This is a genomic window from Allobosea sp. P1_B10 (assembly GCF_056406735.1).
On record NZ_JBFTZP010000008.1, the window covers coordinates 228,591 to 286,261 of the forward strand.

General features: G+C 66.7%; 47 protein-coding genes (1 of these 47 only partly in view). 24 read left to right on the plus strand and 23 right to left on the minus strand.

Features of this window, described 5'->3' with window-relative positions; translation table 11 throughout:
• Positions 1-59: 59 nt before the first annotated feature.
• A complete protein-coding gene (locus AC1D2L_RS17670) occupies positions 60-1,376 on the minus strand; it encodes an aspartate aminotransferase family protein (RefSeq protein WP_476847198.1) in 1,317 nt (438 codons plus the stop codon).
• A gap of 135 nt (positions 1,377-1,511) precedes the next feature.
• On the opposite strand from AC1D2L_RS17670, the gene AC1D2L_RS17675 reads away from it, so the two are divergent.
• Positions 1,512-2,303, plus strand: a complete 792-nt coding sequence (locus AC1D2L_RS17675) for an IclR family transcriptional regulator (protein ID WP_476847199.1) — start codon at positions 1,512-1,514, stop codon at positions 2,301-2,303.
• A gap of 38 nt (positions 2,304-2,341) precedes the next feature.
• On the opposite strand, the gene AC1D2L_RS17680 is transcribed toward AC1D2L_RS17675, so the two are convergent.
• The 6 genes from AC1D2L_RS17680 to AC1D2L_RS17705 form a co-directional block, all read right to left on the minus strand.
• Positions 2,342-3,289: an ABC transporter permease gene (locus AC1D2L_RS17680; RefSeq protein ID WP_476847200.1), complete on the minus strand. Its 948-nt coding sequence runs from the start codon at positions 3,287-3,289 to the stop codon at positions 2,342-2,344.
• Positions 3,286-4,146 carry an ABC transporter permease gene (locus AC1D2L_RS17685; RefSeq protein WP_476847201.1) on the minus strand — a complete coding sequence of 287 codons (861 nt, stop codon included), beginning with the start codon at positions 4,144-4,146 and terminating at the stop codon, positions 3,286-3,288. The genes AC1D2L_RS17680 and AC1D2L_RS17685 overlap by 4 nt, the downstream gene beginning before the upstream one ends.
• Positions 4,147-4,148: 2 nt before the next feature.
• Complete coding sequence (locus AC1D2L_RS17690) at positions 4,149-5,690, minus strand: ABC transporter substrate-binding protein (protein WP_476847202.1); 1,542 nt, start codon at positions 5,688-5,690, stop codon at positions 4,149-4,151.
• A gap of 34 nt (positions 5,691-5,724) precedes the next feature.
• On the minus strand, positions 5,725-7,233 hold the full coding sequence (locus tag AC1D2L_RS17695) for a M81 family metallopeptidase (RefSeq protein WP_476847203.1): 1,509 nt from the start codon (positions 7,231-7,233) through the stop codon (positions 5,725-5,727).
• Positions 7,234-7,400: 167 nt separating this feature from the next.
• Complete coding sequence (locus AC1D2L_RS17700) at positions 7,401-8,717, minus strand: alanine racemase (RefSeq protein WP_476847204.1); 1,317 nt, start codon at positions 8,715-8,717, stop codon at positions 7,401-7,403.
• Complete coding sequence (locus AC1D2L_RS17705; protein WP_476847205.1) at positions 8,708-10,171, minus strand: M81 family metallopeptidase; 1,464 nt, start codon at positions 10,169-10,171, stop codon at positions 8,708-8,710. Before AC1D2L_RS17705 ends, AC1D2L_RS17700 begins: the two co-directional genes overlap by 10 nt.
• A gap of 192 nt (positions 10,172-10,363) precedes the next feature.
• Here AC1D2L_RS17705 and AC1D2L_RS17710 point away from each other — a divergent pair, with 192 nt between their 5' ends.
• Positions 10,364-11,875, plus strand: coding sequence for a M81 family metallopeptidase (locus AC1D2L_RS17710; protein ID WP_476847206.1), 1,512 nt, complete (start codon positions 10,364-10,366; stop codon positions 11,873-11,875).
• A 108-nt stretch (positions 11,876-11,983) separates the two neighbouring features.
• Positions 11,984-12,718, plus strand: coding sequence for a metallophosphoesterase family protein (locus tag AC1D2L_RS17715; RefSeq protein ID WP_476847207.1), 735 nt, complete (start codon positions 11,984-11,986; stop codon positions 12,716-12,718).
• Positions 12,719-12,721: 3 nt separating this feature from the next.
• Here the strand turns inward: AC1D2L_RS17715 and AC1D2L_RS17720 are convergent, their stop codons facing one another.
• Positions 12,722-13,615, minus strand: coding sequence for a LysR substrate-binding domain-containing protein (locus AC1D2L_RS17720; RefSeq protein ID WP_476847208.1), 894 nt, complete (start codon positions 13,613-13,615; stop codon positions 12,722-12,724).
• A gap of 104 nt (positions 13,616-13,719) precedes the next feature.
• Here AC1D2L_RS17720 and AC1D2L_RS17725 point away from each other — a divergent pair, with 104 nt between their 5' ends.
• The 7 genes from AC1D2L_RS17725 (at position 13,720) to AC1D2L_RS17755 (ending at position 23,338) form a co-directional block, all read left to right on the plus strand.
• Positions 13,720-14,865, plus strand: coding sequence for a 2-aminoethylphosphonate--pyruvate transaminase (locus AC1D2L_RS17725; protein ID WP_476847209.1), 1,146 nt, complete (start codon positions 13,720-13,722; stop codon positions 14,863-14,865).
• Between the two features lie 17 nt (positions 14,866-14,882).
• Positions 14,883-16,130 (plus strand): phosphonoacetate hydrolase, encoded by a 1,248-nt coding sequence (gene phnA, locus AC1D2L_RS17730; RefSeq protein WP_476847332.1) that lies wholly within the window; start codon positions 14,883-14,885, stop codon positions 16,128-16,130.
• A gap of 2 nt (positions 16,131-16,132) precedes the next feature.
• Positions 16,133-17,584, plus strand: a complete 1,452-nt coding sequence (gene phnY, locus AC1D2L_RS17735) for a phosphonoacetaldehyde dehydrogenase (RefSeq protein ID WP_476847210.1) — start codon at positions 16,133-16,135, stop codon at positions 17,582-17,584.
• A 108-nt stretch (positions 17,585-17,692) separates the two neighbouring features.
• Positions 17,693-18,712, plus strand: coding sequence for a putative 2-aminoethylphosphonate ABC transporter substrate-binding protein (locus AC1D2L_RS17740; protein ID WP_476847211.1), 1,020 nt, complete (start codon positions 17,693-17,695; stop codon positions 18,710-18,712).
• Between the two features lie 132 nt (positions 18,713-18,844).
• A complete protein-coding gene (locus AC1D2L_RS17745) occupies positions 18,845-19,939 on the plus strand; it encodes a putative 2-aminoethylphosphonate ABC transporter ATP-binding protein (RefSeq protein WP_476847212.1) in 1,095 nt (364 codons plus the stop codon).
• Positions 19,936-21,651, plus strand: coding sequence for a putative 2-aminoethylphosphonate ABC transporter permease subunit (locus tag AC1D2L_RS17750; protein ID WP_476847213.1), 1,716 nt, complete (start codon positions 19,936-19,938; stop codon positions 21,649-21,651). Before AC1D2L_RS17745 ends, AC1D2L_RS17750 begins: the two co-directional genes overlap by 4 nt.
• 22 nt (positions 21,652-21,673) lie before the next feature.
• Positions 21,674-23,338 carry a Na/Pi cotransporter family protein gene (locus AC1D2L_RS17755; RefSeq protein WP_476847214.1) on the plus strand — a complete coding sequence of 555 codons (1,665 nt, stop codon included), beginning with the start codon at positions 21,674-21,676 and terminating at the stop codon, positions 23,336-23,338.
• A 27-nt stretch (positions 23,339-23,365) separates the two neighbouring features.
• Here the strand turns inward: AC1D2L_RS17755 and AC1D2L_RS17760 are convergent, their stop codons facing one another.
• Positions 23,366-24,376: a 2-hydroxyacid dehydrogenase gene (locus tag AC1D2L_RS17760; RefSeq protein WP_476847215.1), complete on the minus strand. Its 1,011-nt coding sequence runs from the start codon at positions 24,374-24,376 to the stop codon at positions 23,366-23,368.
• Between the two features lie 43 nt (positions 24,377-24,419).
• Entirely contained in the window at positions 24,420-25,781 is a 1,362-nt protein-coding gene (gene pbfA, locus AC1D2L_RS17765; protein ID WP_476847216.1) for a (R)-1-hydroxy-2-aminoethylphosphonate ammonia-lyase, read from the minus strand.
• Positions 25,782-25,954: 173 nt separating this feature from the next.
• Here pbfA and AC1D2L_RS17770 point away from each other — a divergent pair, with 173 nt between their 5' ends.
• A complete protein-coding gene (locus tag AC1D2L_RS17770) occupies positions 25,955-26,833 on the plus strand; it encodes a LysR substrate-binding domain-containing protein (protein ID WP_476847217.1) in 879 nt (292 codons plus the stop codon).
• 148 nt (positions 26,834-26,981) lie between these two features.
• A complete protein-coding gene (locus AC1D2L_RS17775; RefSeq protein ID WP_476847218.1) occupies positions 26,982-28,625 on the plus strand; it encodes a dihydroxyacetone kinase family protein in 1,644 nt (547 codons plus the stop codon).
• Here AC1D2L_RS17775 and AC1D2L_RS17780 read toward each other — a convergent pair.
• On the minus strand, positions 28,622-29,398 hold the full coding sequence (locus tag AC1D2L_RS17780) for an SDR family NAD(P)-dependent oxidoreductase (protein WP_476847219.1): 777 nt from the start codon (positions 29,396-29,398) through the stop codon (positions 28,622-28,624). The genes AC1D2L_RS17775 and AC1D2L_RS17780 overlap by 4 nt on opposite strands.
• A 274-nt stretch (positions 29,399-29,672) precedes the next feature.
• On the opposite strand from AC1D2L_RS17780, the gene AC1D2L_RS17785 reads away from it, so the two are divergent.
• Both AC1D2L_RS17785 and AC1D2L_RS17790 read left to right on the plus strand, forming a co-directional pair.
• Positions 29,673-30,686, plus strand: a complete 1,014-nt coding sequence (locus AC1D2L_RS17785; RefSeq protein WP_476847220.1) for an ABC transporter substrate-binding protein — start codon at positions 29,673-29,675, stop codon at positions 30,684-30,686.
• Between the two features lie 63 nt (positions 30,687-30,749).
• Positions 30,750-32,516: a cache domain-containing protein gene (locus AC1D2L_RS17790; RefSeq protein ID WP_476847221.1), complete on the plus strand. Its 1,767-nt coding sequence runs from the start codon at positions 30,750-30,752 to the stop codon at positions 32,514-32,516.
• Positions 32,517-32,526: 10 nt separating this feature from the next.
• On the opposite strand, the gene AC1D2L_RS17795 is transcribed toward AC1D2L_RS17790, so the two are convergent.
• From AC1D2L_RS17795 to AC1D2L_RS17805, 3 genes are all read right to left on the minus strand, one after another.
• On the minus strand, positions 32,527-33,213 hold the full coding sequence (locus AC1D2L_RS17795; RefSeq protein ID WP_476847222.1) for a Crp/Fnr family transcriptional regulator: 687 nt from the start codon (positions 33,211-33,213) through the stop codon (positions 32,527-32,529).
• Positions 33,214-33,623: 410 nt separating this feature from the next.
• On the minus strand, positions 33,624-36,695 hold the full coding sequence (locus AC1D2L_RS17800) for a cyclic nucleotide-binding domain-containing protein (RefSeq protein ID WP_476847223.1): 3,072 nt from the start codon (positions 36,693-36,695) through the stop codon (positions 33,624-33,626).
• Positions 36,696-37,010: 315 nt separating this feature from the next.
• On the minus strand, positions 37,011-37,385 hold the full coding sequence (locus AC1D2L_RS17805; protein ID WP_476847224.1) for a hypothetical protein: 375 nt from the start codon (positions 37,383-37,385) through the stop codon (positions 37,011-37,013).
• 219 nt (positions 37,386-37,604) lie between these two features.
• Between AC1D2L_RS17805 and AC1D2L_RS17810 the strand changes: the two genes are divergently transcribed.
• Positions 37,605-39,044 carry an FAD-binding oxidoreductase gene (locus tag AC1D2L_RS17810; RefSeq protein WP_476847225.1) on the plus strand — a complete coding sequence of 480 codons (1,440 nt, stop codon included), beginning with the start codon at positions 37,605-37,607 and terminating at the stop codon, positions 39,042-39,044.
• A gap of 96 nt (positions 39,045-39,140) precedes the next feature.
• On the opposite strand, the gene AC1D2L_RS17815 is transcribed toward AC1D2L_RS17810, so the two are convergent.
• On the minus strand, positions 39,141-41,282 hold the full coding sequence (locus tag AC1D2L_RS17815) for a hypothetical protein (RefSeq protein WP_476847226.1): 2,142 nt from the start codon (positions 41,280-41,282) through the stop codon (positions 39,141-39,143).
• A 221-nt stretch (positions 41,283-41,503) separates the two neighbouring features.
• On the minus strand, positions 41,504-42,430 hold the full coding sequence (locus tag AC1D2L_RS17820; RefSeq protein WP_476847227.1) for a LysR family transcriptional regulator: 927 nt from the start codon (positions 42,428-42,430) through the stop codon (positions 41,504-41,506).
• A gap of 232 nt (positions 42,431-42,662) precedes the next feature.
• Between AC1D2L_RS17820 and AC1D2L_RS17825 the strand changes: the two genes are divergently transcribed.
• Positions 42,663-43,451, plus strand: a complete 789-nt coding sequence (locus tag AC1D2L_RS17825) for a glutaredoxin domain-containing protein (RefSeq protein WP_476847228.1) — start codon at positions 42,663-42,665, stop codon at positions 43,449-43,451.
• A 30-nt stretch (positions 43,452-43,481) separates the two neighbouring features.
• Here the strand turns inward: AC1D2L_RS17825 and AC1D2L_RS17830 are convergent, their stop codons facing one another.
• Positions 43,482-44,405 (minus strand): GntR family transcriptional regulator, encoded by a 924-nt coding sequence (locus tag AC1D2L_RS17830; RefSeq protein WP_476847229.1) that lies wholly within the window; start codon positions 44,403-44,405, stop codon positions 43,482-43,484.
• 111 nt (positions 44,406-44,516) lie between these two features.
• Positions 44,517-45,233: a GntR family transcriptional regulator gene (locus tag AC1D2L_RS17835; protein WP_476847230.1), complete on the minus strand. Its 717-nt coding sequence runs from the start codon at positions 45,231-45,233 to the stop codon at positions 44,517-44,519.
• A 265-nt stretch (positions 45,234-45,498) separates the two neighbouring features.
• On the opposite strand from AC1D2L_RS17835, the gene AC1D2L_RS17840 reads away from it, so the two are divergent.
• Positions 45,499-45,939, plus strand: coding sequence for a type II 3-dehydroquinate dehydratase (locus AC1D2L_RS17840; protein WP_476847231.1), 441 nt, complete (start codon positions 45,499-45,501; stop codon positions 45,937-45,939).
• 17 nt (positions 45,940-45,956) lie between these two features.
• Here the strand turns inward: AC1D2L_RS17840 and AC1D2L_RS17845 are convergent, their stop codons facing one another.
• Positions 45,957-46,628 carry a TetR/AcrR family transcriptional regulator gene (locus AC1D2L_RS17845; RefSeq protein WP_476847232.1) on the minus strand — a complete coding sequence of 224 codons (672 nt, stop codon included), beginning with the start codon at positions 46,626-46,628 and terminating at the stop codon, positions 45,957-45,959.
• A gap of 222 nt (positions 46,629-46,850) precedes the next feature.
• Here AC1D2L_RS17845 and AC1D2L_RS17850 point away from each other — a divergent pair, with 222 nt between their 5' ends.
• The 7 genes from AC1D2L_RS17850 to AC1D2L_RS17880 all read left to right on the plus strand — a co-directional run bounded on the left by AC1D2L_RS17850 (position 46,851) and on the right by AC1D2L_RS17880 (position 53,703).
• Positions 46,851-47,519, plus strand: a complete 669-nt coding sequence (locus AC1D2L_RS17850) for an amino acid ABC transporter permease (RefSeq protein ID WP_476847233.1) — start codon at positions 46,851-46,853, stop codon at positions 47,517-47,519.
• Between the two features lie 11 nt (positions 47,520-47,530).
• A complete protein-coding gene (locus AC1D2L_RS17855) occupies positions 47,531-48,172 on the plus strand; it encodes an amino acid ABC transporter permease (protein WP_476847234.1) in 642 nt (213 codons plus the stop codon).
• 60 nt (positions 48,173-48,232) lie between these two features.
• A complete protein-coding gene (locus AC1D2L_RS17860; protein WP_476847235.1) occupies positions 48,233-49,075 on the plus strand; it encodes a transporter substrate-binding domain-containing protein in 843 nt (280 codons plus the stop codon).
• Between the two features lie 71 nt (positions 49,076-49,146).
• Positions 49,147-49,878 (plus strand): amino acid ABC transporter ATP-binding protein, encoded by a 732-nt coding sequence (locus tag AC1D2L_RS17865; RefSeq protein ID WP_476847333.1) that lies wholly within the window; start codon positions 49,147-49,149, stop codon positions 49,876-49,878.
• 10 nt (positions 49,879-49,888) lie between these two features.
• The gene (locus tag AC1D2L_RS17870; RefSeq protein WP_476847236.1) at positions 49,889-50,911 is read left to right on the plus strand and encodes a Gfo/Idh/MocA family protein; all 1,023 of its coding nucleotides are present in this window, start codon (positions 49,889-49,891) and stop codon (positions 50,909-50,911) included.
• Between the two features lie 39 nt (positions 50,912-50,950).
• Complete coding sequence (locus AC1D2L_RS17875) at positions 50,951-51,799, plus strand: shikimate dehydrogenase family protein (protein WP_476847237.1); 849 nt, start codon at positions 50,951-50,953, stop codon at positions 51,797-51,799.
• Positions 51,796-53,703 (plus strand): bifunctional sugar phosphate isomerase/epimerase/4-hydroxyphenylpyruvate dioxygenase family protein, encoded by a 1,908-nt coding sequence (locus AC1D2L_RS17880; protein ID WP_476847238.1) that lies wholly within the window; start codon positions 51,796-51,798, stop codon positions 53,701-53,703. The genes AC1D2L_RS17875 and AC1D2L_RS17880 overlap by 4 nt, the downstream gene beginning before the upstream one ends.
• An 88-nt stretch (positions 53,704-53,791) precedes the next feature.
• On the opposite strand, the gene cuyA is transcribed toward AC1D2L_RS17880, so the two are convergent.
• The 4 genes from cuyA to AC1D2L_RS17900 form a co-directional block, all read right to left on the minus strand.
• Complete coding sequence (gene cuyA / locus AC1D2L_RS17885; protein ID WP_476847239.1) at positions 53,792-54,796, minus strand: D-cysteate sulfo-lyase; 1,005 nt, start codon at positions 54,794-54,796, stop codon at positions 53,792-53,794.
• A 4-nt stretch (positions 54,797-54,800) separates the two neighbouring features.
• Positions 54,801-55,733 carry an acetamidase/formamidase family protein gene (locus AC1D2L_RS17890; RefSeq protein WP_476847240.1) on the minus strand — a complete coding sequence of 311 codons (933 nt, stop codon included), beginning with the start codon at positions 55,731-55,733 and terminating at the stop codon, positions 54,801-54,803.
• A 112-nt stretch (positions 55,734-55,845) separates the two neighbouring features.
• Positions 55,846-56,997 (minus strand): acyl-CoA dehydrogenase family protein, encoded by a 1,152-nt coding sequence (locus AC1D2L_RS17895; protein ID WP_476847241.1) that lies wholly within the window; start codon positions 56,995-56,997, stop codon positions 55,846-55,848.
• A gap of 22 nt (positions 56,998-57,019) precedes the next feature.
• Positions 57,020-57,671, minus strand: partial view of a dihydrodipicolinate synthase family protein gene (locus AC1D2L_RS17900; protein ID WP_476847242.1) — the 3' portion only. 512 nt of this gene lie beyond the right edge of the window; only the last 652 of its 1,164 coding nucleotides appear in the window; its start codon lies beyond the right edge, outside the window; its stop codon occupies positions 57,020-57,022.

Here is a 57,671-nt window from a genome sequence, read left to right on the forward strand (position 1 = left end):
GCATTTCGCGTTGTCACCGCCGGCCAGGTCCTCCTGGGACCCGGCTTGGGCGCGCCGCGCTAGCGGACCTCCTGCGCGGCGCCGCGCACGGCCTCCAGGGTGGCGTCGACGATCGCCGCATCGTGCTCCGACGAGACGAACCAGGCGCCGCGTTCGAGAACCCGCACGCCGCGCTTCAGCAGCGCATGCGCGAAGCGGCTATAGGCGGCCTTGTCGGATGCCGCGACCTCCCGGTAGTTCCGCGCCGGGGCGTCGAGCCCGAAGGCGACGTGGAACATCAGCGGGAAGCCGACGACCTGCGCCTTGATGCCCGCTTCCGACAGGATCGCGCGGATGCCGTCCTGCAGGCGCTGGCCATGCGCAGAGCTGCGCTCGTAATGCTCGGGCGTCAGCGCCTGCTGTGTGGCCACCAGCGCAGCCATCGCGATCGGCTGGCCATTGAACGTGCCGCCATGCAGCACGCCATCGGCGAACATGTCGATCAGATCGGCCCGGCCGGCGATCGCCGCGACGGGAAAGCCGTTGGCGATGGCTTTTGCCAGGATGGTCAGGTCGGGCGTAACCCCGAAACGCTCCTGCGCGCCACCGCGGCCCAGGCGGAAACCGGTGATCACCTCGTCGAAGATCAGCAGCGCGCCATGTTTGCGGCAGGCCGCGAGAGCGCCTTCGAGATAGCCCGCAGCGGGGGCGATGGCGCCCTGGTTGCACATCGCAGGCTCCATGATCACGGCCGCGACGTCGCCTTGCGCCAGGCGCGCCTCCAGCGCGGCGAGATCGTTCCAGCCCAGGATGGCGAGCGCATCGCCCGCGTCCCGGTCCTGCCCCTTGCTGCCCGCGACAGGCGTGGGCGCATCGTCGGGACCGGCCTGGTTGAGGCCCGGCGCCGTCGACCACAGGATGTTGTCGAACCAGCCGTGATAATGGCCCTCGAACTTGACGATCACGCGCTTCCCGGTCGCCGCGCGGGCGAGGCGGAACGCGGCCTGGGCCACCTCCGAGCCGGACGAGCCGAAGCGCAGCCTCTCGGCGCAGGGGATGCGCTCGCAGATCAGCCGGGCCGCCTCATGCTCGACGGGCGCCTGGCCGGCGAAGAGGATGCCCAGATCCGCCTGGCGCTTCACAGCCTCGATGACACCGGCGGGCGTGTGGCCGAGCACGGTGGCGCCCATGCCGCAATAGTAGTCGATCAGGCGGTTGCCATCGGCGTCGATCAGATAGGCGCCCTCGCCACGCGCGAAGACGAGCGGGCCCGGTGCCATGCCGAGCCGGAAATTGCTGTTCACGCCACCGGCCATGTAGCGCGCGTTCTCGGCAATCTGCCGGGCCGATTCCTCGAAGCGCAGCGGACCTGCGATTCCGCTTTCGTATGTTGCCACGTGCCTGTTCTCCGCTCTCGATGCCACGAGGAGACCAGACCCTCCATCCCGTGTAAAGGAACGCCGGTTTCACGTTGCGGAATTAAAAGGCTGCCGCTAAGCCAAGTCTCCGACGAACAGGATTCAGGCGGACCTATGCCGAAAAGCTCAGCCAACCCCTATGTCGTCCAGCCCGTTATGAAGGCGCTGAAGGTGCTGGAACTCGTGGCGCGGCATGGCCACGAGATCGCGCTGACGGCGGTCGGCAAGGAGCTGAAGATCCCGAAGACGACGACGTTCCGTTATCTTCAGACGCTGACGGAGGCCGGCTTCCTCAACCACAATCGGGAAACCGACAAATACACACTCGGCCCGCTGCTGCGCTCGATCGCGCGCGCCGATGCCAGCGTCAGCAAGATCCGCCAGCTCGCGCGCCCGGCCATGATCGAGCTGATGAGCGAGTTCAACGAGACCGTGAACCTGGCGGTCAAGGGCAACGGCACGATCATCTATATCGATCTCGTCGAGGCCAACCGCTCGCTGCGGATGCAGGCGCGCATCGGGGACAGCCACCCGATGCATTCCACGGCGCTCGGCAAGGCGATCCTGGCCTTTCTCCCCGAAGCGGAAAAGCAGCGCCAGCTCGACCTGCCGCTGACAGAGCGCACCGGGCGCACCCTGCTGGAGCGCGAGGAGATCGAGCGCCAGTTGCGGCAGGTCGCCAAGCTCGGCTACGCCACCGAGGTCGGCGAGAACGAGGATGGTGCGATGTGCGTCGGCGTACCCATCCTCGACGACGACCACTACCCTGTCGCGGCGTTGAGCATCTCGGCCCCGCTGATGCGGATGCCGCGCCCGCTGGCGGCCAAGGCGGGCCTGCGGCTGCGCGAGATCGCGGGCCAGATCTCGGCGCGCCTGGGCTCGCAGGACACGCTCTCCACCGGCTGAGCCGCGCGAGCACGCGTCGCAGCGTCTGGCAGCGGCCATCACCGGTACTCGATGCGCGGGTCGATCCAGGCATAGAGCAGGTCGACCACGAGATTGACCAGCATGTAGCCGACCAGGATCACCATGATGCAGCCCTGGATCAACGGGTAGTCGCGCGTGCTGATCGCCTGGATGACGAGGCGACCGAGGCCCGGATAGGTGAACACCGCCTCAGTCACCACGGCGCCGCCGATGAAGTTCGCCATCATCAGGCCCACGATGGTGACGAATGGCAGCAGAGCGTTGCGCATGATGTGCAGGCCGACGATGCGCCTCTCCGGCACGCCCTTGGCGCGCGCCGTGCGGACATAATCCTGGCGCGCCTCCCCGATCAGCGAGGCGCGCAGGAAGCGCGCAAAGATGCCCGAGACATAGATGCCGAGCGTCAGCGCCGGCAGGGCCAGGCTGCGCAGCGCATCGAGAGGCGCTTCCCAGAGCGGCACATAGCGCGAGGCCGAGGGCAGCCAGCGCAGCTCGACCGCAAACAGCAGGATCAGCAGGATGCCGAGCCAGAAGGTTGGCACGCCGAGCGCCAGCGCGCTCCAGCCGCTCAACACCCGGTCGAGCCAGGATTCCGGCCGCACGGCGCTGGCGATGGCAACGGGAACCCCGACGAGAAGCGCCACGATGATCGCGGCCAGCGCCAGCTGCAGCGTCGCCGGCAGCCGCTCGCCGATCAGCTGCATCACCGGCTGGCGGCTGTGAAGGGACAGCCCGAAATCGCCCATCAGCGCCCGCCCGAGCCAGTCGAGATACTGGATCAGCATCGGGCGATCGAGCCCGTAGCGCGCGATCGTGGCCGCTATCTCCTCCTGCGAGGCGTTCTCGCCGACCAGCACTGCCACCGGCCCGCCCGGCACGGCATAGATCATCGCGAAGATCGCGAATGAGGCGAGCAGCAGAACCGGCAGCATCTGCAGCAGGCGACGCAGGATATAGGCCGTCACGGGCTACTCCCCGCGCCGGCGCCGATGTCCTGCCGGTCGAGCAGCGCGGTCAGCGTGCGGCCGATCGTGTCGAACGACAGGATCGTCAGGGTCAGCACGAGGCCCGGCAGGACCGCATAGGTCGGCGCCTCGTGCAGGTAGGATTTCCCTGTCCGCAGCATCTCGCCCCAGCTCGGTGTCGGCGGCGGCACGCCGACGCCCAGGAATGACAGCGCCGCCTCGAGCAGGATCGCAATCGAGGCCAGCACGATCGCCTGCACGACCAGCGGGCTCAGCGCATTGGGCAGGATGGTGCGGAACATGACGTAGCCCGAGCCGGCGCCGAAACTGCGCGAGGCCATGACGAAATCGAGCCGGTGCAGCGCCAGCACCTGCGCACGCGCGATCCGGGCGAAGTTCGGAATGCCGGCGATCCCGACCGCGACCAGCGCCGCGCCCTGGCTGCGGCCGAGCACGGCGATCAGCGCCATGGCAAACAGGATGTTGGGTAGCGCCAGCAGCACGTCGATGCAGCGCATCAGCACGGAATCGCGCCAGTCGCCGAAATAGCCGGCGACCAGCCCGATCGGCACGCCGATCACGGCCGCGATCACCACTGCCCCGAAGGCGGTGACCAGCGAGGTGCGCGAGCCATAGACCACCCGGGCCAGGATATCGCGTCCAAGCTCGTCGGTGCCGAACCAGGCAGCCGACGAGGGCGGCATCAGCGAATCCGCCAGGCTTTGCGTCAGCGGATCGAGCGGCAGCCAGTCGGCGAAGGCCGCCGCCAGCGCCACCAGCAGGAGGAAGCCCAGGCTGAACGCCGCGCTGCGCCGGGCACAAAGCCGCCGCAACACCACGCCGGTGGAGCCCTGCACCACTACTTGAACCCGATCGTCCGCGCGACGAGGAGGTTGTCGATCTCCAGGGTGATGCCCGACACCTTGTCGGAGGCGACGATCAGCCCGACCTCGTAGGAGTTGGTTGGGATCGCGAAAGCCTCGTCGACCAGCACCTTGTTGAGATTGTCGTAGGAGGCTTTCACCTGCGCCGCATCGCCCGAGGCGCCGTCGACCTTGGCGATGGCCTCGACATAGGCGGGATGGGGATGCGGGTCCTTCAGGATCGGGTTCTGCGAAGTCCGGTAGATCGAGTTCGTGGTGACGCGCGAGGGGAATTTCTGGACGTTGCCGACCGCGCCGAAGACCGCCGCGAAATCGCCGCCGAGCAAGGCGGTGACAAACTCCGCGCCCTGGCGGACATCGAGTTCAATCGGGATACCGACCTTGGCCAGCGAGGCCTGGACGATCTGGCTGATCTGGACCGAGGATTCGTCGCTGCCGTTCACGAGCAGCTTCCAGTCCTTCATCTCGGCGGCAGAGAGACCGGATTTCGCCAGCAGGGCCTTGGCCTTGTCGAGATCATAGGCATAGGTCTTGGCGTAGGAGGCGTCGAAGGCCGGGCTTGCGGGCGCCCAGGGCTGCGCCACCACCTCGCCCAGCCCGGCATAGCCGACGCGCAGAATGCCGGCGCGGTCCATCAGGTGGTTGAAGGCCTGGCGATAGCTCTTGTTGCGGAAGGGCCCGCGCGTCGAGTTGATGCGGAAGACCTGCACCAGTTTGCCGGGCCCGGTGAAGACCTGGTAGCCCGCGCTTTTCAGCCGCACCGCGCTGCGCGCCGAGCCGTTGTAGATGACATCGACCGCGCCCGATTCCAGTGCGGCGTTCGCCGCCGCATCCTCGCTGAACACGGTGAAGACGAGGTCCTGAACGATCGGCTGCTTCTCGCGCCAGTATTTCGGGTTGGCCTTCATCCGCAGCCCCTGCCCGACCGCGCGGCTGACCAGCGTGAACGGGCCTGTCCCGGCCGGCACGGTCTCGACGGTGTCGATGCCCTTGGCCTCGATCGGGATCAGGAACTGCAGCAAATCGAGGATCTGGCGCTCGGGAACGGGCGCCTTGAAATTGATCACGACCGTCTTGTCGTCCGGCGCCGACCAGTCCTTGACGATCGCCATGGTGGAAAAGACGTTCTTGCCGCGCTTGGGGTCGGCGCCCTTCACCAGGGTCGCCAGCACCGAATCCGATTTGAAGGGCGCGCCGCTATGGAAGGTCACGCCGTCGCGCAATGTCACCTTCACGGAGGTCTTGTCGGGCGAGATCGCCCAGGCCGTCGCGAGGCTCGGCTCGGCTTTTCCGTCGGGCGTGTATTCGATCAGGCTGTCATAGAGGTTCTTGATGACGTGGAAATTCACCGTCGAGAGCTGCTGGGGGTCGTAATTGGCGAGTTCGCTGAGGACGGCGACACGCAAGGTCCCGCCCTTGAGTTGCTGCGCGAAGGCCGGAGCCGCTGCGGCCAGGGGAGCCATCGCCCCCAGCGCGATGCCCGTCATCCAGAATTGGCGTCGTGAGATCGTCGTCATCCGGCACACTCCCCTTTTATGTGTGGTCTTCGCGTCAGGTTGTCCCCGCGCCCGGCTGGGACGAATGCGCCCGCCAGTCGCTTATCTGCTCGAGTGGATAGACGGGCCGCGGAATCCGCGACCAAGGCAAGGTGAACACGTCCGACTGGCCGGGCCCGCGCGTATCGGCGCGGACGACCTGCGAGCTGATCGCCGAGAAATACTGGAAGTTCGACGCCGTCTTGAGAACCGCCATCTTGTAGTCCGCCAGATCGATGCCAAAGGCCTCGTAGACGCCCGGAACATTGCCGGCGACGCCGCGCAGCTCGCTGATCAGCAGCGTCACCGGGCCGACGTCGAAGACGACGACGCGGCCCATATCGACTTCCCTCTGGTGATTATAGTTCAGCGGGATCGGTCCGTCGCCGATGCGCCTGACCGTGCCGGTGACCTCGATCGGCGTGAAGAAGGCGGTCGCGGCGTCCCCGCCGAGCGGCAGGGTCACCTGCGCCCCCTCGCCTGCTGCGAAGAGCGTCGCCACGGCTTTGGGAGAGATCAGCGGGATCAGCGCGCGGCTCTTGGTTCCCAGCCGCAGGATCGATTCCAGGATCAGGTTGCTGTCGCCCGCCGCCCCGCCGAACACCGTGTCGCCGGTGTCGCTGAGCACGACCATACCGCGCGGCGCGGCATCGGCCTTGCGCACGGCATCGTCGACGCTCACCGCCTCGCGGACCTGGAAATCATCGCGCATCGACCAGGCTAGATCGGCCAGTTCATCTGCCAGCCGCTCGGCCAAGGCCTGGTCGCCATCGGTGACCACGATCGTCGACCACCCACCCTCGGCGACGTCGAGCCAGGGCTGCATCGGGTAGTTCGAGGCTTGCAGGACCCGGTCGTCGGCCTCCAGCTCACGAGCCCGGTCGAACCAGCGCTTCATCGGCCCCTGGGAGGTCAGGAACTGCTCCTGATGCGAGAGCAGCGGGATCTTGCGCCAGGCCATCACCGGCCTGCGCTTTTCGGTCAGGATCTTCAGCAGCACCTGCGTGCCGATTTTGCCGGTATCGTAGGGATCATGCGGCTGGGTGCGATGCCCGACGATGGCGGTGCAATTGGCCATGATCTTGTGGGTGATGTTGGCGTGGTGGTCGAGGCCGAGCATGATCGGTACGTCCGGCCCCAGGATCTGGCGGCAGAGCTCGGCCTGCTCGCCCTCGACATCGTCGATGCCCTCGGCCGCTGCCGCCCCGTGCAGGTGCAGAACCAGAGCGTCGATCGGCCCCACAGCTTCGAGCCCGGCGCGGATCTTCTCCTGGAAGAAATCGAAGGCCTCGCGGGTGATGCGCCCGCCCGCCACGCTCCAGGCGCGGATGATCGGGATTGTCTCGACCTCGAGCCCCGCTTCGGCGATCGCCTCATAATGCCCGCCGATCTGCCCGATCTCGCCGAATTGCCGCGCGATCTCGGCGCCCTCGACGATGCCGAAGGCCGCGAAATCCGCGAGCGTCGTCGGCACGGGATTGAAGTCGTTGGTCTCCTGAACGATGTGGATCAAGGCCAGGCGCACGATGTTTCCCCCTGCAAACGGCAATCCGCCTGTCGCAGCGACAGGCATTCGATGATGCGTAAGAACGATCCGTTGAAGCGCGCCTCTCGTTCCGAGGCTAGGAGCGGCAAGAATCCGCGTCAAGAATTCGAGGTTCCACCCAAAGAAACAACCGCGAGCGCTTGGGGCTAGAAGAACGTCCTGACCGCACCAGTTACCCGATAGGCGTCGTCGACCAGCATCAGCAGTGCCCATTTGTCGAAGGTCGTGCAGGGGTGGCCGATCCCGAAGGCGACCATGTCGCCGACCGCCAGCGGGCTGTCCTCAGGCGTGCCAAGATGGCAGTGCTGATCGTTCAGCGCCAGCACCGTATGCCCCGCCGGCATCGGCGCCGGCTCCGTCATGGCGCCGCCGGGGCGGAACCAGCGCAGCGCCACCGGCATGGTGGAATCGTAGCTGATGTCGCGCTTGCCGACGGTGAGGAGGCTGCGGCCGCGCTCCGGCCGCGACTGGACATAGGCCCAGACCTCAAGCGCCGGTTCCAGGCCACCTGCAGGCAGTGCGAGGCTCGTTTCCGTCACGATGCGCTGGAAGGCAGCCGCATAGGAGGTCGAGTCATGGGTGAGGTAGCAGCCCGAGCGCAGGACCTTCAGGATCGGCCGGGTGAAGGAGGCCGCGTTCAGCTTCTCGCCGACGCGATCAAACAACGAGGTTCCGCCGGCGCTGAGCACCATCGGCTCGGGTCCAAGCAGCCCCTCGGCCTCCGCCGCCATCGCCACCGCGATCAGGTCGTCGAGCAGCCGGTCGGCCCCGGCGGTCGCGCTGTGCAGCCCCTCGAAACATTCAAACCCTGCCAGTTGAAGCCCCGGCGCCGCGCTCGCGGCACGGGCGATCGCCAATGCTTCCTCGCGGCTGCGCGCCCCCGTCCGGCCACCCATGAAGCCGATCTCGACGAGGATGCGCAGCGGGTTGTCGGCGGGAGGCGGGTTCTCCCGCGCGGCCTGAGCCAGCAAACGGACCCCCTCGACGCTGTCAGCCAGGCAATAGAGCGTGAAACCGGGATCGCTCACCGCAGCAAGGCAGGCAGCAATCTCCTGCCGGCCGACGGGCTGGTTGGCGAGGATCACGCGTCTGACGCCGAATCTTTGGCACACCTGCAATTGCTGCACGGTCGCCACCGTGATCGCCCAGGCGCCATCGGCGATCTGCAGGTCGAACAGTTGCGGCGCCATCGTGGTCTTGCCATGGGGCGCGATGACGAGATCGTTGGCCGCCGTGAAGGCACCCATCCAGGCGCTGTTGGCCTTCAGCACGCTCTCGCGGATCACCGCCAACGGCAGCGGCAGGTCGCCCGCCAGCACGTTCCAGCCCTGCGCACCGATATCACCGAGGCGCAGCGCCTGCATGGTGGGCGGCATGCCCTTGCTCAGCCCGTCCAGGCTGGTGTCCTCGATCTCACCAAGTGACAGGCGTGGCAGCGTGCGGCCGGGAGCAGTCAAAGCCATGGGTTGGGGTCCAGCGGCGAGAAGGGGCGACGGATCTTGGTGTAGGGGATCTTGCTGGCGTCGGGGGGATAGGGCCCGCCGCTGTTGAGATAGAGCACGCTGGCCGCGATCGGCGCGAAGGCAGCGTGGAAGTGGTTGGAGGACTTCACCACCACGACCTGCTTGGCGGAGAGGTCGATGCCGAGATTGGTGAAGACCGGCGGGCTGAAAGTCTGCGCCCGCGTCGAGGCCAGCACGATGTCGAGATTGCCGATGCGGATCGCGACCGCCGGCCCCAGCGAGACCAGGCTCTGCTCGAAGGGGATGACAAGATCTTCCGTCGCCCCGGTCACCAGCACGGTGGCATCGATCGGCGTACCCGAGGACGGAGCCGCCTTGCCTCCAAAGCGCAGCGGAATTTCCGCGCCGACGCCCGCCGCGCGACACAGGCTTACCGCGACGGGATCCCACATAGCGCCGATGGCGGCCTTCACCTCCGTATGGCGCAGCAGCGCCTCGACCATGACAGAGGAATCGCCGGCGACTCCGCCGCCCGGATTGTCCCAGCGATCGGCCAGCACGACGGGGCGGCCGGGCTGCGCCAATTCAAGCGCCGCCGCGATGCCCTCCTCGGGCAGGTAGTGCTTCGGCATAGCGCCGGCGGGCCCCCAGCGCAGGATCTCGAGCCCGAGTTCCTTGGCGAGCTTCAAGGCCTTCTCACCGTCGCCATCTGCTATGACGAGCACCTTGGTCCCGACATCGGCGACATCGGCCGCCTGAAAACCATGCGCGACCGAGATACTGAGGATGCCGTCGCGACCCTCCATCGCCATGATCCTGTCGACGAAGCTGCGGCCGGGCTCGCGGCTGGTCATGAAGGCGGCCAGCCCCCGGCAGTCGAACACCGCGCTGACCGGTTTGACCTCTTCTCTCGCCGCCCGCAGGCACAGATCGAGCAGATCCTCAGCCCGCGCCAGGAAATCTGTATGCGGAAATTCCTTGAAGGCGACGATGGCGTCGGCCGCCTCGACCATCTGCGCGGAGAGATGGCAATGCATGTCGAGTTCGGCGCCGAGGATGCAGTCGGGCCCCGCCAGCGCCCGCGCCCGCGCCATCAGGTCGCCCTCGCAATCGTCGTAGCCGCGCGCGACCATTGAGCCATGCAGCCCCAGCAGCACGATATCGACCGGCAGCGCCGCGGCAAGCTGGTCCAGGATCTCGTCGCGCAGGCTCTCATAGGCCTCCTGCGAGACTAGGCCTGCGGGCTCCGCCCAGGTCGCGGTGCCCTCGATCAGGGTGTAGCCCTCGCTGCCGGCACGGCGGCGGGCGGCGACCATCGGCGCCGAGCACAGGGTCGGCGTTTCCGGATGCGTGCCCGGCGGACAGTAGAAGGCGCTCTCGAAGGCGCTGCGATCGACGAAGAGCGGGGCGAAAGTGTTGGTTTCCGTCGCCAGCGACGCAACGAAGACGCGCATGCAGGAGCCCCCGAAACAAGCCTGAGGACCTTGCGTCAGCGCGCCTGATCCCCTGCCCTGATCTAACGGGAGGTGGGTTCGACCTGTCAAAGCGCCCCGGTTTCTCCTGACGGAATAATGGCGGCTTGATCCGGAACGATGCAGCGTCCGAAATGGCTGCAAGGCCACCCCACCGAAATAGGTTTTTTACCGATGTCACGCCCGCGCCGCATCCTGCTCGCCAGCCTGTTCCACGAGACCCATTCTTTCGTGGAAGACCGTACGACGCTGGCCGCGTTCACGATCCGCCGCGGTGTCGAAGTGATGCAACGTCGGGGCGACGGCTCGACCGTCGATGGCTTCCTCGAAGTCGCGGAAGCGCAGGGCTGGGAGGTGATACCGACGATCGACTACACCGCCCTGCCGGCAGGAACCGTCGCCCATGACGTCCTCGAAACCTTCATCGGCGAGTTCGACGCGGGCCTGAAGGCCGCGCTCGCGACAGGCGGGCTCGACGGCATCTGGCTCGCGCTGCATGGCGCCATGGTGACGTCGCAATGCCCGGATCCGGAGGGCCTGCTGCTCGCCCATATCCGTGCCACGCCCGGCTGCGAGACCCTGCCGGTCTTCGGTGTGTTCGATCTCCACGCCAACTTCACCGCCGCGATGGCCGCCAACACCAACGGGCTCGTTGCCTACCGCGAAAACCCGCACACCGATGCCCGCGAATCCGCCGTGCGCGCTGCAAACCTGCTGGCCCGTTCACTAAAGGAGGGCCAACTGCCGCGGATGTTTTCCTGCAACGCGCCGGTGATGTGGCCCCCGACCGGGACCGGCACGGCCGACCGGCCGATGCGTGACCTCGAGGCGCTGGCACGCGCGATCGAACGGGAGCAGCCCGAGATCTGGGTGGTCAACGTGATCGGCGGCTATTCCTTCTCCGACGTGGCGGAGGCGGGCGTCGCCTTCGCGCTGGCAACGACCGGGTCGGAGGAGGACGCACGTGCCGCACTGGCGCGGCTGACCGACACCGCCATCGCGCTTCGGGAGCTCGGCCTGCCGCAGGAATGGGATCTCGACGAGGCGATCTCAGAGATCCAGGACCTGACGGGCGGCCCCTATATCGTCGTCGAGCCCGCCGACAACATCGGCGGCGGCGCACCGGGAGACGGCACCTCCATCCTGCGCGCCTTCCTGCGCCACGGCGTCGACAATTGCGCCGTCGCCATCGCCGATCCCGCGGCGGTTGCGGCGCTTGCGGGCGCGAAGCCCGGCGAACTGCGCCGGATCACCGTCGGCGGCAAGGGCAGCGCAGTGGCCGAGGGGCCGCTCGAGATCGCAGCCCGCTTCGTCAGCGCCAGCGATGGCCGCTTCGCGCTGGAGGATCTGAACAGCCACCTCGCGGCCTCGCAGGGCTCGCATTTCAGCATGGGGCCGAGCGCCGTGGTGACGACCCAGGGCGTGACCGTGCTGCTGACCACCCGCAAGACGCCGCCCTTCGATCTCGGCCAGTTCCGCTCTCAGGGCATTCATCCCGAGACGCTGAAAGCGATCGGCGTCAAGGCGGCGGTGGCGCACAGGCGCGCCTACGACAAGATCGCCAAGGGCAGCTACACCGTCGCCACCGCCGGTCCCTGCACCAGCAAGATCACCACCCTGCCCTACAAGCATCTGCGCCAGCCGGTATTTCCGATCCATGCCGACGCAGAGACGAGCCAAGGCTGACCGCCTCTCCCCCATGATCCAGTCCGCCTGACTGACATTCCGCTGGCAAAGTGCGGTGGTTGCTGTCAGGCGGCGGGTGCAACGATCGATCGTCTTAGGGAGTGAGCCATGCGCCTCGGCGTGATCGCGGACATTCACGCAAACCTGATGGCTCTGGAGGCGGTGCTGCACGATCTGCGCCGCCACGGCGTCGATGCCATCGTCAATCTCGGCGATTGCGCCGCGGGTCCGCTTTGGCCCGCTGAATCGGTCGCTCTGCTGCGGGCAAGCGAGATGCTCCATGTGCGCGGCAACCATGACCGTGCCATGGGCGCGAGCACGCCCGAAGGGCTGGGCAAGTCCGACCGCTTCGCATGGCAGCGCCTCACGCCTGCCGACCGCGACTGGCTGTTCGCGCTGCCGACGCAGCAGTCTATCGGGGACGCCACCTGCTTCCACGCCTGCCCTGGCGACGACCTTAGCTACCTGATGGAGACCGTCATCGCCGGCCGGCTCCTGCCGGACGCAACCGACGCCGTAGCGAGCCGACTGGCGGGCGTCGAGGGGCGTGTCCTGCTCTGCGGGCACAGTCATCTGCCGCGCGTGCTGCGGCTTCCCGGCGGAGCCTATGTGGTCAACCCCGGCAGCGTCGGATGCCCCGCCTATCACGACGACAAGCCCCCCGGCCACGTGTCGGAAAGCGGGAGCCCGCATGCGCGCTACGCCGTGGTGACGCTGTCGCGTTCGATCACGGTCGAGCACCATGCCATCGCCTATGACTGGGATGCAGCCGCGGCGCAGGCCAGCGCCAACGGGCGCGACGATTGGGCCCATGCCCTCTTGACCGGCACGACGAGCCGCTAAGGCCTACTTGGCCATCGCGGCTTCGGCCAGCACGAGCGCCTGCACGGTCTCGAAGAAGCCACGCACCAACGGAATGCGGCGCCGCTCGGCGCGGCAGGCCGCATATTCGCCGACCGCGAAATCGGCGCCGGTGATCACCAGCCGCTTCAGCAGCGGATCGGGCCTGAGCTCGGCATCGAAAATCACGCCGATCCCGAACCCGGCCGCGACCGCCTCCCGCACCGCCTCTCGCGATTGCACCTCGAGCAGGTTCGCCGGCTTGATTCCGGTCTCTGCCAAGCGCGCCTCGAAGGTTTCGCGCGTGATCGAGCCGCGCTCCCTGAGCACGATGTCCTGGCCTGCGAAGGCCTCGATCGGAATGCTGTCATGCAGCGAGAGCGGATGCCCGCTGGCGACGAAGGCGACCAGGCGGTCGGAGCGCAGCTTGACGGTGTGAAGGCGGGGATCGGAACTCTGCCGCGCGGTGATCGCGACATCGGCGGCGAAATCCATGATCTGGTCGACCACCTCCGAAGAGTTGCCGATCGTCAGCGAAAAGGTCAGGCCCGGATAGCTGTCGCGCATGCGTGCCAGCGCTGCCATGACGTGGGTGGCGCTGTCGGCGGCGATGCGCAGATGGCCGCGCTGCAAGGTGCGCGTGCCGGCCAGGAGCGATTGCGCCTCGTCCTGCGCCGCAAACAGCCGTGCCGTGATGACGAACAGACTCTGCCCGAGCGGGGTCAGTTTCACCTGCCGGCCGATCCGGTCGAACAGGCGCACGCCATACGCATCCTCGAGCGTGCGGACCTGCGCCGACAGCGTGGGCTGGCTGACATGGCGCGCCTTGGCCGCCCCTGTGAAGCTCTCGGCTTCCGCCACGGCATGGAAGGCCGACAGGCCTGAATAGCTGATCGCCATCCTATAGAACCTCTCTATGGATGATATGGATACGATGTATTGGAGCTATGTCAAACACCGACCTACCGTCTCGTCATACGCTGCAATGCGAAAGCGAGATCGACATGGCCCAAGCCCGCCGCCCCGCCGTTTCCGAGACCGGTGACCCCCTCCTCCTGACGCCCGGCCCGCTGACCACCAGCAAGGCCATCAAGCAGGCCATGGTGCATGACTGGGGCTCCCGCGACGCCACCTTCGTCGGCATCAACAAGGCCGTCATGGACGAGCTGCCGAAGATCATCCACGGCGAGGGCGAGTTCGTCACCGTGCCGATGCAGGGCTCGGGCACCTTCGCTGTCGAGGCCATGCTGACCAGCTTCGTGCCGCGCGACGGCAAGGCTCTGCTGCTGATCAACGGCGCCTATGGCCAGCGGGCCAAGCGCATCCTCGAGATCGCCGGCCGCCAGGTCGTGGTACACGAGACGCCCGAGGACATGCCGCCCGATCTCGCCGAGGTCGACCGCATGCTCGTGGCCGATGCCGGCATCACCCACGTCTTCACCGTCCATTGCGAGACCACCAGCGGCATCCGCAATCCGATCGAGGCCGTCGCCGCGTTGGTGAAGCGCCATGGCCGCCGCCTGCTGCTCGACTCGATGAGCGCTTTCGGCGCCCTGCCGCTCGACAGCCGCGAGGTCTATTTCGACGCCGTCGCCGCCTCCTCGAACAAGTGCATCCAGGGCGTGCCGGGGCTGGGCTTCGTGATCGCCCGCAAGAGCGCGCTGTCCGAGACCAAGGGCAACGCCACCACGCTGGTGCTCGATCTGCATGACCAGAACGCCGCCTTCGAGCGCACCGGCCAGTACCGCTTCACCCCGCCGATCCACGTCATCGTGGCGTTCCATGCCGCGCTGCAGGAATTCTGGGCCGAAGGCGGCGTCGCCGGACGTGGCGAGCGCTATGCCGACAACGCCCGCATCCTGATCGAGGGCATGAAAGATCTCGGTTTCCGCACGCTGCTGCCCGAAGCGCGCCAGGCGCCGATCATCGTCACCTTCCACATGCCGGAGGACAAGAACTTCGTCTTCCAGCGCTTCTACGACACGCTGAAGGACGCCGGCTACGTGATCTATCCCGGCAAGCTGACGGTCGCCGACAGCTTCCGCATCGGCTGCATCGGTGCGCTCGGCGCACAGGACATGAAGGCATTCGTCGCCACGGTCTCGGACGTCCTCGCCGAAATGGGCGTGGGTCTGAAGTCGGCGGCGTGAAGGAGAGTTTGATGAACATGCATGCTTCACTCGGCAACGACGTCGTCGCCAACGGCCGCGCCTACAAGCGCCCCCAGAAGCCCGTCGTCGTGATCTGCGTCGACGGCTCCGAGCCCGGCTATATCGAGCGCGCCATCGAGGCGGGGCTCGCCCCCAATCTCGACCGGCTGATGAAGACCGGCGCCAACACCACGGCGCTCTCGGTCGTGCCCAGCTTCACCAACCCCAACAACCTCTCGATCATCACCGGGCGCCCCCCGGCCGTGCACGGCATCGCCGGCAACTTCTTCTATGACCGCGAGGCCAAGGAAGAGGTGATGATGAACGATGCGCGCTTCCTGCGCGCGCCGACCATCCTGGCCGAATTCCAGAAGGCCGGCCTCAAGGTCGCGATGGTGACCGCCAAGGACAAGCTGCGCACGCTGCTCGGCAAGGGTCTGGACTTCACCACCGGCACCGCGATCGCGTTCTCCTCGGAGAAGGCGGACAAGGCTAACATGGCCGAGAACGGCATGGAGAACGTGCTCGACTTCGTCGGCCAGCCGCTGCCGTCGGTCTATTCCGCCGATCTCTCGGAGTTCGTCTTCGCCGCCGGCGTCAAGCTGCTCGCGACGTTCAAGCCCGACGTGATGTATCTCTCGACCACCGACTATGTGCAGCACAAGGCTGCCCCCGGCTCGGCCGTCGCGAACTCCTTCTACGAGATGTTCGACCGGTATGTCGGCCAACTCGACGCCGCCGGCTGCACGCTCGTCATCACCGCCGACCACGGCATGAACGACAAGCACCTGGCATCGGGCGAGCCGGACGTGATCTATCTCCAGCGCGTGATGGACGAGTGGTACGGCGCCGGCACGATGCGCGTCATCCTGCCGATCACCGACCCTTATGTCGTGCATCACGGCGCGCTCGGCTCCTTCGCCACGGTCTATCTGCCCGAGGGCGTCAGCCAGCAGGACGTCGCTGACCGCATCGCGAAGATCGACGGCGTCCAGGTCGCCCTGACCTCGGCCCAGGCCTGCGAGCGCTTCGAACTGCCAGCCGACCGCATCGGCGATGTCGTGGTCGTCTCGACGCAGTTCAAGGTGCTCGGCACCTCGCCCGAGAAGCACGATTTGTCGGGGCTGACCGAGCCGCTGCGCTCGCATGGCGGCCTCACCGAGCAGCGCGTGCCGATGATCGCCAACCGGACCATCGAGGTGCCGGAAGGCCGGACGCTGCGCAATTTCGACGTCTTTGACGTCGCCCTCAACCTGGTGCGCTGACCATGAACGCCAATGTGAAGCCGCCCGTGCGCCGCGAGACCATGCGGATCGCCGGCAAGCTGGTCACGACCGACGACATGGTCGAGGTCAAGAACCCCTATGACAACAGCGTCGTCGGGCTCATCCCGGCGGCCCGCCCCGAGCATGTCCGCGAGGCCTTCGCCAAGGCCAAGGCGTTCAAGCCGAAGCTGACCCGCTACGAGCGCCAGCAGATCCTGCAGAAGACCGCGGAACTGCTGCGCGACCGCAAGGAAGAGTTCGCCCGGCTGATCACGGCGGAAGCCGGCCTGTGCTGGAAGGACTCGCTCTACGAGGCCAGCCGCGCCTATGACGTCTGGTCCTTTGCAGCCCAGCTCACCATCAAGGACGATGGCGAGATGTTCTCCTGCGACATCTCGCCGAACGGCAAGGCGCGCAAGATCTTCACGACGCGCCAGCCGCTGCTCGGCGTGATCTCGGCGATCACGCCCTTCAACCACCCGCTCAACATGGTCAGCCACAAGCTGGCCCCGGCGATCGCCACGAACAACCGTCTCGTGCTGAAGCCGACCGAGCTGACCCCTCTGACCGCGCTGGCTCTGGCCGACGTGCTCTACGAGGCCGGACTGCCGCCCGAGATGCTCTCGGTCGTCACCGGCAACCCGTCGACCATGGGCGATGCGATGATCACCGATCCGGATGCGGATCTGGTGACCTTCACCGGCTCGGTGCGCGTCGGCAAGCACATCGCCGCGACCGCCGGCTACAAGCGCATCGTGCTCGAGCTCGGCGGCAACGATCCGCTGATCGTCATGGAGGATGCCGATCTCGACAAGGCTGCCGAGCTCGCCGTCACCGGTGCGACCAAGAACTCGGGCCAGCGCTGCACCGCGGTGAAGCGCATCCTGGTGGTTGAGAGCGTCGCCGACGCCTTCGCGAAGCTTGTCGTCGAGAAGGCCAAGAAGCTGAAGTGCGGCGATCCGATGGATCCCGACACCGATGTCGGCTGCGTCATCAACGCGCGTTCGGCTGCGCTCTTCCAGGCCCGCATCGATGATGCCGTGTCCAAGGGCGCCGAGGTGCTCCATGGCGCGCGGCCCGAAGGCGCGCTGTTCCACCCGACGGTGGTCGATCGCATCCCTTACGATTGCGAGCTCGTCCATGAGGAGACCTTCGGCCCTGTGATCCCGATCGTGCGTGTCCCCAACGACATCGCCGAGGTGATCAGGATCTCGAACTCGACCGCCTACGGGCTGTCTTCGGGCGTCTGCACCAACCGCTTCGACTACATCCAGCGCTTTGTGGCGGAGCTCGAAGTCGGCACGGTCAATCTCTGGGAGGTGCCGGGATACCGCATCGAGATGTCGCCCTTCGGCGGCATCAAGGACTCCGGCCTCGGATACAAGGAGGGCGTGGTCGAAGCCATGAAGAGCTTCACCAATGTCAAGACCTGGTCCCTACCGTGGACTGCATAGCTAGGTAGAGATTCAAGGGCTGGCGGCTCGATCCGCCGGCCCTAAAATTTATCTGGGGACTGACGCTCCTAAAGAGAGCACGAACATTAAAAAACAGGGGAAGATCATATGAAGAATTGGCTTGCTACCGCCGTAATCGGCGCTTGTGTTCTTGCATTGCCCGGCGCAGCTCTTGCGCAAAGGCAGAAAATCACCGTCTACACCGCCCTCGAGAACGACCTGCTGCCGTCCTTCAAGGCCTCGATCGAGAAGGCCGTTCCCGAAGCCGAAGTCGCGTGGGTTCGCGATTCCACGGGCGTCATCACCGCCCGCTTCCTGGCCGAGAAGGACTCGCCGAAAGCCGATGTCATCATCGGCCTCGCCGCCTCCAGCCTGCTGATGTTCGACAAGGCCGGCCTGCTCGAGACCTATGAGCCCAAGGGCGCCTCCGCCCTGAAGCCTGCCTTCCGCCCCGCCACCGCGCCCTATACCTGGACCGGCACCGCCGCCTATCTCGGCGTCGTCTGCTACAACACCGTCGAGGCCAAGGGCGTCCCGACGCCGCAGTCCTGGTTCGATCTGCACAACCCCGCCTTCAAGGGCAAGATCGTGATGCCGCACCCGGCCTCGTCGGGCACCGGCTATCTCATGGTCGCTGGCTGGCTCCAGGGCATGGGCGAGGAAGCCGGCTGGAAGTTCATGGACGGCCTGCACGAGAACATCGGCGCCTATCTGCACTCCGGCTCGGCGCCCTGCGTCCAGGCGGCGCGCGGCGAGCGCACCATCGGTCTCGCGCTCGACATGCGCGGCGCCTCGGAGAAGACCAAGGGCGCGCCGATCGACGTCGTGATCCCGAAGGAAGGCGTTGGCTGGGAAGTTGAGGCGAGCGCCGTCGTCAAGGGCACCAAGCTCGGCCCGATCGCCCGCAAAATCGCCGACTGGACCGCCAGCAAGGAAGCGAGCGAGCTCTACACGAAGGGCTACGCCATCGTCGCCTATCCCGGCATCGAGGCCGCTCCGAAGAACTACCCGGCCAACGCCGAAGCCCGGATGGTGAAGAACGATCTCGGCTGGATGGGTGCGAACCGCGAGCGCGTGCTCGCGGAGTGGACCAAGCGCTACGAGTCCAAGGCTGCGCCGAAGAACTGAGGCCGACCGCGCCCGCCTCCGTAGAGGGAGCGGGCGCGGCACAGCTTATGCAAGCTGCAACGAGGTCGCGATGCCGGGCCGTCCAGGCCCGCGGCATCGCGGCCCGCGCGTCACTCAGAAGGGCACGACACCATGACTTCGCCTAGCCCAGCTCCGTTTCTCTCGATCCGCAACCTGGCCAAGAGCTTTGGCAGCTTCACGGCTCTGCGCGACATCGACCTCGATATCCGACGAGGTGAATTCGTCTGCTTCCTAGGGCCGTCGGGCTGCGGCAAGACCACCCTCCTGCGCGCCATCGCCGGGCTCGACCTGCAGGACAGCGGCTCGATCCACATGGGCGGCCGCGATGTCTCGCACGCCCCGCCCTCCGAACGCGATTTCGGTATCGTCTTCCAGTCCTATGCGCTGTTTCCCAACCTCACGGTCGCCGACAATGTCGGCTATGGCCTGGTCAACCAGCGTCGCCCGTCGCGCGATGTCGCCGCGCGCGTCGATGAGTTGCTGACCCTGGTCGGCCTCTCCGATCAGGCGAAGAAGTATCCCGTTCAGCTATCGGGCGGCCAGCAGCAGCGCGTGGCGCTAGCGCGCGCGCTTGCGACCTCACCGGAACTCCTGCTCCTCGACGAGCCGCTCTCGGCGCTCGACGCCAAGGTCAGGCTGCGCCTGCGCGACGAGATGCGCTCGCTGCAGAAGCGGCTCGGCGTCACCACGGTCATGGTCACGCATGACCAGGAAGAGGCGCTGGCGATGGCAGACCGCATCGTCGTGATGAATGGCGGCGCGGTCGAGCAGGTCGGCTCGCCCGAGGAGATCTATCGCCGTCCTGCGACGCCCTTCGTCGCCGATTTCGTCGGCCACATGACCTTCCTCGACGCCGTCGTCACCGGGCCGGGCCGCGTCCGCGTCGACGAACTCGACCTGCTCGTCGCCAACGCCACGCCCTTCGACGCCGGCACGCGGGTCCGGCTCGCCATGCGGCCCGAAGAGGTCCGCACGCGCGGCGTCTCCAGCGACACCCCCAACAGCTTCGAGGCCACCATCGGCGACCTCGCGTTTCTCGGCTCGTTCTGCCGCGCCCATCTCGAGCCGACGCAATCGCGAAAGACACGCATCGCCGCCGATTTCTCGTCGAATGCCATGCGCGACCTCGCCATCGCGCCCGGCCAGGTGCGGTCGATCTCGTTCCCGCCGGAATCGCTGCACGTCTTTGCCGGAGCGGCGCGATGACCGATACCGCGCAGCCCATCATTGCAGCGCCCGCCCCTGTAAGGATGGACGCCGTCCATGTGAGCGAGCGGCATGTCGCCGGCGTCCTGATCTTCGCTCTGTGCGCGCTGCTCGTCCTGATCATCGCGCTGCCGCTCTGGGCGCTGCTCTCCAAGAGCCTCGAGGATGTCAGCGGACGCTTCGTCGGCCTGGCGAACTTCATCACCTATGCCACGACGCCCTCCCTGATCTCGTCGCTCGTCAACAGCCTGTTCGTCGCCGGCATGACCACCGCGATCGTGATCCCGGTGGCGTTTTTCTACGCCTATGCGCTGCGCCGCAGCTGCATCCCCGGCAAGGGCCTGTTCTACGCCGCCGCGATGATCCCGGTTTTCGCGCCCTCGCTGCTCTCGGGCCTGGCGCTGATCTACATCTTCGGCAACCAGGGCATCCTCAGATCCTGGATGATGGGCGCCTCGCTCTACGGCCCGATCGGCATCATTGCGGCCGAGGCGCTCTACAGCTTCCCCCATGCAGTGCTGATCCTGGTCACCGCGCTGGCGCTCTCCGATGGCCGGCTGCGCGAGGCCGCCGAGGCGCTCGGCACGACGCGCTGGCGCATGTTCCATACCATCACCCTGCCCGGCGCGCGCTACGGCCTGATCAGCGCGACCTTCGTTGTGTTCACGCTGGTCGTCACCGATTTCGGCATCCCGAAGGTGATCGGCGGACAGTTCAGCGTGCTGGCTACCGACGCCTATCGGCAGGTCGTCGGCCAGCAGAACTTCCCGATGGGTGCGGTGGTCGGCATCATCCTGCTGGTGCCGGCCGTGCTCGCCTTTTTCGTGGACCGCATGGTCAAGCGCCGCCAGAGCGCCATGCTGTCGGCCCGGGCCGTGCCCTATATTCCGCAGCCCGAAAAGCGTCGCGACATTGCGCTGCTGGCCTTTGTCACAGCCACGACGCTCGTCATCGCCGGCCCCTATGCCATCGCCGTCTGGGGCTCCTTCGTCACCTACTGGCCCTATAATCTCGCCCTGACGCTCGACAATTACGACTTCGCCGCCTTCGACCCGGCCGGCTGGGAGGCCTATGGCAACTCGCTCAAGCTCGCCGCACTGACGGCGGTGATCGGCACGTCGCTGATCTTCTCGGGCGCCTATCTCATCGAGAAGCTGAAGCTCTTCCCGCGGATGCGTGCCTTCGCGCAGTTCCTCGCGATGCTGCCGATGGCGGTGCCGGGGCTGGTGCTGGGCCTCGGCTATGTCTTCTTCTTCAATGCCAGCTGGAACCCGCTCGGCTTCCTCTATGGAACGCTGGCGATCCTGGTGATCAACACGGTCGCGCATTTCTACACGGTCGGCCACATCACCGCGCTGACCAGCCTGAAGCAGATCGACGGCGAGTTCGAGGCCGTGTCGGCCTCGCTCAAGGTGCCGTTCTGGAAGACGTTCCGGCGCGTCACCGCGCCGATCTGCCTGCCCGCCATCCTGGATATCGGCGTCTATGTCTTTGTCAACGCGCTGACCACGGTCTCGGCCGTGATCTTCCTCTATGGCGCTGACACCAAGCTCGCCTCCATCGCCATCGTCCACATGGACGAGGCCGGCGCGATCGCGTCTGCCGCCGGCATGGCGACCGTGATCATGCTCACCGCCATCGCGGTGAAGCTCGGCCATGTCGGTCTGGACCGCCTCGTCTTCGGCAGGCTCCAGCATTGGCGGCAGAGATAGTCCCAGACGGGAAGGCCGCACCATGCCTGGACAGACGCCGACGCAGATCCTCCTGGCACTGGCAGGCGAAGTGGTCTTGCTGCTTTGGAGCGTCCGGCTCGTCACCGCCGGCGTCTCGGCTGCCTTCGGCAGCCGGCTGCGCTCGCTCCTGACCGAGAGCCTCAACAGCCGCTGGCGCGCCTTTGCCGCCGGCGTCCTGGTCACGGCGGGGCTCCAGTCGAGCACCGCCACGGCAATGATGATCGCCTCCTTCGCGGAATCCGGCCTCATCGCGCTGGCGCCGGCGCTGGCGATGATGCTGGGCGCCAATGTCGGCACCACGCTGATCGTCCAGTTCGTCAGCTTCGACACCAGCACCGCGATCCCGCTGCTGCTGCTCGCCGGCTATATCGGCCTGCGCAAGTTCAGTGGCGTCGCCCCTCGCGAATTCGCCCGCGCGGTCTTCGGACTGGGCCTGATGCTGCTGACGCTGCGGCTGATGCAGGCGACCATGCAGCCGGTCGAGCATTCGCAGACACTGAAGACCGTGCTCGGCGCCTTGTCCCACGACCCGCTCATCGCGCTGCTGCTGGCCGCCCTGCTGAGTTGGGCGGCCCATTCATCCGTCGCCGGCATCCTGGTCGTGATGAGCCTGGGCGGAGCGGGTGTCATCGGCCTCGACACCACCCTGGCGATGGTGCTCGGCTGCAATCTCGGCACCGCGATGAACCCGCTGGTACAGTCGCTCAAGGGAGAGCCGGCGGCGCGGCGCGTTCCCGTCGGCAACGTCGCCAACCGCCTCATCGGCTGCCTCGCCGGCCTGGCCCTGCTGCCCTTCATCGTGCCACAGCTCGAGCGGCTCGCGATTTCTCCGCTTCAGGCCGCGGCCTTCGCCCATCTCGGCTTCAACCTGGTAATGGCGCTCGCCTTCCTGTTGCCGTTGCACGCGGTTGCGCGGCTGCTGACCCGCGTCTTTCCCGACGCCTCGCCCGACAGCGATCCCTCGCGCTCACGCTATCTCGATCGTTCGGCTCTCAAGACGCCGGGGATCGCATTGTCGAACGCCACGCGCGAAGTCCTGCGCATGGCCGATGTCGTCGAGGACATGCTGAGTGCCTCGCAAGTCGCCTTCGGCAGCGACGATGCCAGCAAGCCGATCCAGGTCAGCCGCGCCGACGATGTGCTCGACAGCCTCTACAACCAGATCCAGCTCTATGTCGGGGCGATCAGCCACGAGACGCTCAGCGAGGTCGAGGACGAGCGGCTGTCCGCCCTGCTCTCGCTCGCCATCAATCTCGAGCATGTCGGCGACATCATCGAGAAGAACCTGATGCAGATGGCGAGCAAGCGCATCCGCGACCAGCGTCGCCTGCCGGAGGACGATCTCGAGCGGATTGCGGAGATGCATGACCGGCTGCGCAAGCATCTGCGCCTGGCCGTCAACGTCTTCATCTCGCAGGACGAGGCGATGGCGCGTCGGCTGATCCGGGAGAAGGAGACGTTTCGCGATCTCGAGCGGGCCGCTGTCGAGCGCCATCTGACACAGATGCGCACGGGCAAGGTGGAGGCGCTGGCCGTCAGCGCACTCCAGCTCGATATCACCCGCGACCTCAAGCGCATCGACGCCCATATCGCTGCAACCGTGCATGGCCTGCTGGAGCGCCGCGGACTGCTCCAGGGCACGCGCCTGCTCCACGCCGCCGAATAGGGCGGCGCGGGCGCGCGAGACCGCTGATCAGGCGAAGGCGACGTTCTGGCGCTGGGCGCGCAGGCGCGGATCACGCGAGCGGATCTGCACCGGGCGCCCGTCCAGAACCTCGAAGCAGCGCGCCAGCGTGTCGTCGGAGAGCCGCCGCATCGCCTCATGGGTGAAGAAGGTCAAATGCGGGAACAGGATGACGTTATCGAGCCCGAAGAGCGGGCTCATCGGATGCCCGGCCTTGGCCAGCGGCTCCAGCGAATAGACGTCCAGCCCGACGCCGCCGAGCTTGCCTGCGACAACAGCCTCGACCAGCGCCGCCTCGTCGATCAAGGCGCCGCGCGAGACGTTGATCAACACCGCTGAGGGCTTCATGCAGGCGAGTTCCGCCCGGCCGATGACGCCGCGGCTGGCGTCGTTGAGCACACTGTGCAGCGAGACGAAATCGCACTGGCGCAGCATCTCATGGAGATCATCCACCTTCTCGATCCCGGCTGCCGCCAATGTCTCGCGATCGACATGGGGATCATAGCCCAGTACGCGTGCTCGAAATCCCTGGCCCGCCATGCGCGCCATGCTGCGGCCGATCTTGCCTGCTCCCACAAGCCCGAGCGTCGCGCCGGCGATATCGCGGCCTAGCCAACGCTCCTGAGGCCAGACCCAGCCGTCCCGGTTCATGGCGCGGCCGAGCTCGGGCAGGCGCTTGGCGAGCGCGATCATCAGGGCAAACGCGCCCTCGGCGACCGTCTCCTCGGCATATTCGGGCACGTTGACGACCGGGATGCCGCGAGCGATCGCCGCGGGAATGTCGATGGCATCGATGCCGACGCCGTATTTGACGATGCCCTTGAGCTTGGGTGCCGCCGCGATGACGCGGGCAGTGATCGGCGTGTAGCACATCAACAGCAGGTCGGCGTCCGCGACCTCGGCGATCAGTTCGTCCTCGGGGATGCCGTCAGGCAGGGTGACGAGATCGACGCCGCGCGCCAGCAGGCCGGCGTCGATCTCGGGGCATTCCAGTTCGCGGTCCGTGCGGACAGCCTTCATCGTAGAGCCTCGCGGTTGGGCGGATTGTCTGGACGCATCGGCCTCAGCCGGCGGCGATGGCGGTCTCGACGATGTCGAGTGCCCGGTCGAGGTCGGACTGAGCGATCACCAGCGGCGGCGACAGGGTCAGCACGTTGCCCTGGCTGATCTTGAAGCTCAGCCCCGCCTCGAGACAGCGGTAATAGACCCGCTCGGCCAGCGCGTTATCGGGCGCCATGTCGTTCTTGTCGGAAACGATCTCGACACCGAACATGAGCCCGCGCCCGCGGACGTCGCCGACATGCGGCGAGCCCTCGCCGAAGGCGCGCAGCCGCGCCATGGCCGCATTGCCGAGTTCCGCGGCGCGTTCCGGCAAGCCTTCCTCGCGGATGATCGCGATGGTGGTCAGCGCCGCCCGTGTCGTGACCGGGTTCTTCTCATGGGTGTAGTGGCCGATCGCAAAATCGCCGGCGACGTCGAGATCGCGCCGCGCGATCACCGCGGCGATCGGCAGGATGCCGCCGCCGAGCGCCTTGCCGACGACGAGGATATCGGGCGTCACGCCGTCATGCTCGCTGGTGAAGAAGCGGCCGGTCTTGCCAAGCCCGGTCGGAATCTCGTCGAAGATCAGGAGCGTGCCGTGCCGGTCGCAAGCCTCGCGGACGAGCTTCCAGAAGCCCGGCGCCGGAGGATTGGGCGTCGCCCGCATCGGCTCGGCGACGACGGCGGCAAAATCGCCTTCGCGGCCCAGCACATAGGAGATCATGCTGGCGCAGGCGCGGGCGGAATCCTCGAGGCTGTTGTGGCCATAGGCGCAGTGATGGCTGGCCCAGGGCGCGACATGTTCCGCGCCCGGCAGCAGTGGCCCTGCAATCCCCGAACGGAAGGTCGCCTCGCCGCCCACGCTCGAGGCGCCAAAGCCAGCGCCATGGAAGGCGTCCCAGAAGGATAGCGTCTTGAAGCGCCCGGTCGCGGCGCGGGCCAGCCGCAGCGCCACCTCGATGGCGTCCGAGCCGCCGGTCGTGAACAGCACCTTGCCGAGATCGCCCGGCGCGAGCTTGCCGAGCGTCTCGGCCAGTTCGACTGCGGGCTCGCAGGTGAAGCGGCGCGGTGCGAAGCAGAGGTCGTCGATCTGCTTCTTGATGGCCTCCTTCAGTCGCGGATGGCCGTAGCCGATGTGGTGGACGCTGTTGCCATGGAAATCCATGTAGCGCCGCCCGGTCGTATCCTCGATCCAGATGCCTTCGGCCTTGGCGATTGCCGTGACGCAGGGGCTCGACAGGCTCTGGTGCAGGAAGGCGCCGGAATCTCGCGCCAGCAGGCTTTTCGTCGCCGCGTCGTCGATCCCCGCTGACCAGGCGCCGCGTGCGGCCGAGGTGTTCGATTCACCCTCTGTATGGACGATCTTTGCGGTGCTGGTGGCCATGGCTCTCGATTCCCCGGAAGGATGCCTGAAGCCGCCTCCCCATTTCGAATGGCGCCACCATCCCGCAATCGGATCCATCTGCAAAATCGTTATTTTTGATCGTTACATAAGCTGAATCGTTATATGATCAGAGAGACGGTTTACCCTCCTGCTACCATCTTCAGGCCTTTTCGATGCGCTATGTCCAGCTCCGCGCCTTCCATCAGGTGGCCATCTCTGGCGGATTTTCGCGCGCCGCCAGCGAACTCAACCTGACCCAGCCCGCGATCTCGGATCAGGTCCGCAAGCTCGAGGAGGAGTATGACGTCCTTCTGTTCAGCCGGCAGAACCGCCAGATCGCCCTGACGGCGATGGGGGACAAACTGCTGGCGGTGACGCATCGCCTCTTCGACGCCGAGCATGAGGCGCGCGAGTTGCTCTCGGAATCGCGGGCCGAGCGGCTTGGCACCCTGCGGCTCGCCGTCGACTCGATGCACCATGTCCTGCCGGTTCTCACGGCATTCCGCGAGCGCCATCCCGGCGTGCAGATGGCGGTCAGCGGCGGAAACACCGAGACCATCGTGGCCCGGTTGCGGAGTTACGAGGCCGATATCGGCGTGCTCGGCGACATGGCGCCCCATCGCGATTTCGAGTTCATCCCGCTCAACGCCACGCCGATCATCGCCGTTGTCGCAGCCGCTCACCCGCAGGCGTCCCGCGAGACGCTGTCGCTGAACGAGGTCGCCACGCTGCCGCTGGTGATGCGCGAGAGCGGCTCGCGAACCCGGCGGCTGCTGGAACAGCGCGCGGCCCAACTTGGCGTGAACCTGCGCTACAGCATCGAGGTCGAGGGCCGGGAGGCCGTGCTCGACATCGTCGCGGCTGGCGCCGGCATAGGCTTCGTCTCGCAGGCCGAACTCGGCGAGGGTCGAGGCCTCGCGTGCATCGCGCTCGAAGGCCCGCCGATCCTGATGGAGGAAGCCCTGATCTGCCTCAGCGAGCGCCGCGACAACAAGACGATCCGGGCCTTCCTCGACGTCGCTCGCATCAACCACGGCGAACTGGCATCCTGAGGCGCGAACCTGCGCTGCGATGTCGATAGCCAACAGCCGCTCAAAGGAAGGCTTCTGTCTGAGCCACGGTTCAGGGCAATATCGCATCGATGGGCGCGGCCGGAATCGGCTGGCGTGATCGAGGCGTCGCAGGACAGAGGCTGACAGCATGAAGAAACTCGTCAACGAAGTCGCCGATGTCGTCGACGACCTGCTCGCCGGCCTGCTGCGCACGACGCCGGGCCTCGCGCGCCTCGAAGGCCAGCGCGTCGTCCTGCGCGCCGATGCGCGGGAGCTGGCAGCCGCGGGCAAGGTCGCGCTGATCTCGGGCGGTGGCTCCGGGCACGAGCCCGCTCATGCCGGCTATGTCGGCCCCGGCATGCTGAGCGCCGCAGTCTGCGGGGACGTCTTCACCTCACCCTCCGTCGACGCGGTTCTCGCAGCGATCCGCGCGGTCGCGGGCCCCGCCGGCGCCTTGCTGATCGTCAAGAACTATACCGGCGACTGCCTCAATTTCGGACTGGCGGCAGAGCTCGCGCGCGCCGAAGGCATCAAGGCCGAGATGGTCGTGGTCGCCGACGACGCGGCCCTGTCGGCCGGCGACGACACCGCCGGCAAGCGCGGCATCGCCGGCACGGTGCTGGTCCACAAGCTTCTGGGCGCAGCGGCCGAGAACCGGGCCCCGCTGTCCGAGCTCAAGGCGCTGGGCGAACGCGCCGTTGGCGGGCTCGCGAGCATGGGGGTCGCGCTCGGGACCTGCATCGTGCCAGCCGCAGGGAAGCCGAACTTCACACTGCCCGATGACGAGATCGAGTTCGGCCTCGGCATCCATGGCGAGCCCGGCGTGCGCCGGGAGACAATCCAGCCCGCGCGCGTGATCGTCGCCGACATCTGCAGCCAGATCTTCGCCGGGCTGGCGCAGGGCGACCGCGTCGCGCTGCTGGTCAACGATCTCGGCGCGACCACGCCCATGGAACTCCTGATCGTGGCGAATGAGGCCCTGACACGCGCCGAGGCGGCTGGGCTCCTGGTCGAGCGTGTGTTCGTCGGCCGCTACCTCACCGCGCTCGAAATGCCAGGCATTTCCATCAGCGTTCTGCCCGTCGACGAGGCCATGGTCGCGCTGCTCGATGCCCCCGCCCCCGCCTGGAAGCCCGGCACGAAGCCAACTGAGATCCAGACGATCCCGCTTTCCGCCCCGGCACGAACCCGCTTTGCCGACGGAACGCCGGATCCCGTCGCCCTGCGCTGCCTGATGCGGGCCATGGCCGAAATCGAGGCGGCGGAAGACGACCTGACCGAACTCGACCGCGCCGTCGGCGATGGCGATATCGGCATCAACCTCGCACGCGGCGCCAGGGCCGTCCGCGCCGCGCAAGCCCGGCTCGAGCAACTGGACCCCGCCTCGCTGCTGGCAGAAGTTGCGGAAATCGTCCGCCGCGATGTCGGCGGCACCTCCGGTGCGCTCTACGGCGCCGGCATTCTCAGCGCCGCCATGGCGAGGCGCGATGGCGCCGGCTGGGCGGCCTGCCTGCTCGCGGGCGCAAACAAGATCGCAGAACTCGGCCGCTCGCGCGTCGGGGACGGCACCATGCTCGACGCCCTGCTGCCGGCAGCCGATGCGGCAGTCGCGGGCCGCTCGCTGGAGGAATCGATCGAGGCGGGCCGCCAGGGAATGCAGGACGCTGCGCGCCACGCCTCCCGGCGCGGCCGCGCCAGCTATCTTGGCGACAGGGCCATCGGCAATGTCGATCCCGGTGCGCAGGCGGTCCTTGTCTGGCTGGACGCCATCCGCAGTTCGCTACGGGGCTAAAAACCCTTCAGCAGAGCTCCGCCATCAACGGGCATGACCGTGCCGGTGATGAACCGGCCGGCATCGGAGGCCAGCAGCAGGACCATGCCGTCAAGCTCGGCCAGCGAGCCGAGCCGCTGCGGCAGCAGGCGCTCGACATAGGCCTTCCCGGGTTCGCTCGCGAAGAAGTCGGCGTTGATCTCGGTCTCGAAATAGCCCGGTGCTATCGCGTTGACGCGGATCTGCGCGCGGGCGAGTTCGAGCGCCATGACGCGCGTCAGCTGGATCACGCCCGCTTTCGCTGCCCCGTAGTTCGCCTGGTATCGCTGGGGCGCAAGGCCGAGCACCGAGGCGATGTTGATGATCGAGCCGCCCTTGCCCTTGGCCATGCGCCGCGCGACGACCTGCGCCACGCGCCACACACCCGTCAGATCGGTGTCGACGACCTTGCTCCAGGCCTCTTCCGTCATGTCCAGAAAAGGCTGCGGCTCGGCGATGCCGGCATTGTTGACGAGCACATCGATCGGGCCGAGCGCGGCTTCGGCCTGGGCCACGCCGGCCTCGACGCTGGCGCGGTCGGTGACGTCGAGCGCCACCCGGCAGGCCCGCCCGCCCGCCGCCTCGATCTGCTGCTGCGTCTCGTCGAGCCGCTCGACGCGACGCGCCGCCAGCGCGACCGCAGCCCCCGACGCGGCCAGCGTCAATGCAAGGTGGCGTCCGATGCCGCTGGACGCTCCGGTGACGAGGGCCACGCGGCCCCGCAGCGCAAACCTATCGCCCGTCTCTGCCGACAATCCCGCTCTCCCCGAATGATAGTGCACGTCAACCGGCCGCATCGCGGCGGGGCGACCGGCATGGTTGGAGCATAGCCTAGCCCGGGAGGCAGGGCGGGCCAATGCAAGGCGGCGGCGCACGCAGCGCGCAACGAAACCGCGACCCCGCCGCCGAAAATCGGATATAGTCAGTCTGGCCGCACGGCCTCTGGCCTCCGCCCGGGAAACCCGGGCGACGGGTCCGGGCGCTTCCGGGTTACGTTTGCTGTCCGAGGGGAGGATGGCCTTGCGTTTCATGCCTTCCAGCTGTCCTCGCAATCCAGGTCGGGTCAGTCGGCGCGAATTCGTCGGGCTGCTCGGCGGCGCGGCCATACTGCCGACGGCCGCCGCCGCGCAGCAGCCTGCCCTGCCGGTCATCGGATATCTCGGCTCGGAGTCGCCCGAGGCCTATGCCAGCCGGCTCAAGGCCTTCCGCGCGGGGCTAGCCGACATGGGTTTCGTCGAGGGGCGCAATGTCGCGATCGAATTTCGCTGGGCGGAGGGCGAGTATGCGCGGCTGCCAGCGCTGGCGCTCGATCTCGTCAGCCGCCAGGTCAGCGTGATCGTCGCGCCCGGCGGCGCCGAGGTCGCGCTGGCGGCGAAGTCCGCGACCGCGACGATTCCGATCGTCTTCGAGTTGGGCGGTGACCCTGTAGCGCTCGGCCTGGTCGACAGCCTGTCGCGCCCGGGGGGCAACCTCACCGGCGTCTCCAGCCTGAGCGTGGAGGTTTCTCGCAAGCGGGTGGAGTTCATGAGGGAGTTCAGCCCGCAGTCCGGAACCTTTGCGGTCGCGGTGAACCCGACCAGTCCCACCTCCGAGTCGCAGCTGCGCAATCTCCGGGCGGCGGCGGCCAGCCTGGGCTTGCAGCTCAAGATCATCACCGCCAGCACCGAGGCCGGGTTCGACGCCCTGTTTGCGGGCGCGGCAGAGGCCGGCGTGGGTGGGCTGATCTTCACCTCCGACCCGTATTTCGCCTATCGCAGCCGCCAGCTTGCCGCCCTCGCCGCACGCCACGGGATCCCGGCCATTACCCAGTCGCGCGACTTCCCCATGGCCGGGGGACTGATGAGCTATGGCGGCGATTTCGAGCAGTCCCATCGCCACACCGGCATGTATGCCGGGCGCATCATCAAGGGCGAGCGGCCCGCCAACCTGCCGGTCCAGCGTGTCACCAAGGTCGAGCTGTTTCTCAACCTCAAGGCCGCCTCGGCGCTGGGTACACCCTTTCCCCCCTCGCTTCTGAGCAGCGCCGATGGCGTGATCGAATGAGCCTGCGCGAAGAGGGGTCGGGCCGAACGAACCAGCCGGCGAGCCGGTGCATGAGCTGACACGGTGCCCAACCTACGCCACAGCCCCAGGACGTCGCTGTTCGCGAAGTATTTTCTCGCCCTGTTCGCGGCGGTCGTGGTGCCGCTCGTCATCGCCGGCGCGAGCGAGGCATGGTTCGGCTATCAGGACCGGCGCGCCCGGCTGAACGAGCGCCTTGAGGCCGAAGCCCAGTCCGCGGCCGCCCGGATACAGGATTTCCTGGACGGGATCCGCGATCAGCTCGGCTGGACGGTGCAGCTGCCATGGTCCGAGAGCGCCGATGAGCGCCGTCGGCTCGATGCCCTGCGCCTGCTGCGGCAGGTGCCGGCCGCGGTCAACCTCGCGCTCGTCGACGCCGCTGGCAAGGAGCGGCTTTTCGTGTCCCGCATCGGGCTGAACCGGACCGAGAGCGGCATCGACCTGCAGTCGGACCCGGCGGTGGCGGGGGCCCGCGCCGGCCATGTCTGGTACGGGCCCGTGACGTTCCAGGGTGGCTCGGAACCCTTCATGACGATCGCCATGGCGGGCAATCGTTCGGCGGTGGGCGTTGCCGTCGCGGAGATCAATCTCAAATTCATCCGCGACGTGGTCTCGGCGATCCGCATCGGGCAGACCGGCGAGGCCTTCGTGCTCGACCAGCCAGGGCGTCTCGTCGCCCATCCCGATCTCAGCCTGGTGCTGCGAGCAGACGAAGCCGTGGCGCGGCCGCTGCGGGAGCTGCGCGCCGGCATCCTGCGCCGCTCGGGCGAGGCGATCGCCGGCCGCGACAGTGCAGGGGTCGCGGTCCTCGCCGCCATGGCGACGATCCCCGGCGTCGACTGGACCGTCATCGTCAAGCAGCCGGTCGCCGAGGCGTTCGGTCCGATCTATGTGGCGCTCCGGCGCACCGGGGCCTTGCTCATCGCCGGCGCGGCGCTTGCCGGCCTCCTCGCCTACTGGCTGACGCAGCGCATGATCAGGCCGATCCGGCTTCTCGAGGACGGGGTCGCTCGCATCGGGGCCGGGCAGTTCGACCACCGCATCGAGCTTGCGACCAATGACGAGTTCGAGCGGGTCGCGGAACGGCTAAACGCCATGGCCGGCGAACTTGCAGTTTCGCAGGAGCGCTCGGAACGTATCAGCCGCCTCAGGCGCTTTCTCGCGCCGCAGGTCGCCGAACTTGTCGATCGCGTCGGCGACGACCACCTGCTCGACGGCCGGCGCGTCGACGTCGTGGTGGTGTTCTGTGACCTGCGAGGCTTCACGGCGTTCTCCGCGCGCAGCGAACCCGAGACCGTGATCGGCGTGCTCGGCGACTACTACGACGCCCTCCAGCGCGTGGTCAGCGAGCATGGCGCGACGCTGACGAGTTTTTCCGGCGACGGCGTGATGGTCCTCGTCAACGCGCCGGTCCCTTGCGAGGCCCCCGCGCTGCTGGCGGTCAGGATGGCGGGCGACATGCAGGCGCGCGTGCAGGCGCTCTTGGCCGACTGGCGCGATCTCGACGGCAGGCTGGGCTTCGGCGTCGGGATCGCGATGGGCCCAGCCACCGTCGGGCGTATCGGCTCGGAGGGCCGCCTCGACTACACCGCGATCGGCAACGTCGTGAACCTCGCCTCGCGGCTCTGTTCAAGTGCCCGTGACACGGAGATCCTGGTCGACCGCGTCGCAGCGCGTGCGGTCGGGTCGGGCGCTCGTCTCGTCGAACTCGAGCCTCGCCACCTCAAGGGTTTCGACAAGCCGGTCCCGGTCTTCTCCGCTGCCTTCATGCCGCGATCGACCGGGCCCGACCGAGAGTTGCCAGCCCCTTGAACGCGGGCGTTCACCCCGTTCCGTTCGCCGTCAGGCGCCGAAACTCGTCGAGGTGGTGGATCGTCAGGCGGCTGCGACCCAGCGACAACAGCCCTGCCCGTTTCCAGGATTGCAGCTGGCGGTTGACGGTCTCGCGGGTGACGCCGGTGAGCGAGGCCAGTTCATCCTGCGAGATATGGATCTCGCTGCCGTAGTCGGTCGCCAGCATCAGCACACGCCGCGCCAGCCGCATCGATGCCGGCAGGAAGGTGGTCTCCTCCATGCGCTCGATGAGGTCGCGCAGACGGGCGCAGAGCAATTCGATCAGCTGTACCGCGATGGTCGGCTCGTCCTTCAGGAGGTTGAGGAAGTCGCGCCGCGGCAGGAAGAACATCTCGGTATCCTCCATCGCGACCGCGTCGGCCGTACGCGAGCGGCCGTCGAGCAGCGCGATCTCGCCGAAGACATCGCCTCCACCCAGGAAGTTCATCGTCATCTGCTGGCCGAGATCGTTGGTCGACCCGATGCGGATCTGGCCCCTGCGGATGGCGTAGAGCCCGTCGCTGGCATCCCCCTTCAGGAAGAGGACCGTCCGGGCCGCCAGGTGCTGCGGCCGGCACATGCCCGCAATCCGCTCCAGCGCGTCCTGCGAGAGCCCCGCGAAGAACGCGTTCGCCGACAGGAGGCGCGCGATGCGACCAGAGTCCAGCTCACTCATCGGATGCCACACCAAGGCTACTGCGACGTGCCTTCGAGACATGTGACGTCGCGCACAGAAAAAGCAGCGAGAACCGAACAGACTTCCCACCGACAGCACGCGCAATGACGACAGAAGAATGCGCGGAGAGCCTGTCTAGACAGGGAGGTCACATTGCAAAACGGTCGCAGACATCATCGCTCACGCCTAGAAATAGCAGCAGTTGAACCGCGGCGCGAGCCCGAGCCGATCCATCAGGCTGGGCGCTGCCCTTTCCTCGAAGGCTTCGGCCGCGCGGTCGGCAAGACTGCATCCTGGCTCGTCCAGACAGTCAGCGGCAGGCGGACACGCTCGAAGTTCGAGCCGCTCGACGAGCGCACACTGAACGATATCGGTCTGTCGCGCCTGCAGGCGGGCGACTGGGGTCCCCGTTAGTCCGCCGCGCGGTCGTCGTCCTCCCGCTCGCGCTGGTTGGCGGCGGCCGCATTGCCCTGGAGGCGCTTGACCATCAACCGCATGATAGACAGCGCCATCTGCGGGAACTCGGCAAGCAGCGCCAGGAATATCTCCTTGCGCAGCTTGAGCGTGTCGAGCCCGGAGGTCGCGACGATGGTCGCCGACCGAAGGTCGCCGGTGACGAGGCCCATCTCGCCGACGATCGCGTTCTGGGCGACGCCCGACATACGCACGGGGCCGTCATGGGTCTCGATCACCACGTCGGCGGTGCCGGAGAGCAGGACATAGGCGGCGTCTGCCTCGTCCCCCTGTCGAAACAGCGCGTCGCCGGCGGCGAAGACGACGCGTTCGCTGGTGAAGGCCAACAGCTTGAGGCGTGCGGTGTCGAGCTCACTGAAGATCGGCACCGAACGCAGGACCCGGATCTCGTCGGTGTCGACCGGCGCCGGGCGTTCAAGACCGGTCCCGGGTCGATGCCCGGCCATTGCAGCATCCGCCGCCGCCAGCCTGGCCCCGTCGAAGGCGACGTACAGGTCGAACGCATGGTCGGGGCCGATGTCGCGCCCCGCCACGATCAGGGTGCGGCCCGCCATGGCGCCACGGATGCGATCCAGGATCTGCCGTGCCTCGGTCTGGCCGAAAGCGCCTAGCGCATTGTTCAGTATCAGCAGTTGCGGCCGCTTGACGATGCAGCGCGCCAGTGCGAGCTGCGCCTTCATCGCCGGGAACAGCAGCCGGCCGGCATAGCCGGCAGGCTGCTCGAGCCCGAGCCGATAGACGTCGTCGTCGAGCCCGAGTTCGGCCAGCGTGTCGCGGATGACCTCGTCGGCCGCGCCATGTGCGACGAGCCCGAACAGGATGTTGTCGCGCAACGGCGCCGCGGCGCAGTAGCCTTGGGGATCGTAGAACGCGATCGCATTCTTCGGATCCGTGGAGGCGCGCTGGCGAAAGGCGGAGCGCGCAGCGAGGATGTTGTCCTCGATCGTCTTGTCGAGCAGTCCGAGCCGGTGTCGAGGCTCGACATAGAGCAGGCTCAGCCCGATCAGTCTGGTACGGTCGGCCTCGCCCGCCGTTCCGGCTTCGAGCCGCGCCAGCAACTCGCGATACTCCGGGAACTCCTCGGCCGCGATGAAGGAAAACCACTCGAACATTGCATGCCCGGGCGCGAGGTCGCGGAAGATTTCCAGCATCGTCGCGGCGATGCGTCGTCCGATCTCCATCAGTGTGTCGTTCAGGCCGAGATCGGCGAGAACCTGCCGGGTCAGGGCGTGGCTGGCCAGGTTCGCGCCGACCAGCGCGGGCTCGACTGGCACTCCGAAAAGGATGTTTTCTCCGATCGTCGCGTTGCGGGTGTAGAGCGCGGGGTCATAGGGCTCGATCTCGACGCCACCGCCCCGTTCGGCAAGGCCGGCGCGGATGCGCGCGCGTATCTCGCGGATGCGCAGCACGACATCGGCCGGCGTCGCGGGATCGAGCTTGCGAGCCAGCCCGAAGCCGAACACCGCCTCCGCGAGCCCGACGATGCGCAGGACCTCGATGAGGCGGGTGGCAAGTTCCTCGTCGTCGGCCGCGCCCGCCCGGCCATTGTCGATCGACCAGCCCTCGGGATTGCTTGCATCGAACACGACCCGGCGCAGGCCATACAGAATGTTGTCGCGAAAGCTGCCGTCGAGGATCACGGGTTCCGGGCCCGCATAGGCGATCGCCTGCCCGCGCATCTCGGGCGAAAGTGCCGAAATGGGCGTGCCGCCGATGGTGAGCGAGCCCTCGCCTGTGCTCAGCGAGCCGCCGAGCAACTGCGCCAGGATTCCTGCACCCTCACTGACCCCACCCGACAGCGCGATGTGGCGGTGCAGAGGCAGCGACAGCGAGACCCTGTCCAGCACGTGGTCGCCGGCCGGGTTCAACACGGTCAGCCCCTTCGCGACGATCACCGCGTCGGCGGGGAAATCGGCAGGCGCATCGGCGCGCAGGACTCCGCCTTGGGCTAGCGCCTCGCTGTTCAGTGCGAAATGCTCGACGACCTGCTGGAACTTGGCCTCGATATCGAGCCGCTGCTGATCCCAGTCGATCAGATCCTTCACCGGTGGCGGCAGGTCGCGATAGGCCGCGATGACGGCCACGAGTTGGCCGAGGTCGAGGCTCCCGCTGAGCGCGAAATAGCCACCGACGGCGAAGTAGAGGAAGGGCGTGATCTGCGCCAACAGGTTGTTCAGCGTCTTGACCGCGAATTTGCGCTCGTAGAGCCGGTACCGGATGCCAAAGAGCAGCTCCAGCCGTTGCGCGACCTGATGTCGTTCGACCGCCGAGGTTCCGTGGTTCGAGACCTCGCTCAAGGTCTCGACGACCTCCCCGATCTTGCCGGCAAAGGCGCGCGAGGCCATCTGGCGCTGCTTGCCGAGGCGGATCTGCTCGCGGCGCAGGCGCGGGATGACGGCGCCCTGGATCACCACCATCGTCACCGCGATGAGACCCAACGCCACGTTCTGCACCAGGATGAAGATCAGCGCCGTCAGCACCTGGCCGCCCAGGAAGACCGGCTGGACGAAGGCATCGCCGACGAAGCCGCCGAGCGGTTCGACCTCGTCCTTGATGATCGTCGCGGCCTCGGACGGTTTGATCCGCTGCAGTGCCTCGGGCTTGAAGCTCAGCAGCGCCGAGAACAGGTCCAGGCGCAGGTGCTGCAGCAGCCGCTCGCCAAGAGCGCCCTTGCGCATGTTGATGATGTATTTGAACAGCCCGTTGATGAGCACGAGCAGCAGGAAGATCCCCGATAGCACGAGCAGATATGACAGGCGATCGAGCCAGACGCCGTCGAACAGCACGCGCGGACCACCCAGCGCGGCCGGTAGGTTCAGCGTGACCTGGAGCAGCCGTGCGGTCTCCTGCCCGGCGGGAAAAGCGCGGCCCTGAAGCGCATTGGAAATGATATTTCGCGGAAGATCCAACGAGAAATAATAGATCGGGAAGGACAGGATGACGACGCAAAGAATTCTGATCTGGCCGCGGCGACTGTTTCGCCAGATGTAGTCGAACAGCCCCACCATGCCTGCCATCTCTTCAACAATGAGAAGAACGCTGCAATGTAAATCGTGTCCACGCGTGCCGCGTATCGTGCTGCCTGCGCGCTGAATATAGCAGAATTCAAATACCGGTTCGGCGCCTAGGGCCAGGCTCGAAAGCCCGGCCGTCCTGCGCCTGCTCCCCCTTGTTTCGCAACACAGCTTGCGGCGCGCCCTGAGCAACGCCAATGAAGCTGCTTTACTGATCATGATAACAGATCAGACAATGCAAGCCGTGTCCTCACTCATTTTGTATTGCCTGCCCCGCCAGCAACGGCACCTCGCAGCTTTGACTGCGATTCAATTCTGCCGGGCGCGGGTAGCGCTGCCAAAGACTGCGGCATCGATCTCGGCGCGGGCAAGGCCGATGTCCTTGAGCAACCTGTCCTCGCGTCCCGACAGGTCCCCGGCCACGCGACGCAGGCGCATCCGGCGCGAGAGGCTGCGCGCCCAATGCGCAAATCCACCGATCCAGCGTCCGCGGGACGGCGGGCGCGGCTCCTCCTCCGGCACCGCAAGATAGGGGCCGTGGACTTCATAGACGAACTGCTCGCGCAGGATCTGCCCGATCGCAAGGCGCTGGAACCATCCCGCAACACGAGGCTGGCGACGCGGGCGGACAAGCATCGCCGCGCCGGCTTCAACAGCGAGGAAATCGCGTTTCAGACTGTGCATCGTACGCTCCACTGCTGCTCGCACCGCCGTGTCCGGTCGGTGGTGCGGTCTTGGTTGCGGGATCGGGCGCGCCGCGTCTGTGAGGCAGGACACAGAGCGCGTCGGGCGGGGATCGCGGGGTTGCTTGTGTGACCTTGATCACGGACGAGCGTCCGGATCGGGCGCAGATTTCGGACGCCGGGGGCAAACACCAAGAACACCCATTCGGGAGGAAACATCATGCCTGCCCAAAGCCTTACGACACTGGCTGCCGGAAAGACGACGATCGACGCTCCAGCCATCGAGGCGCTTGCCGCCCAGCTCAGCGGCAGCCTCGTCGACGCCAGCGCCTCGGACTATGACGCTGCGCGCGCGATCTGGAACGGGATGGTCGATCGCAGGCCGGGCCTGATCATACGGTGTATGACGGCCGCCGATGTCGTCAGCGCCGTCCGCTTTGCCGCTGGCAACGGCCTGCTCGTCTCGGTGAAGGGCGGCGGCCATGGCATTGCCGGGAACGCGGTCTGCGATGGCGGGGTCATGATCGACCTCTCGCGGATGAAGTCGGTCCGTGTCGATGCCGCGGCACGACGTGCCTGGGTGGAACCGGGCGCGACGCTCGCCGATATCGACGCCCAGACGCAGGCCGCCGGACTTGCCGTGCCAACCGGCATCAACTCGACCACCGGCATTGCCGGGCTGACACTGGGCGGCGGCTTCGGCTGGATCACCCGCAAGTTCGGCCTGACAATCGACAGCCTCGTCTCGGTCGAGGTGGTGACGGCCGACGGCGAACTCCGGCGCGCCAGCGCCACCGAAAATCCCGAGCTGTTTTGGGCGCTGCGCGGTGGCGGCGGCAATTTCGGGGTGGTGACCCGCTTCGAGTTCACGCTCCACAAGGTCGGTCCCGATGTGCTGGCCGGCCTCGTCGTGCATCCGTTCAAGGATGCGGAGATGGTGCTGAAGGCATACCGCCAGGCGCTGGCCTCCACCCCTGACGAACTGACGTGCTGGGTCGTGATGCGGCAGGCGCCGCCGCTGCCCTTCCTGCCGGAGGAGTGGCACGGCAAGGAGGTGCTGATCCTGGCGATGTGCCATTGCGGCGATATCGCCGCGGGCGAGACGGCAACGGCGAGATTGCGCGCGATCGGAACGCCCATCGCCGACGTCGTCGCCCCGGTTCCCTTCGCGGCATGGCAGCAGGCCTTCGATCCCCTGCTCGCGCCCGGCGCGCGCAACTACTGGAAAAGCCACGACTTCACCGAGCTTTCGGACGGGGCGCTCGCTGTGCTGGTGAACGCGGCCGGACATCTGCCGGGACCGGAATGCGAGATCTTCATCGCCCATGTCGGGGGCGAGGCGGGCCGCGTCGCGGCCGAGGCGACAGCCTTCCCGCAACGCAGCTCGCATTTCGTCATGAACGTCCATGCGCGCTGGCGCGAGCAGGCCATGGACCAGAGCTGCATCGGCTGGGCCCGCGAACTCTTCGAAGCGGCGCGGCCTTATTCCGCGGGCACCGCCTATATCAACTTCATGCCCGCCGATGAGAGCGACCGCGTCCAGCAGGCCTATGGCGCCAGCTACCACCGCCTTGCCGAGCTGAAGCGGCGTTACGACCCCGCGAACCTGTTCCGCATGAACCAGAATGTGACCCCGACGACCAGCTCGCGGGCGGCTTGATCCCGGAGCAAGCCGCGAGACTGCCCGGCGAGCGCAGGTAGAGCGCCCGCCGGGCAGTAATCCATTCCGCCCGCCATCTCCCGGGCGGAGATATGATCAGATCAGGTCCAGCGGCTCGCCATACCGGGCCTGGCCATGCCCGGCGGCGCGCAGGAAAGCGATGGCCGCGTCATCGATTGCATGGAGTTCCGGTTCGTCGCGGACCATGTGACCGATCATCTGGCCGATGATCGCACCCTTCGCATGCAGGCTCGCCAACGGTCCACTTTCGCCGACGCCCGTATAGAGCGCCTGGAAATAGGCGAGCTGGGCCTCGAAATGCGCGACCTGCGCCTCCGACGCCGTGCGGCCGAAGACATCCCGATAGGCGTCGTTCAGGAAGTCGATGTCAGTAAACCCGCCATAGTCGGTCTCGAACTTGATGGTCTCCGAAAAGCCCCGGCCAAGCGCCTCGTAGATGCCAAGTGCCGGGTTCGACGAGCCGGTGTCCCGATAGGCGTTGTACTGCAGGGTGACGAAGGCGCCGAGTTCGGGAAGATGCTGTTGCGTCGGGGCGACGCCGGCCAGCAGGGCATTCGTGATGACCGCCGGCAGCGTGCTGAGATCGGCCCGGTCGACGAGCGTGCCGATATAGGCGTCGAAGCTGTAGAGCTTGTTGGCGAGATCGACGACGATGGCCTGCGCGGCACTGTCTGCCAGTTCCAGGCCGAGCACATTGAAATGCGCCGCCTTGACCTGGCCCAGCGTGATGGCGGGCGGCTCCGGCTCCTGAGGCGTGTCCGGCGTGATCGCAAATAGCTGCGCCTTCACCGCGGATCCGCTGGTATCGCCTTCGGCACCGCCCAGCCCCCAGCTGTCGTCCTGCCAGGTCACGACGATACCGCCGGTCGCGAGCACGGCAATCTGGGGGCCTGACTGATCGCTTTCCGTCGCGGTGTTCACCAGGAATTCGGAACCCATGCGATCGCCGTTGGCCGCAAAAAGCTGAGCCTTGACGGCGGATCCACTGCCGTCCCCGCCCGCGCCGCCGACGCCGGCGCTTAAATCGTTCCATGTCACAATAAAGCCGCCGTGCGGAAGCGCTGCGATCCTGGGTGCGTACTGATCGTCGAAGATGGCCGTGTTGATGAGGATTTCCGGCCCGATTGCGACCCCACCATCGTCAAACACCTGGGCTTTGCTGGCGGAGCGACTGTTGTCGCCCGAAGCGCCAGCTACTCCCTCGCTGAGATCCGACCATGTCACGACAAAGCCGCCCTGTTTCAGCGCAACGATCTGGGCGCCGAACTGGCTATTGAGCGTCGCCGAATTGACGCGAAACTCAGTATCGACAGGGGCGAAGTCCCTCGCGGCGTTGCTGAACACGCGCCCCTTCACGGCGGTCCCGCTGGTATCTCCCCCGGCGCCCCAGACGCCTCGGCTCTCATCGTCCCACGTGATGACGAAGCCGCCGTTCTCGAGGCTCGCGACCTTCGGCCCCCATTGATCGCTGGCGACGGCTGTATTGACCAGGATCTCCGTGCCGATGGGTGTCCCGTCGGCGTCGAACACCTGCGACTTGATCGACCAGCCGCTGCCATCGCCCTCGTAATCTTGCCAGACGACAACGAACCGCCCTTCCGGCAACCCCGCGACGACTGGTTCGAACTGCGTGTCCAAAGTTTTCGTATTGACGAGCAGTTCCCCGCCGCTCCGTGCAAAATTGTCGGCGCGGCCAAGGAATATCTGCGCCTTGATATTAAAGTCGGCCGCATCGACGCCGTCGCTGTTATCCGCCCAGGCAACGACGAAACCGCCATGGCTGAGGGGCGCAACCTGCGGATAGCCCTGCTCCATCGGCGTTATGGTGTTGACGAGAATTTCGGCGCCATCACGCGCGCCAACGACGTCGAAGACCTGGGCCCTGACGTCGAAATCACCGTTGCCCTCGCTGGCGTCGGTCCAGACGACGACAAATCCGCCCTCGCCCAGCGCCGCAACCAAAGGAAGAAGCTGGTTGTCCTCGGTTGTCGTGTTGACCAAAATCTCGCCGCCGACCCGGGACCCACCGCTGTCGTAGACCTGCGCCTTCACAGCCAAGCCGCTGGTATCGCCTTGCGCTCCGCCAACACCGGCGCTCTGGTCCATCCAGGTGACGACGAAGCCGCCATTCGCGAGCGCCGTGATCCTCGGCTCGGACTGGTTCGCATCGACAGCGGTGTTGACGAGGATTTCGGTATTGACCGGATTGGCTGGCATGGTGAGCGATCTTCCTGGCCGATCGCTCGACCTCAAGCTCCGCGCAAGCAGGTCCGCGCGGACACGAGCCGCGCGTTACGGCGAACGCTGCATCGACCCATGCAGAGTCTAGGGATCGGGCGCTGCCGAGACCATGACTGGGAGCCCACACTTGTTGACCCTGCGTCCCAAACTCCGGTCGGCGTGGATCTGGACGTTGCACCGCGCGGCGCCTGCACCGCTCACGCGTGGTCGGCATCACCGGTCGCTGCGATCAGCTGGTAGAAGGCCTTGGCCGCCTGGGTGAGGTGCCGCTCCTTGTGGCGCAGCGCCAGGAAGTCGCGATGCTGGCTGGGAAACCCGCCGGCGCCCCCTTGTGCCGTGACGTCGAGCGCCACGAGCAGGCGCGACCGCAGCGCCCCCTCCGCAACCAGCCGCGAGATCATCGTCGCGCCTCCCCCGGCCGCGACGGCGGCGCAAACGGCCTCGTTGGACGGCAGCTGCAAGGTGATCGTCAGGCCGTCCAGCGACAGCCCAGATGCGCCCAATGTCTCCTCGAACAGCGCGCGCGTGCCCGATCCCGGCTCCCGGACGATCCAGGGCGTGGCCGGAAACTCGCTGACATCCACGGCCCGGCGCGAGGCCCAGGGGTGGTCGGGTGCCACCAGCAGCGTCATCTCGTCGGCGCCGACATTCTCGACCGCCAGCGCGGGGCTGTCGATCCGCCCCTCGACGAAGCCGAGATCGGCGAGGCCGTCGAGCACCGCAGCCGTGACCGTCGCGGTGTTGCCGATGGTCAGGCTGAGCCCGATGCCGGGATGACGCACCTTGTAGCGCTGCATCAGCGGAGGCAGCCAGTAGTTCGCCACGGTCTGGCTGGCCGCAAGCGTAAGGGAACCGTGGGTCAGGCCGGCGAGATCGGCCAACATGGTCTCGGCGGCCGCCGCGCGCGCCAGCACGGCCCGCGCCTCCGTGAGGAAGATCTGTCCCGCCTTTGTCAGGACGACGCGCCGCCCGACCCGGTCAAACAGGGTGACCGCGTGGCGCGCCTCGAGAGCCGCGATGGAGGCGCTCGTCGCCGACTGCGTGAGATTGAGGTCGCGCGCGCCTTGCGTGACATGTTCGCGCTCTGCGACTGCAACGAAGATCCGGAGCTGTTCGAGGGTCATGGCGGCAGGATCGCACTGTGTGTTGGCGAGAACGCCACATCCTAGATCCGCGCGGTTGATTGATCAAATCGCTCGCTCGGCACCATCTAATCAGGAAATACGAACGGTCACCTTTACCGTCGACGAGGCAGTGATGCGCGGAGCATCAATCTGGATTGCTCGTTACGATCGTAAAGTGCAATATCCCGTCGTTCGCTAGGCTCTCGTTTCGACTGTTGCAGAGGAGACCGCCATGACGCTCGCCCCCATGACAAACGCCGCTCCACAGACTGCAGCCCCGCTGAGGGTGTTCTGGCAGCCCGGCTGCTCGAGCTGCGTGAAGGTGAAGGAGTATCTCGCCGCCAATGGCGTCGACTTCGTCTCGGTCAACATCCTCGCTGAACAAGGCGCCATGGACGAGTTGATGGCACTGGGCATCCGCTCGGTGCCCGTGCTGCTTCAGGGCGAGCGCTCGACCTATGCGCAATCCCTGGATGACGTGGCGAAATTCGTCGGCCTGGCCCGCGACGCCAAGGTCCTGCCGCCCGAGGTGCTGATCGATCGCTGGCTTCAATTCCTGCGCATCTCGCGCGATCTGTTCGGGCGCCTTCCGGTCGACCAGTTGGAGACCCGCCCCGTGCCCGAGCGCGCACGCTCCAATCGTCAGCTGGGCTCGCACATCTTCCAGATTCCGGAGAGCCTGCTCGAAACAGTCGAGACCGGCATCAAGGATTCCCGCGACATCAGCAATGCCAACTATGACCATCTGCGTAGCAAGGACGACGTCCTCGCCTATGCCGACAGCATCATCGCCCGCCTGGAACGCTGGCGCGCAAGCGTCGACCGGAGCTGGTTCACATCGACCGTCGAGACCTATTATGGGCCCCAGCCTGCCATGCATGTGCTGGAGCGCGGGACCTGGCACTCGGGCCAGCATGCCCGCCAGCTCGATCTCGTCGTCTCGACCCTGACCGGGACACCCGCCGCCATCCCGCCCGCGACCTATGAGGGGCTGCCGATGCCGGTCGGCATCTGGACCTGACCACGACGCCGCAACCGGAAGCAGCGCGGCTCAGCCCCGCGTCGCCAGGACTTCGCGTATCTCGTCGTAGCTCTGCTCGACGTTCTCGAGATGGCGCCGCAGCGCAACTGCGGCCTCCTCATTGCGCTCGGCCTCCAGCAGGTCGAGCAGTTCGAGATGCTCCAGGCAGTGCTGGCGGAAGCGCCGCCGGTGCGGGGTCGCCTTCTCCGAGAGCAGCCGCCTGATCCGGTTCACGCGGCGGATCGTCTCCAGGAAGAACGGATTCTGCCCGCCGCTGACCAGGCATTCGTGGAACCGGACCCCGCGCACGAACAGCGCGTCGGGCGACATGCCTTCGGCGCCGCTCTCCAGCATTTCAAGCTCGATCTCACGGCACTGCGCCGCCATCACGCGGTCCAGTCGATATCCGGGCTCGAGCAGGCTTGCGGGTTCGAGCGCCTGCCGCAGCCGCAAGGTCTGTGCGAGAGCCTCCGGCGTCATCAGGATCTCGGTGAACTGCCAGCCATAGCCAGTGCGCCGCTCGATCCAGCCCTCGCCCGCGATCCGGCTCAGGATGATGCTCAGCTGGGATCTGGAGAGATGGTAGCGAGACTTCAGATAGGTCTCCGTCACCGAGACCGGTAGCTCTCCCGCAAGCCTGTCCCTGGCGATCGCCCTGTAGGTCTCGCCGATATCGTCGGATGCCGGCGAGGGCTCGCCGCCCTCCCGGACCACTCGCGGCGCATCCGAGACGAAATAGCCCCGGTTCTCGTGATGGACGACCGAGCCTTGCACTTTGAGAAGGTTCAAGGCGCGCGTGACCGGCGTCCGGGAGGCGTTGAATTCACGCGCCAATTCCTGGGCCGAGAGATGCGTGCCGGCAGCGAGTGCGCGCGACTGGATGAGCTCGGCGATCAGGACCGCGAGCCCCGTCGTCCCCTCATGCCGGGCAGGCCGTTTCTGTCCCTCGCTCATGAACGATCCCTCGCCCGCTCGTAAGACCCGCCGGGCGTTCGCCTGCTTACCACCCTTCGCCGGGGCTCCGCATCAGCTGTGCGCCGCAAAGCCCCGTTATGCTCGCCGGCTTCAGATCAGGTCGTTCTCCAGCGCGAAGGCGACGCAACCCCGGATGTGCCGCTCCAGCAGCACATGGGCCTCGGTGACATCGCGCTTCAGGGCGCAGTCCAGCAGGGCGCGGTGCTCGTCGGCCGCGGCGCGTCCGCGAAAGATCACGAACACCATCTGGTAGCGCAGATAGCGGGCATAGACCCCCGAATGCAGCTCCAGCAGCGCCTTTGACCCGCAGGCCGAGACCAGCGCCTGGTGAAACTCCCAGTCATAGCGCTTCCATTGCTGGGTCTGCGAGCCGTCGCCGGCGAGCAGCCCCGCCTCCATCCGGCCGAGCTTGTGATGGGCAGCGACGACGCGGCCCTCCCACTCCATGTCGCCGGTCGCGAAGGACTGCGCGAGCGCGTCTTTCTCGAGCAGCAGGCGCAGCTCCGCGAGATCCTTGAGATCGCTTCTGGAGCATGGCGCGACCTGGAAGCCGCGCTGTCCCTCTGCCGTGACAAGCCCCTCCGGCGTCAGCCGGCTGAAGATTTCGCGCAGCGTGCTGATCCCGACGCCATAGACCGGCTTCAGTTTCTCCAAGGTCAGGCGCTGGCCGGGGCGCAAGCGGCCAAAGACGATGTCGGAGCGAATACGCTCATAGGCCTGCTCGCCGGTCGAGGCCTGCTGGGCCTGCGTCGCCTCACTGGCCTGTGCAAAGTCCTCGCCTGCAAGTTCACCCACCGAATTGGTCATTCCAGCCACCATTCTCGCCGCGCATGGCCTGGCCCGAGCCGGGACCACAGCGCCACCCACCAGCCAACGACTATCATATAATCATAGAAATATCGGTTGAAATTGAATCCGTCAGATGCACTATCACGGCAAAGCCGGAGCGCAGAGCAAAAGGCTCGCGGCAACCGCTTGTGGGGAAGAGACATGACGACTGAACACGAGCGCGCCCCTCTGCGCCTGTCCCCGCGCGCATTGCGCTCCATTGCCCGATGCCGGGGCCTCTGACATGGAACGCTGCATCTATGTGCTGAACGGCCCCAACCTGAACCTGCTGGGGCAACGCGAGCCTGCGGTCTACGGCACCACCACGCTGGCCGAGATCGGCGAGCGCTGCGCCGCCAAGGCTGCCGCGCTCGGCTTCACGGTCGATTTCCGGCAGACAAATTTCGAGGGCGAACTGGTCGAAAGCGTGCATCAGGCGCGCAACGAAGCCTGCGGCATCATCATCAACCCCGCCGGCTACAGCTTCACCTCGGTGGCCCTGCTGGATTCACTCAAGATGTTCGATGGCCCGAAGATCGAGCTTCACATCTCCAACATCCATGCGCGCGAGAGCATCTATCACAACTCGCTGGTCTCGAAGGTCGCCACCGGCATCATCGCCGGCTTCGGCGCCGCCGGCTATGAACTCGCGATCCAGGCCATGGCCGGACTTGTGCGGCCGTGAATGTGGCCCGCCCGGCCTCAGCGGCAGAGCATGCGAAGCACGGTATCGACCGCGCTGACGCGGCGACGCGCGCGCGCTTCGGGCGCCCCCATGTCGTGGCCGAAAACCTGCCGGATGCTGGCGCGGTTGGAGACATTGTAGAAGCTCAGCGCGCTGATCGTGAGATGGATGTCGATCGGGTCGAGCCCGTCGCGAAAGACGCCCTCGCCCAGCCCGCGCTCGTAGATCTCGCGGATCATGTCGATCGCCGAAAGGTTCAGGGCCGCGATTTCGGGCGAGGTCTCGAGATGGCGGGCATGATGGATGTTCTCGACCATGACCAGCCGGACGAAGTCCGGGTTGTCGGCGTGGTAGTCGAAGGTGAAGCCGGCAAGCGTCGCCATCGCTTCGCGCGGCGACAGCGTCGCGAGGTCGAGGCTGCGCTCGAAACGGCGGATGCGCGCATACATAGCCTCGAGCACGGCGCGATAGAGTCCCTCCTTGCCGCCGAAATAGTAGTAGATCATCCGCTTGCTGGTGGAGGTCCGGGCCGCAATCTCGTCGACCCGCGCCCCGCTCAAGCCATTCTCCACGAACTCCTCGCGCGCCACCTCCAGGATGTTGCGGCGCACGCCATCGGGATCCTGCGTCCAACTCGCCGGCTTGCGCGCCCTCGCGGGGCGGATCGTGGCTGGGGACGTCTCGTTCATCCTGCGGTTTCCAAGCTTGGCCGAAGCATTCCGGGGCTCGTTTCGCAAAATGCGACGCCCGGGTGAAGCGCCTTGACCAATTGAACCATTTCGTACATTTAACACGGACAGGTTGCCGCGCAAGCGGGAACAGCATTGCCGGCGCGCCCTGGCGCGGACGTCGCTGGCAGTGACAGGATCCGGATCGACCCATTCAGAAGGTCGGCCGTTTCGGGGAACGCCATGAACTACACGCTCGATTTCACGCCCGTGATCGATGGCCTGCCGAACCTGCTGACGGCGTGCCTGGGCACGTTCCTGCTGGCGTTCGGCGGCATGGCGCTTGCCATCGTGATCGGCATTGGCGGCGTGATCCTGCGCGGCTCCTCGATCCGGCCCGTGCGCTGGGCGGTGATGGCCTTCGTCGAGCTGATCCGCAACACGCCCTTCCTGGTGCAGATCTTCTTCATCTATTTTGCCCTGCCGCTGGCGGGGCTGCGGCTCGACCCGACACCGACCGCGATCATCGCGCTGGGGATCAATGGCGGCGCCTACGCCATCGAGATCATCCGTGGCGGCGTGCAGTCGATCAGCAAGGGCCAGGTCGAGGCAGGCCTGGCGCTCGGGCTGCACAAGAGCCAGGTCTTCCGGCTGATCGTGTTGCGCCCGGCTCTGCGCGCGATCTTCCCCTCACTGACCAGTCAGTTCGTGCTGCTGACTCTGACCACCAGCGTCGCCTCGGCGATCTCCGCCTATGAGCTGACCTCGGTGGCGCAGCGCATCGAATCCGACAGTTTTCGCAGCTTCGAGGTCTACGGCACGGTCACGATCTTCTACCTGATCATGTCCTGGCTGATGATGCGCTTCTTCGGCGTGATCTCGGCTCGCTATTTCAGCTATCCGGTCAAGTGAGGGCGGCCGCGATGGGCATCAGCGAATTCCTCTTCCTCCTGGCCGGCCTCAAATGGACGATCGCGCTCTCGGCGATCGGCTTTGTCGGTGGTGGCGTCTTCGGGCTCGCCATCGCCCTGCTGCGGACCTCGGGCGCCCCGCTGGTCGAGCGCCTGAGCGCCGGCTACATCGCGGTCTTCCAGGGCACGCCGCTGCTGATGCAGCTCTTCGTGGTCTATTACGGCCTGGCCCTGGTCGGCCTCAAGCTCGATGCCTGGGTCGCGGTGGCGATCGGCTTCACGCTACATGCCAGCGCCTATCTCGGCGAGATCTGGCGCGGCTCGATCGAGGCCGTGCCGAAGGGCCAGACTGAAGCGGCAAAAGCGCTGAGCCTGAGATACGTCTCGCGGATGAAGGATGTGATCCTACCGCAGGCGATCCGCATCTCGCTGCCGGCGACGGTCGGCTTCCTGGTCCAGTTGATCAAGGGCACCTCGCTGGCCGCCATCGTCGGCTTCACCGAGCTGACCCGGGCCGGCAACATGATTTCCAACCAGATCTTCCAGCCCCTGCTGGTCTTCGCGATCGTCGGCATCCTCTATTTCATCATGTGCTGGCCGCTCTCGCTTCTGGGCGCACATCTCGAGCGGCAACTGGCCGTCGCGACACGCTGACGGAGCCGGCACCACCAACCACCAAGCAAAAAAGCAACGTTCAACCCAGGGAGAGAGACGATGACGCATAAGACCAAGGGCCTGCTCGACCGCCGCCGCCTGCTTGTCGCCGGCGCCGCCACCCTCGCCGCCCCCGCCTTGCTGCTGCGGCCGGCGCTTGCGATCACCCCCGCCGAGATCAAGTCCAAGGGCAAGATCGTGGTCGGCATCCAGGGCGACAACCCGCCCTGGGGTTTCGTCACCTCGGCCGGCAAGCAGGACGGCCTCGACGCCGATATCGCGACCCTGTTCGCCAAGGAGCTTGGCGTCTCCGTCGAGTTCCTGCCGCTCGAGGTCAACAATCGCATCCCGGCGCTGACCACGGGCCGCGTCGACGTGCTCTTCGCCACGATGGCGATGCTGCCCGAGCGCGCCAAGGCCGTGCAGTTCTCGAAGCCCTATGTCGCCAACACCATCGTGCTGATCGGGCCCAAGAAGGACAAGATCACCACCAACGAGGACATGGGCCGCTACACCATCGGCGTCGCCAAGGGCGCGGCGCAGGACACCCAGGTCACCAAGAACGCGCCGGCCAGCACCACGATCCGGCGTTATGACGGCGATGCGCCCTCGATCCAGGCGCTGGTCTCCGGCCAGGTCCAGGCGCTGGGCGGCAACATCTTCTACATGCAGCGCATCGAGCAGGCGCGGCCGGGCGAGTTCGAGAACAAGCTCGAATTCCAGAACCTCTACAACGGGGCCTGCACGCGGCTCGGCGAGAAGGAGATCAACGCCGCGCTCAACAGCTTCATCGACAAGATCAAGGCGAGCGGCGACCTGCAGAAAATCTACGACAAGTGGATGAAGGTGCCGGTGCACAAATTCCCCGACAGCCTCGAGAGCATCCCCTTCACCGTCGCTTGAGCCAAGCGGGAGAGACCGGATCGGGAGCCATGAACAGCCAGACCAGCACCGCATCGCAATCGGCGCAGGCCATGATCGGCATGGCCCATGTCGAGAAGTGGTACGGCCAGTTCAAGGCTCTCACCAACATCAACCTGTCGGTCCGCCAGGGCGAGAAAATCGTCCTGTGCGGGCCTTCGGGCTCGGGAAAATCGACCCTGATCCGCTGCATCAATCGCCTGGAGGACTACCAGAAGGGCGAGATTCAGGTCGGCGGCGTCACGCTGGACCACCGCGCCGCGACGATCGACGCGGTGCGTCGCGAAGTCGGGATGGTGTTCCAGCACTTCAACCTGTTCCCGCACCTCACCGTGATCGAGAACTGCATGCTCGCCCCGATGCGCTCGCTTGGCGCCAGCAAGGCGCAGGCCGAGGCGACCGCGATGCGCCTGCTCTCCCGCGTCAAGATCTCGGAGCAGGCCCAAAAATACCCGTCGCAATTGTCGGGCGGGCAGCAGCAGCGCGTGGCGATCGCCCGTGCGCTCTGCATGCAGCCCAAGGTCATGCTCTTCGACGAGCCGACTTCGGCACTCGACCCGGAGATGGTCAAGGAGGTGCTCGACACCATGATCGGACTCGCCGAGGAGGGCATGACGATGATCTGCGTCACCCATGAGATGGGCTTTGCCCGCCAGGTCGCCGACCGCGTCATCTTCATGGCCTCGGGCGAGATCGTGGAGGAAGCGCCGCCATCAGAGTTCTTCACCGCGCCACGCCATGAGCGCACGCGCAAATTCCTGGGCGAGATCCTGCGCCACCACTGAAGAGGCCGAGATGACCGACACGCAATCGAGACCGCTTCGACTGGGCATTCTCGGCGCCGCCAATATCGCGCGCAGTTTTACGCGGGGCGTGGCGCCGTCGAAGACCGTCGCGGTCACTGCTGTCGCCAGCCGCGACGCCGCCAAGGCCGAGAGCTTTGCGCAGGAGTGCGGGATCGCGCGCCATCTGGGCTCCTACGAGGCCCTGCTGGCCGACCCCGATATCGACGCGATTTACAACCCGCTGCCCAATTCGCTGCATGCCGCATGGTCGATCCGCGCCGTCGAGGCGGGCAAGCACGTGCTCTGCGAGAAGCCGCTGGCAATGAACACGGTTGAGGCTCGCGCCATGTTCGAGGCCGCCCGGAAGCATGATCGCCACATCGTCGAGGCCTATCCTTATCGCGCGCAGGCCCAGACGCTGAAGCTGCGGGAGTTACTCGACCAAGGCGCAATCGGCACGGTCCAGTCGATCCGCACGAGCTTCGGCTTCACGATCTCCGACACCGCGAACATCCGGCTGAGGCCGGACGTCGGCGGCGGCTCGCTGCTCGATGCCGGCAGCTATTCGGTCAGCATGGCGCTGCTGGCGGCAGGCGAGCGGCCGCGGCGCGTGAGTGCGACTGCGCGCTGGTCGGATGCCGGCGTCGACCTCGCCATCGCCGCCACGCTGGAGTTCCCCGGTGGCGCGCTGGCGCAGATCTCCTGCGGCTTCACCTCGGCCTATCACCGTCATGCGCTGATCGTGGGCGACGCTGGCACGATCGAGACTACCTATCTCAACCATCCCCCGATGGGCGGCCCGCCGATCCTGGTCATGCGGCAGGGCACCACCGCGCAGATCGAGCCGGAGATCATCGAGGTCGCGCCCGGCAACGGCTTCTTGGCGGAGGCGGAATCCTTCGAGCGGATGATCCGGCTCGGTCCGGCGCACTGGACCGGCGCGACGCCCGCCCAATCCATCGACATCGCGCTGACGCTGGACGCGATCCTGGCGAGCGCGCGGTCAGGCCAAGCCGTCGATGTCGACGCCTAGCCGCCGGCAGGACGCGATCCACTACCAGGAGCCGTCGCCATGATCTCCGGCACGACCAGGCTCATCGCCCATCTCGGTTATCCCACCGAGAGCTTCAAGGCGCCGCTGATCTACAACCCCTATTTCGAGCGGGAGCGGATCGACGCCGTCGTCGTACCAATGGGCTGCAAGGCGGACGATTACCCGGCCTTTCTCAGGCTGTTCTTCAAGCTCTCCAACGCGCATGGCGCGCTCGTGACCATGCCCCACAAGGTCACGACCACCGGTCTCGTCGACGAGGTGCTGACGACAGGCGCGATCGCGGGCGCCTGCAATGCCGTCAGGCTAGGACCCGATGGGCAACTGGTCGGCGACATGTTCGACGGCGAGGGTTTCGTGCGCGGCGTGCTCGCCAAGGGGCGCATCCTTCAGGGCGCCCGCGCGCTGGTCGTTGGCGCAGGCGGCGTCGGTTCCGCCATCGCGGCCTCGCTGGCCAAGGCCGGCGTCGGGACGCTCGGCCTCTTCGACGCGCAGGCACCGCTGGCGGAGGGGCTCGCCAGCCGCCTGCGCCGCCATTATCCCGGCCTCTCCGTCGCCACCGGCTCCCGCGACCCCGACGGTTTCGACATCATCGTCAACGCGACGCCGCTCGGCATGAAGGATGGCGACCCACTACCCGTCGATATCGCACGCATCGCGCCCTCCGCCTTTGTCGGCGAGGTTGTGATGAAGCAGGAGATCACGCCCTTCCTCGCCGCCGTCCGCGCGCGGGGCTGCGCCTATCAGGTCGGCGTCGACATGCTGTTCGAGCAGATCCCCGCCTATCTCGAATTCTTCGGTTTTCCAACGACGACCGCTGCGGATCTGCGCAGAGTCGCGCGGCTCGACCATGAGGAGCGACGCCCTTGATCCCTTCGATCGCGACCGTCTGCGTGTCCGGTACATTGCAGGAAAAGCTCGAAGCCATTGCCGCAGCCGGTTTTCGCGCAGTGGAGATCTTTGAAAACGACCTCATCGCCTTTCCCGGCCCGCCTGCGGAAATCCGGCGTATCTGCGCCGATCTCGGCCTGGCGATCGTGACCTGCCAGCCCTTCCGCGATTTCGAGGGCATGCCCGATGCGCGACGAGCCCGCACCTTCGACCGGGCCGAGCGCAAATTCGACCTTCTGCAGGAACTGGGCACGGACCTGCTCTTCGTCTGCTCGAGCGCCTCGCCGGAAGCCCTGAGCGGCATCGACCGCCTTGCTGCCGATTTTGCCGAACTCGGCGAGCGCGCCGCCAAACGCGGGCTTCGCGTCGGCTATGAGGCGCTGGCCTGGGGCCGCCACGTCTTCGACTACCGCGATTCCTGGGAGGTCGTCCGTCGCGCCGGCCGCGACAATGTCGGCATCGTCCTGGACAGTTTTCACATACTCTCGCGCGGGCTCGACCCCGCCGCGATCGGCACCATCCCGCGCGAAAAGATCGTCATGGTGCAGATGGCCGACGCGCCGAAACTGCAGATGGACTATCTCTCCTGGAGCCGCCATTGGCGCTGCCTGCCGGGACAGGGCGAGCTCGACATGGCCGGCTTCATGCGGGCGCTGACCGCGACCGGCTATGACGGCGTGCTCTCGCTGGAGATCTTCAACGACCGCTTCCGCGCCGGTTCCGCCCGCTCGGTCGCGCTCGACGGCCACCGCTCGCTGCTCTGGCTGCTCGACGAGACCGCCCGAAACCTCGGCCGGCCGGTGCCTGGCGCGGTGGCGATGCCGGCGCCCGCCCCGATCGCCGCTGTCGAGTTCATCGAATTTGCCATCGCCGAGGCCGACCGGCCCGGCTTCCAGACGCTTCTTGCCGCGCTCGGCTTCAGCCGCACCGGCACGCATCGCTCCAAGGATGTCGATCTCTGGCGCCAGGGCGACATCCGCATCGTGCTCAACAGCGATGATGAGGGCTTTGCCCACAGCTACCAGATCACGCATGGCACCTCGGTCTGCGCGATTGCGCTGCGCGTGCCCGATGCGAAGGCTGCGACGCAGCGCGCGACCGCCCTGCTCGACGTGCCCCATACGGGAGCGGCGGGCCCCGGCGAGCTCGACATTCCAGCCGTGCGCGGGCTCGGCGGCAGCCTGCTCTATTTCCTCGACGAGGCCTCGGCGCTGGGACGTTGGGCCGAGGTCGATTTCGAGCCCACAGGTGTCGCCGTCACTGGGGCCGGCCTCGTCAGCGTCGATCACATCTCGCAAAGCATGCAATATGAGGAGATGTTGACCTGGCTGCTGTTCTATTCGTCGCTGTTTGCGACGACGAAGACGCCGAGCCAGGCCGTGCTCGACCCCGGCGGCGTGGTCCAGAGCCAGGTCATCGAGAGCGGCCTCGACGGCCGGCCCGGCCACGGGCTCAGGCTGATTCTGAACGGATCGCAGAGCCATCGCACGCTGTCGGCCCGCTTCGTCACCGATTTCTTCGGCTCGGGCGTGCAGCACATCGCCTTCGCCACGACGGACATACTGGCCAGCGTGGAACGCCTCGTCGCCAGCGGCGTCGCCATGCTGCCGATCCCGGAAAACTACTATGACGACCTCGAGGCGCGCGCCGATCTCGCTCCCGAGGCCATCGACGCGCTCAAGCGCCTGAACATCCTGTATGACCGCGATGCCGAGGGCGAGTTCTGGCAGGCCTATACCGCGACGCTCGACGGCGGCCTGTTCTTCGAGATCATCCAGCGCGATGGCTATGCCGGATATGGCGCCGTCAATGCCGGCGTCCGCCTGACAGCGCAGGCGCGTTTCTCACGGCCGATCACCATGCCGGGTTCGCTTCAGGGCTGAGAGGACACTGCAGCCCTCATCCTGATGAGGCCCGCAGGGCCGTCTGGAAGGACGAGGACTGGAGGACCAGGGGAAGCGCCCCGCCCTATCAGTGCCCGAGATCGAAGGCCGCACCGTAGCCGAACAGGGCCGCACTGCCCCCGGTATGCCAGAACAGGATGTTCCGGGCGTCCGCGAACGCACCCTTGCGGACGAGGTCGATCAGCCCCGCCATTGCTTTCCCGGAATAGACGGGATCGAGCAGGATGGCCTCGCTGCGCGCCAGCAGCTTGACCGCCTCGACCATGCCTGGTGTCGGGATGCCGTAGCCTTCGCCGACATAGTCCGAATTGGCATGAACAGCCGCGGCCCCTGCGACCTCGCCGAGACCCAGATAGGCCTCGCTCTCGCGCACCAGCGCCAGCACGTTCGCCTCCTGAACGTCCTTCGGCTGGCTGACGCAGATACCGAGCACGGGCACGCTGCCGCCCAGGCTTTCATAGCCCAGCACCAGCCCGGCCTGCGTGCCGCAGCTGCCGGTCGCGTGGATGGCCTGGTCGATGGTGACGCCCAGCGCCTTGAACTGCGCGTCGGCCTCGATGGCTGCATCGATATAGCCGAGCACGCCGACGGGGTTCGAGCCACCGACGGGGATGATGTAGGGCGTGCGGCCCTCGCCACGCAACCTGTCGGCGAGCGCGGATGCCAGCGCCTTCATGTCGCTGCCGCGCTCATGCACGGTGATCTCGGCGCCATAGAGCCGGTTGAGCAGCACATTGCCGTTCTCGTTGAAGTCCGGGTCGTTGCTCTGGGCCCGGTTCTCCAGGAGGATATGGCAGCGCAGCCCGAACTTGCCGGCGATGGCGGCGGTCTGGCGGACATGGTTCGACTGTGTCGCGCCGATCGTGATCAGGGTGTCGGCATCCTGCGCCAGCGCGTCGGCGACCAGGAATTCGAGCTTGCGGGTCTTGTTGCCGCCGGTCGCGAGCCCCGTGCAATCGTCGCGCTTGATCCAGATGCGGGGACCGCCGAGTTCCGCACTGAGATTGTCGAGCGGCTCGATCGGCGTCGGCAGATGCGCGACGCGCACCCGCCCGAAGCGTGAGATATCCATAAGCTCAACGCGCTCCCATCAGCGACATCGCCTTGGTGATCTCGGTCTTGTCCAGGCGGCAGGCCACGCAATAGGCGGGGTTGAACACGTTGGCGACGTCGAAACGCACCATCTGGCCGAGCAGGTGGCTGGCCTCCATGTCGTCGACGCCGAGATCCTCGACGATCCAGCGCAGCATCTCGGTGGTCGCGAACTGCAGGGCCTGGTCGAGCGGACGGCCGCTGGCCAGCGTGATCAGGTCGGTCTCGGTCTCGGCGCGCGGCCATTTGCCGGGCGAGTTCTTGCGCAAGGTGAGCGTGAACTCGACCTCGAAGCTGGTCTCGATGCCGGTGCCGACGATTTCGCCGTCGCCCTGGCCGGCATGGCCGTCCCCGAGGAAGAACAGCCCGCCTTCGACCGCGACCGGGAACGCGATGCTCGTGCCCGGTCCGAAGCGGCGATAGTCCATGTTGCCGCCATTGGCGGCGCTGGTAGCTGTCGAGATCGCCTGCCCGCCGGCGGGCGCGACGCCGAAGCAGCCGAGCATGGGCTTCAGCGGAAAGGTCCAGTTCGCGGTCCGCGCGGAGCCGCCGATCAGCGTCACCGTGCCGGCGTCGGCATCGATCGCCCATTCATAGCGCTGACTCTTGGGGAGATCGGCCACCGCACGGGGGTCGACGACCTGCTGTGAGAGCGGCGAATAGCTCCAGCCCGTCTTGCGGTTGGGCGTCATGCGCTCGATCGTGACGATCAGCGCGTCGCCGGGCTGCGCGCCCTCGACATAAAACGGACCCGTCATCGGGTTGGGGCGCGAGGCCGGCTGGGCGCCGTTGCCATCGACCCCGGCCGCATCGAGCGTGGTCGTGATGATGCGGTCGCCGCTGGCGACCTTCAGCGCAGGCGCGACAGTCCCCAGCACGTTCGAGTAGCTGGTCGGGGTGAAACGGTGAAGAGCCATGTGCGCAAGCCAACCTGTCGGGAGTATCGATCCCGACAGAATCAATGAAGCCGGACCGCGACGCAATCGCGTCAGGTCCCCGTTTTGAGCCGGGCCCCATGACGCCTGCGCGTTACGCGCCGTTCTTGATCAGCTCCTTGGCGATGATGGTGCGCTGGATCTGGTTGGTCCCCTCGTAGATCTGGGTGATCTTGGCGTCGCGATAGAGCCGCTCGACCTCGAAACCCTGGATGTAGCCGGAGCCGCCAAAGATCTGCACCGCATTGGCGGTCTGGGCCACGGCCATGTCGCTGGCAAAGCATTTCGCCATGGAGGAGGCGGAGGTCGCGGGGACCGCATGGTCGATCAGCAGCGCCGCCCGCTCGACCAGCGCCCGGGCCGCCGCGATGTCCTTGGCCATGTCGGCCAGCATCCATTGCAGTCCCTGATTCTCGAGGATCGGCTTGCCGAACTGGCGGCGCTCGCGGGCATAAGCGAGCGCCGCCTCGAGCCCCGCCTGTGCGATGCCGACAGCCAGCGCGCCGATGCCGACGCGGCCTTTTTCGAGCACGCTCATCATGATGTGGAAACCGCGCCCCTTGGGGCCCAGCAGCGCGTCATGCGAGACCGTGACGCCGTCAAAGTTCAGCGCGCCGACCTGGCTCGCGCGCTGGCCCATCTTGTGCTCCTTCGGTCCGCGCGAGACACCCGGCCCGTTGAGATCCACCAGGAAGATGCTCATGCCGCGATGGCCGGCGGCGGGGTCGGTCGAGGCCAGGACCAGGCCGAGATCAGCCACAGGCGCATTGTGGATCCAGAGTTTTCCGCCGTCGATGACATAGCCGCCGGCAGTCTCGCGCGCGGTCGTGCGGACATTGGAGAGGTCGGAGCCCGCCTCGGCCTCCGTCAGGCAATAGGCGACGCGCGTCGTCGCCGCGAGTACGCCGGGAAGATGGCGCGCCTGCTGCTCCGCCGTGCCGTAGCGCGTCAGCAGCGTGCCGATGAGCTCGACCAGACCGCACTGGTCGGCGACCGACGCATATCCGCGCGAAAGCTCCTCCATCACGATCGCATAGGCGAAGGTGTCGAGCCCTGCCCCGCCCTGCGCCTCAGGCACCGTGATGCCGAACAGGCCGAGCCCGGCCATCTGCCGGTAGATCTCGGCAGGAAACGCTTCCGTGCGGTCGAGTTCGACGGCTGCGGGCGCGATCACGTCCTGCGCGAAACGGCGGGCGGTCTCGCGGATCTGCTCGTAGATCGCGGCGTCCTGGAGCGGAGCATGCATGGCGGGGCTTTCTGAAGAAGTCTCAGGCTATTCCGTTCAGGGCACAAAGCTGCGCCATGCGGTGCGCCGAGCGCTCGGGGTCCGTGAACAGCCCGGCCGTGTCGGCCAGCCGGAAAAGATCGGCGTAGTGCAGGATGCCGCGCGCCGATTCCGCCCCGCCGACCATGCGGAAATGCTCCTGATGGCCGTTGAGCCAGGCCAGCAACACGACGCCGCACTTGTAATGCTGCGTCGGCGCCTCGAAGAGTTTTCGCGAGAGCGCGACCGTGGGGTCGAGGATCGCGTGATAACCGGCGCGGTCGCCAGCCTCGAGGCAGGCGAAGGCGGCGGCGGCGGCCGGCGCGATCGGGTCGAAGATCCCCAGCAAACCGTGCGAAAAGCCCCTGTCGTCGCCGGCGACCAGTTCGGCGTAGTTGAAGTCGTCGCCCGTGAACATCACGACGCCTTCGGGCAGAAGCCGGCGCATCTCGATTTCCTTGCCCGCATCGAGCAGCGAGATCTTGATGCCGTCGATCTTCGAGGCGTTGTCGCGGATCAGCGTCAGGACGGTTGCCATCGCGCCGCAGAAGTCGCGGCTGCCCCAATAGCCCGCAAGCTGGGGATCGAACATCTCGCCGAGCCAGTGCAGGATAACCTTGCCGCTGCACTGGCGGATCAGCCGGCCATAGACCGCC

Bases quoted from the DNA above. Each gene is read 5' to 3' on its own strand.
- AC1D2L_RS17675 (WP_476847199.1), top strand. From the start codon at position 1,512: ATGCCGAAAAGCTCAGCCAACCCCTATGTCGTCCAGCCCGTTATGAAG.
- AC1D2L_RS17690 (WP_476847202.1), bottom strand. From the start codon at position 5,690: ATGACGACGATCTCACGACGCCAATTCTGGATGACGGGCATCGCGCTG.
- AC1D2L_RS17700 (WP_476847204.1), bottom strand. From the start codon at position 8,717: ATGGCTTTGACTGCTCCCGGCCGCACGCTGCCACGCCTGTCACTTGGT.
- AC1D2L_RS17705 (WP_476847205.1), bottom strand. From the start codon at position 10,171: ATGCGCGTCTTCGTTGCGTCGCTGGCGACGGAAACCAACACTTTCGCC.
- AC1D2L_RS17710 (WP_476847206.1), top strand. From the start codon at position 10,364: ATGTCACGCCCGCGCCGCATCCTGCTCGCCAGCCTGTTCCACGAGACC.
- AC1D2L_RS17715 (WP_476847207.1), top strand. From the start codon at position 11,984: ATGCGCCTCGGCGTGATCGCGGACATTCACGCAAACCTGATGGCTCTG.
- AC1D2L_RS17720 (WP_476847208.1), bottom strand. From the start codon at position 13,615: ATGGCGATCAGCTATTCAGGCCTGTCGGCCTTCCATGCCGTGGCGGAA.
- AC1D2L_RS17725 (WP_476847209.1), top strand. From the start codon at position 13,720: ATGGCCCAAGCCCGCCGCCCCGCCGTTTCCGAGACCGGTGACCCCCTC.
- phnA (WP_476847332.1), top strand. From the start codon at position 14,883: ATGCATGCTTCACTCGGCAACGACGTCGTCGCCAACGGCCGCGCCTAC.
- phnY (WP_476847210.1), top strand. From the start codon at position 16,133: ATGAACGCCAATGTGAAGCCGCCCGTGCGCCGCGAGACCATGCGGATC.
- AC1D2L_RS17740 (WP_476847211.1), top strand. From the start codon at position 17,693: ATGAAGAATTGGCTTGCTACCGCCGTAATCGGCGCTTGTGTTCTTGCA.
- AC1D2L_RS17745 (WP_476847212.1), top strand. From the start codon at position 18,845: ATGACTTCGCCTAGCCCAGCTCCGTTTCTCTCGATCCGCAACCTGGCC.
- AC1D2L_RS17750 (WP_476847213.1), top strand. From the start codon at position 19,936: ATGACCGATACCGCGCAGCCCATCATTGCAGCGCCCGCCCCTGTAAGG.
- AC1D2L_RS17755 (WP_476847214.1), top strand. From the start codon at position 21,674: ATGCCTGGACAGACGCCGACGCAGATCCTCCTGGCACTGGCAGGCGAA.
- AC1D2L_RS17760 (WP_476847215.1), bottom strand. From the start codon at position 24,376: ATGAAGGCTGTCCGCACGGACCGCGAACTGGAATGCCCCGAGATCGAC.
- pbfA (WP_476847216.1), bottom strand. From the start codon at position 25,781: ATGGCCACCAGCACCGCAAAGATCGTCCATACAGAGGGTGAATCGAAC.
- AC1D2L_RS17770 (WP_476847217.1), top strand. From the start codon at position 25,955: ATGCGCTATGTCCAGCTCCGCGCCTTCCATCAGGTGGCCATCTCTGGC.
- AC1D2L_RS17775 (WP_476847218.1), top strand. From the start codon at position 26,982: ATGAAGAAACTCGTCAACGAAGTCGCCGATGTCGTCGACGACCTGCTC.
- AC1D2L_RS17785 (WP_476847220.1), top strand. From the start codon at position 29,673: ATGCCTTCCAGCTGTCCTCGCAATCCAGGTCGGGTCAGTCGGCGCGAA.
- AC1D2L_RS17795 (WP_476847222.1), bottom strand. From the start codon at position 33,213: ATGAGTGAGCTGGACTCTGGTCGCATCGCGCGCCTCCTGTCGGCGAAC.
- AC1D2L_RS17800 (WP_476847223.1), bottom strand. From the start codon at position 36,695: ATGGTGGGGCTGTTCGACTACATCTGGCGAAACAGTCGCCGCGGCCAG.
- AC1D2L_RS17805 (WP_476847224.1), bottom strand. From the start codon at position 37,385: ATGCACAGTCTGAAACGCGATTTCCTCGCTGTTGAAGCCGGCGCGGCG.
- AC1D2L_RS17810 (WP_476847225.1), top strand. From the start codon at position 37,605: ATGCCTGCCCAAAGCCTTACGACACTGGCTGCCGGAAAGACGACGATC.
- AC1D2L_RS17815 (WP_476847226.1), bottom strand. From the start codon at position 41,282: ATGCCAGCCAATCCGGTCAATACCGAAATCCTCGTCAACACCGCTGTC.
- AC1D2L_RS17820 (WP_476847227.1), bottom strand. From the start codon at position 42,430: ATGACCCTCGAACAGCTCCGGATCTTCGTTGCAGTCGCAGAGCGCGAA.
- AC1D2L_RS17825 (WP_476847228.1), top strand. From the start codon at position 42,663: ATGACGCTCGCCCCCATGACAAACGCCGCTCCACAGACTGCAGCCCCG.
- AC1D2L_RS17830 (WP_476847229.1), bottom strand. From the start codon at position 44,405: ATGAGCGAGGGACAGAAACGGCCTGCCCGGCATGAGGGGACGACGGGG.
- AC1D2L_RS17835 (WP_476847230.1), bottom strand. From the start codon at position 45,233: ATGACCAATTCGGTGGGTGAACTTGCAGGCGAGGACTTTGCACAGGCC.
- AC1D2L_RS17840 (WP_476847231.1), top strand. From the start codon at position 45,499: ATGGAACGCTGCATCTATGTGCTGAACGGCCCCAACCTGAACCTGCTG.
- AC1D2L_RS17845 (WP_476847232.1), bottom strand. From the start codon at position 46,628: ATGAACGAGACGTCCCCAGCCACGATCCGCCCCGCGAGGGCGCGCAAG.
- AC1D2L_RS17850 (WP_476847233.1), top strand. From the start codon at position 46,851: ATGAACTACACGCTCGATTTCACGCCCGTGATCGATGGCCTGCCGAAC.
- AC1D2L_RS17855 (WP_476847234.1), top strand. From the start codon at position 47,531: ATGGGCATCAGCGAATTCCTCTTCCTCCTGGCCGGCCTCAAATGGACG.
- AC1D2L_RS17860 (WP_476847235.1), top strand. From the start codon at position 48,233: ATGACGCATAAGACCAAGGGCCTGCTCGACCGCCGCCGCCTGCTTGTC.
- AC1D2L_RS17865 (WP_476847333.1), top strand. From the start codon at position 49,147: ATGATCGGCATGGCCCATGTCGAGAAGTGGTACGGCCAGTTCAAGGCT.
- AC1D2L_RS17870 (WP_476847236.1), top strand. From the start codon at position 49,889: ATGACCGACACGCAATCGAGACCGCTTCGACTGGGCATTCTCGGCGCC.
- AC1D2L_RS17875 (WP_476847237.1), top strand. From the start codon at position 50,951: ATGATCTCCGGCACGACCAGGCTCATCGCCCATCTCGGTTATCCCACC.
- cuyA (WP_476847239.1), bottom strand. From the start codon at position 54,796: ATGGATATCTCACGCTTCGGGCGGGTGCGCGTCGCGCATCTGCCGACG.
- AC1D2L_RS17890 (WP_476847240.1), bottom strand. From the start codon at position 55,733: ATGGCTCTTCACCGTTTCACCCCGACCAGCTACTCGAACGTGCTGGGG.
- AC1D2L_RS17895 (WP_476847241.1), bottom strand. From the start codon at position 56,997: ATGCATGCTCCGCTCCAGGACGCCGCGATCTACGAGCAGATCCGCGAG.